Annotated in this window: 35 protein-coding genes and 3 pseudogenes; 16 read left to right on the top strand and 22 right to left on the bottom strand. The window is 71.4% G+C overall.

The features are described from left to right. A pseudogene (locus DPA01S_RS12015) lies at positions 1-378 on the bottom strand (HNH endonuclease); the annotation flags it as partial. A 121-nt stretch (positions 379-499) separates the two neighbouring features. On the opposite strand from DPA01S_RS12015, the gene DPA01S_RS12010 reads away from it, so the two are divergent. Further along, the gene (locus DPA01S_RS12010) at positions 500-1261 is read left to right on the top strand and encodes an IclR family transcriptional regulator (RefSeq protein WP_061227429.1); all 762 of its coding nucleotides are present in this window, start codon (positions 500-502) and stop codon (positions 1259-1261) included. Here DPA01S_RS12010 and DPA01S_RS12005 read toward each other — a convergent pair. Beyond that, positions 1258-2043, bottom strand: a complete 786-nt coding sequence (locus tag DPA01S_RS12005; RefSeq protein ID WP_174521494.1) for a 2-keto-4-pentenoate hydratase — start codon at positions 2041-2043, stop codon at positions 1258-1260. The genes DPA01S_RS12010 and DPA01S_RS12005 overlap by 4 nt on opposite strands. 60 nt (positions 2044-2103) lie before the next feature. Here DPA01S_RS12005 and kstD point away from each other — a divergent pair, with 60 nt between their 5' ends. After that, positions 2104-3810, top strand: coding sequence for a 3-oxosteroid 1-dehydrogenase (gene kstD, locus DPA01S_RS12000; RefSeq protein ID WP_061227558.1), 1707 nt, complete (start codon positions 2104-2106; stop codon positions 3808-3810). A gap of 1 nt (position 3811) precedes the next feature. Further along, the gene (gene chsH3 / locus DPA01S_RS11995; RefSeq protein ID WP_061227431.1) at positions 3812-4672 is read left to right on the top strand and encodes an enoyl-CoA hydratase ChsH3; all 861 of its coding nucleotides are present in this window, start codon (positions 3812-3814) and stop codon (positions 4670-4672) included. A 17-nt stretch (positions 4673-4689) separates the two neighbouring features. On the opposite strand, the gene DPA01S_RS11990 is transcribed toward chsH3, so the two are convergent. From DPA01S_RS11990 to DPA01S_RS11980, 3 genes are read right to left on the bottom strand one after another with little or no spacing between them, the layout of a single operon-like run. Beyond that, a complete protein-coding gene (locus tag DPA01S_RS11990; protein ID WP_061227559.1) occupies positions 4690-5733 on the bottom strand; it encodes an LLM class F420-dependent oxidoreductase in 1044 nt (347 codons plus the stop codon). Between the two features lie 10 nt (positions 5734-5743). Further along, positions 5744-6088, bottom strand: coding sequence for a hypothetical protein (locus DPA01S_RS11985; RefSeq protein ID WP_061916511.1), 345 nt, complete (start codon positions 6086-6088; stop codon positions 5744-5746). Next, on the bottom strand, positions 6085-6375 hold the full coding sequence (locus DPA01S_RS11980; protein WP_061227433.1) for a hypothetical protein: 291 nt from the start codon (positions 6373-6375) through the stop codon (positions 6085-6087). Before DPA01S_RS11980 ends, DPA01S_RS11985 begins: the two co-directional genes overlap by 4 nt. A 34-nt stretch (positions 6376-6409) precedes the next feature. Between DPA01S_RS11980 and treS the strand changes: the two genes are divergently transcribed. Together treS and DPA01S_RS11970 are read left to right on the top strand one after the other, a co-directional pair. Then, on the top strand, positions 6410-8221 hold the full coding sequence (gene treS / locus DPA01S_RS11975) for a maltose alpha-D-glucosyltransferase (protein ID WP_232303123.1): 1812 nt from the start codon (positions 6410-6412) through the stop codon (positions 8219-8221). Next, complete coding sequence (locus DPA01S_RS11970) at positions 8218-9609, top strand: maltokinase N-terminal cap-like domain-containing protein (RefSeq protein ID WP_061916508.1); 1392 nt, start codon at positions 8218-8220, stop codon at positions 9607-9609. Before treS ends, DPA01S_RS11970 begins: the two co-directional genes overlap by 4 nt. 105 nt (positions 9610-9714) lie before the next feature. Here the strand turns inward: DPA01S_RS11970 and DPA01S_RS11965 are convergent, their stop codons facing one another. Then, entirely contained in the window at positions 9715-11367 is a 1653-nt protein-coding gene (locus tag DPA01S_RS11965) for an AMP-binding protein (protein WP_061916505.1), read from the bottom strand. 186 nt (positions 11368-11553) lie between these two features. Between DPA01S_RS11965 and DPA01S_RS11960 the strand changes: the two genes are divergently transcribed. Continuing rightward, entirely contained in the window at positions 11554-12633 is a 1080-nt protein-coding gene (locus DPA01S_RS11960; RefSeq protein ID WP_061227436.1) for an alpha/beta hydrolase, read from the top strand. A gap of 20 nt (positions 12634-12653) precedes the next feature. Here the strand turns inward: DPA01S_RS11960 and DPA01S_RS11955 are convergent, their stop codons facing one another. The 6 genes and pseudogenes from DPA01S_RS11955 to DPA01S_RS11935 form a co-directional block, all read right to left on the bottom strand. Continuing rightward, positions 12654-13832 (bottom strand): lipid-transfer protein, encoded by a 1179-nt coding sequence (locus DPA01S_RS11955; protein ID WP_061227437.1) that lies wholly within the window; start codon positions 13830-13832, stop codon positions 12654-12656. Further along, positions 13829-14278: a MaoC family dehydratase gene (locus DPA01S_RS11950; RefSeq protein ID WP_061227438.1), complete on the bottom strand. Its 450-nt coding sequence runs from the start codon at positions 14276-14278 to the stop codon at positions 13829-13831. Before DPA01S_RS11950 ends, DPA01S_RS11955 begins: the two co-directional genes overlap by 4 nt. After that, positions 14275-15384, bottom strand: a complete 1110-nt coding sequence (locus DPA01S_RS11945; RefSeq protein WP_061916502.1) for a bifunctional MaoC family dehydratase N-terminal/OB-fold nucleic acid binding domain-containing protein — start codon at positions 15382-15384, stop codon at positions 14275-14277. The genes DPA01S_RS11950 and DPA01S_RS11945 overlap by 4 nt, the downstream gene beginning before the upstream one ends. A gap of 60 nt (positions 15385-15444) precedes the next feature. Then, positions 15445-16647, bottom strand: coding sequence for an acyl-CoA dehydrogenase family protein (locus DPA01S_RS17600; RefSeq protein ID WP_311200884.1), 1203 nt, complete (start codon positions 16645-16647; stop codon positions 15445-15447). Between the two features lie 117 nt (positions 16648-16764). After that, a pseudogene (locus DPA01S_RS17595) lies at positions 16765-17760 on the bottom strand (acyl-CoA dehydrogenase family protein); the annotation flags it as partial. A 90-nt stretch (positions 17761-17850) separates the two neighbouring features. Next, a complete protein-coding gene (locus DPA01S_RS11935) occupies positions 17851-20022 on the bottom strand; it encodes an acyl-CoA dehydrogenase family protein (protein WP_061916496.1) in 2172 nt (723 codons plus the stop codon). Positions 20023-20237: 215 nt separating this feature from the next. Between DPA01S_RS11935 and kstR the strand changes: the two genes are divergently transcribed. After that, positions 20238-20996, top strand: coding sequence for a cholesterol catabolism transcriptional regulator KstR (kstR, locus tag DPA01S_RS11930; RefSeq protein ID WP_061916493.1), 759 nt, complete (start codon positions 20238-20240; stop codon positions 20994-20996). 295 nt (positions 20997-21291) lie between these two features. On the opposite strand, the gene DPA01S_RS11925 is transcribed toward kstR, so the two are convergent. Then, a complete protein-coding gene (locus DPA01S_RS11925) occupies positions 21292-22665 on the bottom strand; it encodes a Glu/Leu/Phe/Val dehydrogenase dimerization domain-containing protein (protein ID WP_198150760.1) in 1374 nt (457 codons plus the stop codon). Positions 22666-22759: 94 nt separating this feature from the next. On the opposite strand from DPA01S_RS11925, the gene DPA01S_RS11920 reads away from it, so the two are divergent. Continuing rightward, entirely contained in the window at positions 22760-23680 is a 921-nt protein-coding gene (locus DPA01S_RS11920; RefSeq protein ID WP_061916490.1) for a LysR family transcriptional regulator, read from the top strand. A 4-nt stretch (positions 23681-23684) separates the two neighbouring features. Here the strand turns inward: DPA01S_RS11920 and thpD are convergent, their stop codons facing one another. Next, positions 23685-24548, bottom strand: a complete 864-nt coding sequence (thpD, locus tag DPA01S_RS11915; RefSeq protein ID WP_061916484.1) for an ectoine hydroxylase — start codon at positions 24546-24548, stop codon at positions 23685-23687. 108 nt (positions 24549-24656) lie between these two features. After that, positions 24657-25679: a D-2-hydroxyacid dehydrogenase gene (locus DPA01S_RS11910; RefSeq protein WP_061916481.1), complete on the bottom strand. Its 1023-nt coding sequence runs from the start codon at positions 25677-25679 to the stop codon at positions 24657-24659. An 86-nt stretch (positions 25680-25765) separates the two neighbouring features. Between DPA01S_RS11910 and DPA01S_RS11905 the strand changes: the two genes are divergently transcribed. The 3 genes from DPA01S_RS11905 to DPA01S_RS11895 all read left to right on the top strand — a co-directional run bounded on the left by DPA01S_RS11905 (position 25766) and on the right by DPA01S_RS11895 (position 31676). Then, entirely contained in the window at positions 25766-27055 is a 1290-nt protein-coding gene (locus DPA01S_RS11905) for an aspartate aminotransferase family protein (protein ID WP_061916478.1), read from the top strand. An 83-nt stretch (positions 27056-27138) separates the two neighbouring features. Next, positions 27139-30216, top strand: a complete 3078-nt coding sequence (locus DPA01S_RS11900; protein WP_061916517.1) for an FAD-binding and (Fe-S)-binding domain-containing protein — start codon at positions 27139-27141, stop codon at positions 30214-30216. Continuing rightward, positions 30213-31676 carry an NAD-dependent succinate-semialdehyde dehydrogenase gene (locus DPA01S_RS11895; protein ID WP_061916475.1) on the top strand — a complete coding sequence of 488 codons (1464 nt, stop codon included), beginning with the start codon at positions 30213-30215 and terminating at the stop codon, positions 31674-31676. Before DPA01S_RS11900 ends, DPA01S_RS11895 begins: the two co-directional genes overlap by 4 nt. A 126-nt stretch (positions 31677-31802) precedes the next feature. On the opposite strand, the gene DPA01S_RS11890 is transcribed toward DPA01S_RS11895, so the two are convergent. The 7 genes from DPA01S_RS11890 to ehuB form a co-directional block, all read right to left on the bottom strand. After that, complete coding sequence (locus DPA01S_RS11890; RefSeq protein WP_061227448.1) at positions 31803-32078, bottom strand: WhiB family transcriptional regulator; 276 nt, start codon at positions 32076-32078, stop codon at positions 31803-31805. 185 nt (positions 32079-32263) lie between these two features. Continuing rightward, positions 32264-33013: a GntR family transcriptional regulator gene (locus DPA01S_RS11885; protein ID WP_082767558.1), complete on the bottom strand. Its 750-nt coding sequence runs from the start codon at positions 33011-33013 to the stop codon at positions 32264-32266. Continuing rightward, positions 33010-34479 carry an amidase gene (locus DPA01S_RS11880; RefSeq protein ID WP_061916472.1) on the bottom strand — a complete coding sequence of 490 codons (1470 nt, stop codon included), beginning with the start codon at positions 34477-34479 and terminating at the stop codon, positions 33010-33012. The genes DPA01S_RS11885 and DPA01S_RS11880 overlap by 4 nt, the downstream gene beginning before the upstream one ends. 85 nt (positions 34480-34564) lie before the next feature. Further along, positions 34565-35326, bottom strand: a complete 762-nt coding sequence (ehuA, locus tag DPA01S_RS11875) for an ectoine/hydroxyectoine ABC transporter ATP-binding protein EhuA (protein ID WP_061916514.1) — start codon at positions 35324-35326, stop codon at positions 34565-34567. A 103-nt stretch (positions 35327-35429) separates the two neighbouring features. After that, positions 35430-36074 (bottom strand): ectoine/hydroxyectoine ABC transporter permease subunit EhuD, encoded by a 645-nt coding sequence (gene ehuD, locus DPA01S_RS11870; protein ID WP_061916469.1) that lies wholly within the window; start codon positions 36072-36074, stop codon positions 35430-35432. After that, positions 36071-36802 carry an ectoine/hydroxyectoine ABC transporter permease subunit EhuC gene (ehuC, locus tag DPA01S_RS11865; RefSeq protein ID WP_061916467.1) on the bottom strand — a complete coding sequence of 244 codons (732 nt, stop codon included), beginning with the start codon at positions 36800-36802 and terminating at the stop codon, positions 36071-36073. The genes ehuD and ehuC overlap by 4 nt, the downstream gene beginning before the upstream one ends. A 6-nt stretch (positions 36803-36808) precedes the next feature. Next, entirely contained in the window at positions 36809-37705 is an 897-nt protein-coding gene (ehuB, locus tag DPA01S_RS11860; protein WP_061916465.1) for an ectoine/hydroxyectoine ABC transporter substrate-binding protein EhuB, read from the bottom strand. A gap of 182 nt (positions 37706-37887) precedes the next feature. On the opposite strand from ehuB, the gene otsB reads away from it, so the two are divergent. The 5 genes and pseudogenes from otsB (at position 37888) to DPA01S_RS11835 (ending at position 42688) form a co-directional block, all read left to right on the top strand. Next, positions 37888-38646, top strand: coding sequence for a trehalose-phosphatase (gene otsB / locus DPA01S_RS11855; RefSeq protein ID WP_061227453.1), 759 nt, complete (start codon positions 37888-37890; stop codon positions 38644-38646). 155 nt (positions 38647-38801) lie between these two features. Beyond that, positions 38802-39878, top strand: coding sequence for a metal ABC transporter solute-binding protein, Zn/Mn family (locus DPA01S_RS11850; protein WP_232303122.1), 1077 nt, complete (start codon positions 38802-38804; stop codon positions 39876-39878). 160 nt (positions 39879-40038) lie between these two features. Then, a pseudogene (locus tag DPA01S_RS11845) lies at positions 40039-40800 on the top strand (metal ABC transporter ATP-binding protein); the annotation flags it as partial. Beyond that, on the top strand, positions 40800-41648 hold the full coding sequence (locus DPA01S_RS11840) for a metal ABC transporter permease (protein WP_061227456.1): 849 nt from the start codon (positions 40800-40802) through the stop codon (positions 41646-41648). The pseudogene DPA01S_RS11845 and the gene DPA01S_RS11840, both read left to right, overlap by 1 nt. A 23-nt stretch (positions 41649-41671) precedes the next feature. Continuing rightward, positions 41672-42688 (top strand): aminoglycoside phosphotransferase family protein, encoded by a 1017-nt coding sequence (locus DPA01S_RS11835; RefSeq protein ID WP_232303121.1) that lies wholly within the window; start codon positions 41672-41674, stop codon positions 42686-42688. Positions 42689-42866 lie beyond the last annotated feature (178 nt).

Raw genomic sequence — 42866 nt, 5'->3', positions numbered from 1 at the left:
TTGCTCGGGCACCAACCCCCGGTCGACCGAGGACCTCAGGCGCAACAGCCGGGAGTGGATCTGCACTCCGGCCGTGACCAGTCGCTCGGCGTGCCAGCACGTGAGCTGACACGCCGCCGCCAGATGGTCCCGGGCCCGCGACTCCGGAGCGAGCCGCGCATAGGCCGGCCGCGGCGACGCCTCGCGGCGCTCCGCGTCGGCTGCCTCCGCCTCCGCCGCGCGGGAGAACTGCTGGACGAGCATGTGCGCGGCCTCCAACCGCGTGGCACCGGCCCGGTTCTGTGCCAGCGTCGCCGCCCGCGCCGCGTCACTGACCGCCTTCATGTCGGCAGCGCCGAGTGGATCGGAGACGGCGAACAACGGCTTCGCTTCCGACATCTTCACCCCCCCCACGCCGCCTCAGTAGAACGTATATACGACCCTAACCGGCGCGCAGGAATAGCGCAAGAGTTCGATTCAACGACCCCGGCGTGTCCGACCCGCGCGCTACACTCACCGCATGACCGAGCCGCCCACCTCCCCCGTCGATCGCGCCTTCGAGGTGCTGCGTGTGACGGCGGCGGGCACCGGGATGACCCTGAGCGAGATAGCGCGGGAGACGGGGCTGGCCAAGTCCACGGCGCTGCGATTGCTCACCGCCCTCGAGCGCAACGACGCGGTGACGCGGATCGGCCAGCGCTACCGGCTCGGGCCGCTGGTCCAGGAACTGGACCCGATCCCCGTCTCGCCTGAATATGAGCGGATTCGGCGGGCACTCACGCCGTTCCTCGCGCACCTCTTCGAGGCCACGCGCGCGACCGTCCACCTGGCCACCCTGCACGGGGACGAGGTGGTCTATCTCAACAAACTGCACGGCCCACGCCCGATCCCGTCACCGTCACGGATCGGGGGCGGGCTACCCGCGTACTGCACGGGGGTGGGAAAGGCGATGCTGGCGTTCGACGAGGATGCCGCCGGCCGCGTCGCGCGGTGGCCGATGATCGCGTGGACCGAGACCACACTGACCTCGCCCGACGCGCTGGAGGTGGAGCTCGGCGAGATCCGCCGGAAGAAGCGCGCGGTGGACCGCGCCGAGCTCACCCCCGGGCTGTACTGCGTGGCGGCGCCGGTGTTCGACGACGACGAGGAGGGCGCCGGCGGCACACGGGCAGTAGCTGCCCTGTCCGCGAGCGCGGCGGACGAGAACGCCCTGGCCCGGCTCGAACCGCTGGTCACCCGCGCGGCCGCGGCAGCCGGGCGCGCCCTGAGCTCGGACCGTTAGCGGAACGCCATCGTCACGTCGCCCAGGCCCGCGAACTCCGCACGGAAGGTGTCGCCCGGCGTCGCGTCCATCGCGCGAATGGCGGTGCCCGGGAGGATGATGTCGCCCTTGCGCAGTCGGACGCCGAATTTCGCGACCGTCGAGGCCAACCATCCCACCGAGTTCAGCGGGTTGCCCAACACCGCGTCGGAGCGGCCCGAGGCGAGGAACTCGCCGTTCTTGTAGAGCGTCGCATCGATTGCGGCCACGTCGATGTCCGCCAGACGCACGCGCTGCCGGCCGATGACGTAACCGCACGACGAGGCGTTGTCCGCGATCGTGTCCGGCAGCTTGATCTTCCAGTCGCGGATCCGGGAGTCGATGAGCTCGATCGACGGGACGACCCACTCGATCGCCGCCGCGGCCTCCTCCTGCGAGCACCCCTCCGGCGGGATGTCAGCACCCAAGATGAAGCCCACCTCCACCTCGACGCGCGGGAAACAGAAGCGCGCCGCCTCGATCGGCGCGCCCTCCGGATACTCCATGGAGTCGAGCAGGTGACCGTAGTCGGGCTCGTCGACGCCCATCATCTCCTGCATCGCCTTGGACGCCAGACCCACCTTGTGGCCGATGACGACTGCACCGGCGTCGAGCTTGCGGCGAATGTTGACGAGTTGGATCTCGAACGCGTCGTCAGCATTCATGTCCGGATGGTCGTCGGTCAGCGGGGCGATCGGCGAGACGTCGGTCTCGGCGTCCCACAGTCGCTGGGCCAGAGTGGCGCGGGTCTCCTCGGTGAGCATGACGGGCATGCTACCTGGGGCGTCTGGCGTGACGACGATCAGTTCTATAACGTGTTCTACATGGCAGACCAGGAATTCGACGTCGTCGTCGTCGGCAGCGGTGGAGCAGGCATGACGGCCGCCCTCGCGGCAGCAAAGAAGGGCCTCAGCGTGGTCCTCGTGGAGAAGGCCCCGCACTACGGAGGCTCCACCGCCCGCTCCGGCGGCGGCGTGTGGATCCCCAACAACTCGGTGCTCCAGCGCGACGGTGTCCTCGACACCCCCGAGGCCGCGCGGACCTACCTCCGTTCGATCGTCGGCGACGTCGTCCCGGCCGAGCGGATCGACACCTACGTCGACCGCGGGCCCGAGGTCCTCGACTTCGTCCTCGCCAACTCCCCGCTCCGGTTGGAGTGGGTCAAGGACTACTCCGACTACTACCCCGAGGCTCCCGGCGGTCGCCTCGGAGGCCGGTCCGTCGAGCCGAAGCCGTTCGACCTACGACAACTGGGGTCCGAAGCCGACAAGCTCGAGCCCGGTTACGCCAAGGCCCCGGCGAACATGGTGGTCATGCAGTCCGACTACCGGTGGCTCAACCTGCTGCAGCGGCCGACCACCAAGGGCATCCGCCGCTCGATCAAGGTGTCGCTGCGGATGTTCCTCGCGAAGGCCCGGGGGCAGAACTCAGTGGGCATGGGCCGGGCGCTCATCGCCGGCCTGCGCAAGGGCCTGCTCGACGCGGGCGTGCCGGTGTGGCTCGAGACGCCCATGACCGGTCTGGTCACCGAGGGTTCCGGCAACGAGGAGCGGGTCGTCGGCATCACCGCGATGCGGAACGGTGAGGAGGTCACGCTGCGCGCGCGCCTCGGCGTGGTGATGGGCTCCGGTGGATTCGAGCACAACCAGGAGATGCGGGACAAGTACCAGCGTCAGCCCATCCCCACCGACTGGACCGTGGGTGCGGCCGCCAACACCGGTGAGGGCATCGAGGCCATGGAGCAGGTCGGCGCCGAGCTGTCCTTCATGGAGGACGCCTGGTGGGGTCCCACCATCATGCTCCCGCGTGGTCCGTGGTTCGCGCTGGCCGAGAGGTCTCTGCCCTGCTCGTTCATGGTCAACCCGCGCGGTGAGCGCTTCATGAACGAGTCGCTGCCCTATGTCGAGGCAGGCCACAGGATGTACGGCGGCGAGTACGGCCAGGGTGAGGGCCCGGCCGAGAACCTGCCAGCCTGGATCATCTTCGACCAGGAGTACAAGAACCGGTACCTCTTCGCCGGTCTGCAGGCCAAGCAGCCGCTGCCCAGGAAGTGGCTGGCGACGGAGAACTTCCACAAGGCGGACACCCTCGCCGAGCTCGCCGAACTCATCGGCGTACCGGCCGACGCCCTCGAGCGCACCGCCGAGCGCTTCAACGGTTTCGCCGAGAAGGGCCGCGACGAGGACTTCCAGCGCGGTCAGTCGGGCTACGACCACTACTACGGGGACCCGACCAACAAGCCCAACCCGAGCCTCGGCCCCGTCCGCAAGGCCCCGTTCTACGCGGCCACGATGGTGCCCGGCGACCTCGGCACCAAGGGCGGCGCCAACACGGACGTCCACGGCCGTGTGCTGCGTGAGGACGGCTCCGTGATCGAGGGACTCTACGCCGCGGGCAACGCGTCCTCGCCGGTCATGGGCCACACCTACGCCGGCCCGGGCGCCACCATCGGACCCGCCATGGTGTTCGGTTACCTCGCCGTCGAGCACATGCTCGCCTCCACCCCCTCCACCCAGAAGACGGGAGTCTGACGTGCCGATCGATCTCGACACAGCCCTCGGGGCACAGCTGCCCTCCCAGGAATTCTCCTGGACCGCCTCCGACGTGGCGCTCTACGCACTGTCCGTGGGCGCGGCCGCCGACCCCACGGACACCACAGGGCTGGAGTATGTCCACGACTCCGCGCCCAAGGTGCTGCCGTCGTTCGCCACCGTCGCGGCGACGATGAACGTCACCGAGGCGCCGAAGGTGTCGTTCCCGGGTGTGGAGATCGACCTGGCGAAGGTCGTCCACGGCAGCCAGTCCGTGACGCTGCACCGCCCCATCCCGGCCGCCGGCACCGCCGTGACCACCACGAAGATCGCCGAGATCCAGGACAAGGGGTCGGCCGCGGTGATCATCCAGGAGTCCGAGACGGTCTCCGCCGACGGCGAGAAGCTGTGGACCTCCCGGTCCGGCATCTTCGCGAAGGGCGAGGGCGGCTTCGGCGGCGAGCGCGGAACGTCGGAGAAGGTCGAGTACCCCGAGCGGGACGCCGACCACACCATCGAGGTGGCCACGCTCCCCCAGCAGGCGCTGTTCTACCGCCTGTGTGGTGACCGCAACCCGTTGCACTCGGACCCCGCGTTCGCCGAGGCCGCCGGGTTCCCGCGTCCGATCCTGCACGGCCTGTGCTCGTACGGGGTGGTCCTGCGTGCGGTGGTCGACGAGGTGCTGGGCGGCGACGTCTCCCGCGTCAGCGGGTACGGCGTCACCTTCGGCGGCATCTTCTTCCCCGGCGAGACCATGCGCGTCCGCGTGTGGGAGGAGGGCTCGCGCCTGCTCGTGGCGGCCACCGTCGCGGAGCGCGACGACGCCCCCGTGTTGAAGAACGTGGTGGTCGAGCTCGCCTGACCGGCGCCCAGCGCAGGTCAGCACATCTCGCGGAACTGCTCCACGAGGCGCAGTCGGCCGGGCGCGTCGAGGGCCATGGGGACCACGGTGAGCGTGGTGGCGCCCGCCTCGCGGAACGCCTCGACCCGCTCGGCGACGTATCCGGCGGGCCCGATGAGGGAGACCGAGCGGACCAGCTCGTCGGGGACCGCCGCTGCAGCCTCTTCCTTCTTGCCGTCCAGGTAGAGGTCCTGGATGCGGGCGGCCTCGTCCTCGTAGCCGTAGCGGCACGCGAGCTCGTTGTAGAAGTTCTTACCGCGCGCGCCCATGCCACCGATGTAGAGGGCCAGGTGCGGCCGGACGAGGTCGAGGTAGAAGGGCACCTCGGCCTCGTCGCAGATCGCCAGGGCGGGGCCGGCGTAGACGTCGAGCTCGCCGAGCGACGGGTCGCGCTTCGCCCTGCCCGCCGCCAGGGCGTCACCCCACGCGAGGTGCGCCTTCTCCGGGTGGAAGAACAGCGGCTGCCAGCCGTTCGCGACCTCGGCGGCCAGTTCGACGTTCTTGGGCCCGAGCGCGGCCAGGACGATCGGGATGGTCGAGCGCACCGGATGGTTGATGAGCTTGAGCGGCTTGCCCAGCCCGGTGCCCTGGTCGGCGGGCAGCGGGATCTGGTACTTCTTCCCGTCGTGGACGACCTTCTCGCGGCGCCACACCTTGCGGCAGATCTCGATCACCTCGCGCGTGCGGGCCAGCGGCGCGTCGTACTTCACGCCATGGAAGCCCTCCACGACCTGCGGGCCCGAGGCGCCCAGGCCCAGCACGAACCGGCCGTCGGAGACGAAGTCCAGCCCGGCCGCGGTCATGGCGGTGAGCGTGGGCGTCCGGGTGTAGATCTGCAGGATCCCCGACGCCAGCTCCATGGTGGACGTCTTGGCCGCGAGGTAGCCGAGCTGGCTCACGGCGTCGAACGAGTACGCCTCCGGGACGAACGCGATGTCCAGTCCCGCCCTCTCGAGGTCCGCGGCCTCCGCGGCCGTCTCGGCGAACCCGCCGCTGTAGTTCAGAGCCATCCCGATGCGCATGCGCGTCACGCTACCGGGGTGCGGGCACGCCTCTGATCACCGCGTCGACCTCCCCGCCTATGCGCACGAACACCCCGATCCGGCGGCACAGGGGCGTGTCCGCGCGTTCGTAGCCCACGAGTCGGTACCCGGCATCCGCCGCGACGGCGAGGACGGTGGCCTCGGGGAGGTCGATGTCCGAGGTGGGGACGACGACGAGCTCGCCACCGCGCAACATCCGGGCCAACCGCAGCCGGCGCGCACGGTCATCCCCCCGACGCCGCCACCACCGGCGGGCGGCGATCACCGCGGCGGCGATCACCCACGCGAGCAGCGGGAGCAGTGCCAGGACCGTGATCACCCAGCCGGGGCTCACCGCAGGTCACCGGTCGGATGGGCGTCCCCGCCGCGGACGAAGTGCATCGGCTCGAGCCACGGGCCCCGCTGGACGAGCGCCCGCGCGCCCCCGACGGTTTCCCAGCCCCTGGACCGGGCCGCCGCGTGGACGACCACCCTCGGCAACCGCAGCTCCCACGGGCGGAGGACCACCTCGTCGTCGTCGCCGTCCAACCGCACGGCGAGCGCACGGGCGCGCCGGCCGTGCCGGCCCCGGAAGGCCCGCACCACGCCGCGGACCCGCTCGGTCGGGTCGATTTTCCGCATGCACCGGATCGTACGGGGCCGTAGGCTCGCCGACATGGCACCCAAGCCGCGCCTGCAGTCCGAGTCCCGCCCCGTCGATTCACGCGCCGCCGACCCGCGGCCGGCCGACCCCGAGCTCACCGACGACGGGCACGTCGTCGAGCCCAGCGCGGACGACTACCGTCACGCCACCGAACTCGAGATCAACCACGACTGGTACAAGTCCGCGGTGTTCTACGAGGTCCTGGTCCGGGCCTTCTACGACTCGGACGGCAACGGCACCGGCGACCTCCGTGGTCTCATCGAGAAGCTCGACTACCTCGAGTGGCTGGGCGTCGACTGCCTGTGGCTGCCGCCGTTCTACGACTCGCCGCTGCGCGACGGCGGGTACGACATCCGCGATTTCCGCACCGTGCTGCCGGAGTTCGGCACCGTCGAGGACTTCGTGGAACTCCTCGAGCAGGCCCACAGTCGCGGGATCCGGGTGATCACCGACCTGGTCATGAACCACACCTCCGACGCCCACGCATGGTTCCAGGAGTCCCGCGCCGACCCGACCGGCCCGTACGGCGACTTCTACGTGTGGTCCGACGACGACACGCGGTACCCCGAGGCCCGCATCATCTTCGTCGACACCGAGTCCTCCAACTGGACCTATGACCCGGTACGCGGGCAGTTCTACTGGCACCGCTTCTTCTCCCACCAGCCCGACCTCAACTACGACAACCCCGAGGTCCAGGAGGCGATGATCGACGTCCTGCGCTTCTGGTTGGACCTGGGCATCGACGGCTTCCGCTTGGACGCCGTGCCGTACCTGTTCGAGCGCGACGGCACCAACTGCGAGAACCTGCCCGAGACCCACGAGTTCCTGCGCAAGTGCCGCGCCGTGGTCGAGGAAGAGTACCCGGGGCGTGTGCTGCTCGCCGAGGCCAACCAGTGGCCCGACGACGTGGTGGACTACTACGGCGAGCCCGAGGTGGGCGACGAGTGCCACATGGCGTTCCACTTCCCGCTCATGCCGCGGATCTTCATGGCCGTGCGGCGGCAGTCCCGCTTCCCCGTCACCGAGATCCTCGCCCACACCCCCGACATCCCGTCCTCGGCGCAGTGGGCGATCTTCCTGCGTAACCACGACGAGCTCACGCTCGAGATGGTCACCGACGAGGAACGTGACTACATGTACGCGGAATACGCCAAGGACCCGCGGATGAAGGCCAACATCGGCATCCGCCGGCGCCTGGCCCCCCTGCTCGACGGTGACACCAACCAGCTCGAGCTGTTCACGGCGCTGCTGCTCAGCCTGCCCGGCTCGCCGATGCTGTATTACGGCGACGAGATCGGGATGGGCGACAACATCTGGCTCGGCGACCGCGACGCCGTCCGCACTCCGATGCAGTGGAGCCCCGACCGCAATGCCGGGTTCTCCCGCTGTGATCCGGGCCGGTTGTACCTGCCCGCGATCATGGACCCCCTGTATGGCTACCAGGGCGTCAACGTGGAGGCGCAGATGAACTCCACCGCCAGCCTGCTGCACTGGACGCGGCGCATGATCCACGTCCGCAAGGACCACCCCGCGTTCGGGCTGGGCGAGTTCGTCGACCTCGGCGGCTCCAACCCGTCCATCCTGTCCTACCTGCGCACGCTCGAGGGCGCCGACGGCGAGCCCGACGTCATCCTCTGCGTCAACAACCTGTCCCGGTTCCCGCAGGCCGTGCGTCTGGACCTGGCCGAGTTCGCCGGCCGCCAACCGCACGAGCTCACGGGCGGGGTGCCGTTCCCCGAGATCGACGCCGACCCGTACCAGCTCACGCTGCCCGGGTACGGCTTCTACTGGCTCGAACTGCGCAGCCCGGAGGAGGGACCGTGAGTATCGCCCCCGTCGACGACGACGCCCTGGCCCGACTGCTCACGGACTGGCTGCCCGAGCAACGCTGGTTTGCCGGCAAGGGACTCGAGCTCAGCGGCGTGCGGGTCGCCCGACGCGCCGTGCTACTGGACGATCCGGAGGTGCTGGTCGAGCACCTTCTCGTGGACCTCGAGGTGGACGGTCGGCCACAGCGTTATCAGGTGCCCATCGCCACCGCGCCGGAGCTGCCGGGCGACCGGCGCGCGTTCCCGCTGACCCCCGAGGGCGCCTCCCCCGTCGTCTACGACGGACTGCGTGACCCGCGCGGTACCGAGTCACTGCTGCAGCACCTGGGTGAGCAGGCCGAGGTCGGGGGCCTGCGCTTCCGCCTCGTCGCCGACGCGCCCGTACCCGAGCCCACGTGGGGGCGGTTGCTCGAGGGCGAGCAGTCCAACTCCTCCCTGGTGTTCGGCGACGACCTCATGCTCAAGGTGTTCCGCCTGGTCCAGCCGGGCGTCAACCCGGACGTGGAGCTCCACGCCGCGCTGGCCGACCGGGACTGCCCGGCCGTGGCGGCGCTGCGGGGCTGGGTGGAACTGAGCGGCGACGGGGACGACTGCGAGGGGGGCGACACCGGAAACGGGCCCACGACCCTGGCGATGGCCCAGGAGTTCATGGCGGGCGCGGCCGACGGGTGGGCGATGGCCACGGCGAGCGTCCGAGACCTGTTCGCCGAGGCCGATCTGCTGGCCGAGGAGGTGGGCACCGACTTCGCCGACGAGGCCGGCCGGCTCGGGGCGGCCGTGGCGCAGGTGCACGAGGACCTGGCGGCCGCGACCGGCGTGACGACGCGCGACGGTACGGACCTCGTGGCGTCGATGCGGGCGCGGCTGGACGCGGCGGTGGCCGAGGTACCGGCGCTGGCGGAGTTCGCGGACGCCGCGCGGGCGGTGTTCGACGAGGTCGCCGGCTCCGGCCCGGTACGCGTGCACCGCATCCACGGCGACCTGCACCTCGGCCAGACCCTCCGGGCACCGGACCGCTGGATCGTCATCGACTTCGAGGGGGAGCCGGCCGCACCCCTCGCCGAGCGCCGGGTGCCGGACTCGCCTGCCCGCGACGTGGCGGGCATCCTGCGCAGTCTCGACTACGCGGCCCAGCACACGCTCGTCGGCGTGGAGGACCGGCAGCTGCGCTTCCGGGCCCGCGAGTGGCGTGACCGCAACGTCGACGCCTTCTGCTCGGGGTACGCCGAGGTCAGCGACGCCGATCCTCGCGACTCCGGGGCGCTGCTGCGGGCGTACACACTGGACAAGGCCCTGTACGAGGTGGTCTACGAGTCACGAAATCGACCCGGGTGGGTCCCGGTGCCGATGGGTGCGGTCGAGCGGATCCTCGCCGCCGGCTGACCGGCTACGCACCCCGCGAAGCACACTCCCTGCGACGCACCGCGGCCGGGCCGCTGGTACGGGCCCGGCCGGGGTGGTCACTGCTCGTGCGTCACTGCCCGTGCGTCACTTGGTGGAGATCTGCTCCTTGGCCCACTTGTAGTCGGCTTTGCCCGCGGGCGAGCGGCGGATCTCGGGCACGACGACGATCACCTTGGGCACTTTGTAGTTGGCCAGGGACTCACGCAGGAATGCGGAGAGCTCCTCCGGCTCGGCCGACGTGCCCTCGCGGAAGGACACGACTGCGGCGACCTTCTGTCCGAAGCGCGGGTCGGGGGCGCCGGCGACCAGCGCGTCGTGCACGGCCGGGTGGGCCTTGAGCGCCTGCTCGACCTCCTCGGGGAAGACCTTCTCCCCGCCCGTGTTGATGCAGCCCGAGCCGCGGCCCAGGAACACGATGGAGCCGTCCTCGCGGATCCGGCCCATGTCGCCGAGCACCGCGACCCGCTGACCGTCGACCACGGGGAAGGTTTTGGCGGTCTTCTCCGGGTCGTTCCAGTAGCCGAGCGGGACGTGACCGCGGCGCACGATGTAGCCCACCACGTCTGATCCGGGGGCGACCGGCTGGTTGGACTCGTCGATCAGCCCGAGGCGCGGGGTCGGCGCCAGGACCATCTCGCCGTCCTCGTTGAGGTTCAGCTCGCCGTCGTTGCCGGTCTCGGAGGCGCCGAAGTTGTCGCGGATTATGACGTTCGGGAACTCTTCGTGCAGGCGGTCACGCGAGGACTTGGACCAGATGCCGCCGCCGGAGGCGACCATGAACATCGAGCTGAAGTCCTTGGTTTTCTTGGCCTCGAGCAGGGCGTCGGTGATCGGCACGGCCATGCCGTCGCCGACGAACATCAACAGGCCGGCCTTGTGCTCGGCGGTCGCGTCCACGATGACCTCCGGGTCGAAGTCGCGGAACAGGATCAGGTGGCCACCCATGTTGACGAAGGTCAGCAGCGTGAACAGTCCGGCGCCGTGCATGAGCGGGGCTGAGATGACGACGCGGAATCCGCCGTCGGGCGAGACGTTGTCCGCGACCTCCTGCGGGCTGTGCCGCTTGTCTCCGTAGGGGTTACCGCCGGACAGGCAGGCGTAGTAGTAGTCCGACATCGTCCACTGGACGCCCTTGGGGAACCCGGTGGTGCCGCCGGTGTAGACGATCCAGTGGTCGTCACCGCGGGCCGGCTCGAACCCGCGCTCCGCCGATTGCTGCGGCAGCTCGGCGTCGACGTCGACCAGGGCGAGGCCGGCGGCAGCACACGCGTCCGCGAGGACCTGAGGCGTCCCGCCGACGGCGAGGATCGTGCGCGTGCTGGTCAGTTGCGGCACCGCGGCGGCCATCGTCTCGGCGAACTCGGCGTCGACCATCACGGCGACCGACTGCGAGTCGTTGAACAGGTAGACGAGCTCGGCCGGGGTGTAGCGGTAGTTGACGTTGATCCCGGCCACGCGGATCTTCATGGACGCCACGATGGCGGCCATGTGCTCGGCGCTGTTCTTCATGTACAGCGCGACGTGGCTGAGCGGCTCCGCACCGTGGGCCTTCAGGAGGTGACCCATTCGGTTGGCGAGCTCATCGATCTGCCGGTACGTGTAGTCGACACCGTCCATGGTGAGCAGCGGGTTGTCCGGGATCCTGTCGGCCACGGCCTCGAACACGGCGGCTTCGTTCATGTCCGGGTTGGTTCCGGCGAGGGGATCGGTGGACTGATCGGCAACTGCGTCGGTCATCGGGGCAGGTCCTTAAGAGCGGGGGCTGTGTGTCTTCTCTCACATTGTGGCCTGAACTTGTTCTCATGTCCAGACCCGGTACTGAGCAGCGACAATCGGGCATTACTGCAACAGGTTCCACCTCGCGACGAACCTCCGGGCATGGTTACGGGTGACCACCGTCAGTCGAGCGTCTACATTGCGCACATGAGCGGATCACGGCCCCGACATCCCGGCCCGCCGTACGACGGCGGCCTCCGACTGCCACGCTCGACCGGGTCCGGCGACGTCCCCCAGGACGGCCGCCGTTCGTCCGACCGCGAGGCCGACCGGCCGTCCCGACGCGGGCCCGTCCTCCAGGGGCCCGCCGAACAGGGGACGCTCCGCTCGCGGGGCCTCGCCGAGGCCCTGCGCCTGATCGTGCGCCCCGCCCTGGACCGGATGCCCGCGACCGACGCCTCGCTCGGGCGGCTGCGGGCCCTCACCTCGGGAGCGGGCCGCGCCGCCGCGCTGGAGAGCACCAACGACTGGTCGTGGGACGGGCCGGTGCCCGGCCTGTGGGTGGGCCGCAAGCGGTTCTTCGACTCCGACAAGGTGATCTACCACGTCCACGGTGGCGGCTTCGCGTTCGGATCCCCGTGGTCACACAAGGCGCTCGCGTCCCGGATCGCCAGCGAGACCGGCGTCCCGGTCTTCCTACCGGATTACCGGCTCGCGCCCGAACATCCGCACCCGGCGGCCACCGAGGACACCATCGCCGGCTGGGAGTGGCTGATCGAGATGGGGTTCCCGGCCGCGAACATCGTGGTCGCCGGCGACTCGGCCGGAGGCAACCTCGCCCTGCAGCTGGTGGCCCACCTCGAGAGGACGCGGGCGCCGATGCCTGCAGGCGTCGTGCTGCTCTCCCCCTGGGTCGACCTGGACTTCACGGACATGACCGAGCGGGACCGGGCGCGCAAGGACCCGTTCCTCGCCCTGGGGCTCGCCGAACTGTGCCGACGGCAGTACGCGCCCGGGGTGGACCCGGACGATCCGGCCATCTCCCCGATCAACTACGAGCCGTCCCCGGACTGGCCGCCGTTCCTCATCCAGGCCGGCGGCCAGGAGATCTTCCGGGGCGGGATCGAGCGCATGGCAGAGAACTTCGCCGAGCACGGCGTGCGCCACGAGTTCCAGCTGTGGCCGGACCAGTTCCACGTGTTCCAGGTCTTCCACCCGCTCGTCCCGGAGGCGCGGGTCGCGGTCCGCGACATCGGCTCGTTCGTCCGGGGGTGCCTGCGCCGCTGAGCCGGCGGCGCTGGCGCGTGTCAGGGCTGCGCGGTGAGGACGAGTCCCGAGGTGGGCACGCCGGTCCCTGCGGTGACGACGAGCTTCTCGGCGCCGGCGACCTGGTTGACCGACTCCCCGCGGAGTTGACGCACGCCCTCGGCGATGCCGTTCATACCGTGGATGTACGCCTCGCCGAGCTGGCCGCCGTGGGTGTTGAGCGGCAGCCGGCCGCCCACTTCGAGGGCACCCGGCTCGCGGACGAAGTCCTTGGCCTCGCCGCGCCCGCAGAAGCCGAGCTCCTCGAGCTGCATGAGCACGTACGGCGTGAAGTGGTCGTACAGCACCGCCATGTCCATGTCCTCGGGCCGCAGGCCCGACTGGGACCACAGCTGGTCGCCGACGATCCCCATCTCGGGCAGACCCGCGAGCTCGGGGCGGTAATACGAGGTCATGATGTATTGGTCCGGCCCGGAGCCCGAGGCCGCCGCCGCGATCGAGACCGGCTCGTGCGGCAGGTCGCGGGCCCGCTCGGGCGTGGTCACGACGATCGCCTGGCCGCCGTCCGACTCCTGGCAGCAGTCCAGCAGGTGCAGGGGCTCGGCGATGTAGCGCGAGGCCTGGTGCTCCTCCAGCGTGATGGGCTTGCCATAGAAGAACGCCGCCGGGTTGGCCGCGGCGTGCTTGCGGTCCACCACCGCGACCCGGCCGAAATCCTCGCTCGTCGCGCCGTACTCGTGCATGTAGCGCTGCGCGACCATCGCGACGAACCCGGCCGGGGTGGACAGCCCGTGCGGGTAGGAGAACGCGTTGTCCGTGCCCGAGGAGTTCACCTGGTGCACGAGCGCCGAGTTGACCTGACCGAAACGCATCCCCGAGCGCTCGTTGAACGCGCGGTAGCAGACCACGACCTCCGCGACGCCGGTCGCCACGGCCATCGCCGCCTGCTGGACCGTCGCGCACGCCGCGCCGCCGCCGTAGTGGATGCGCGAGAAGAAGTTGAGACCGCCGATACCGGCGGCGCGGGCCACGGCGATCTCGGTGTTGGTGTCCATCGTGAACGACACCAGGCCGTCGACGTCCGACGGCTGCAGACCGGCGTCGGCCACCGCCGCGCGGACGGCCTCGGCGGCCAGCCGGAGCTCGGACCGGCCGGAGTCCTTGGAGAAATCGGTCGCGCCGATGCCGACGATCGACGCCTTGTCCGCGAGGGAGCTCACTGCGGGCCTCCGTTCATGTAGAGGGTCGCGGTCGAGGTGACATGCGCGCCCAGCGAGTCCGTGCCGACGATCTTCAGCGTGACCAGCCCGTCGCCATCGATCCCCGTGACCTCACCCGTGAGGGTCAGGGAGTCGTACGCGTACCAGGGCACGCCGAGGCGCAGCTTGATCGAGGTGATGCGCGCGCGCTGGCCCGCCCAGTCCGTCACGTACCGCTGCACGAGGCCGGTGTCGGTGAGGATGTTGACGAAGATGTCCTTCGAGCCCTTGGCGTGGGCCAGGTCGCGGTCGTGGTGCACGTCCTGGAAGTCCCGCGTCGCCAGGGCGGAGGCCACGATGAACGTCGGCGTCCCCTCGATGGTCAGCTCGGGCAGCCGGTCCCCCACCGTGGCGGCGGGCGGTTCGGCGGGGCAGATCACGTCGGTCACCGCACTGTTCTCGCTCATTTGCCGCCACCTTCCTTGACCTCGGGCATCTGACGGTCGATCGGCGCACCGGCCGGTCGCCAGGCGTACAACGTCCACGGATCAGTGCCGAACGCGGCGTCCTCGGACTCGTCGCCGGGCATGTCGAGGAACTCCACCTCGACCTCCATGCCGATGCGGACCTCCGCCGGGTCGACGTCACGCAGCTCGCCGAGCATGCGCACGCCCTCCTCCAGCTCCACCAGCGCGATGACGAACGGGAACTTCGTCCGGCCCGGCACCCGCGGCGCGTGGTGGACCACGAAGCTGAACACCGTGCCGCGGCCGGAGGACACGACGTAGTCGGTCTGCTCGGACCTCTCCTTCCACAGCGCCGGCACGGGCGGGTGCTGCAGGGATCCGTCCTCGCGCTTCTGGATGCGCAGCTCGTGGGCGGCGACGCCGTCCCAGAAAAACCGTGTGTCGTGGGAGACCGACGGGCGCAGGACCTTGCCCACCACCAGGTCGTCGGTGGCCGAGCCGGAACTGGCGATGATCCGCTCCTCCGACGAAGCCGAGCCGGCCGGCTCCGCGGTCTTGGCCGGCGGCCGGAACTTGAGGATCCGGAAGTCCATCTCGGCCACGACCTCGTCGCCGACGCGCCAGTAGTTGCGGGTGGTGAAGAACCACCCCTCGCCCAGGCCCGTGGTCTTGGGTCCCACCACGTCGACCAGCATCGACTCGATGGTCACCTCCTCGCCCGGGCGGGTGTAGCGGTGGTAGACCGAGTCGCAATTGGTCGCGACGACCGAGGTGAATCCCTCGGCGTCGAGGATGTCGGTCATGCGGCCCAGCGGGTCGTCGGCCTCGCGGGTCTTGCCGAGCCCGCGCATGGTCCACACCTGGGCCATCGCGGGCGGCGCGACGAGTCCGCCGTGACCGGCCGCGCGGGCCGCCTCCTCGGACTCGTAGATGGGGTTGGTGTCGCCGATCGCCTCGGTCCAGTTGCGGATCATCGGCAGGTTGATGGGGTCGCGGCCCGCGCGGCGGGCGCTGCCGCCGGAGGCCTTGACCTCGTCGGCCGCGGCGAGGATGCGCGCGGCCCGCTCGTCGGTCACTGTGTCGTTGAACACCGTGTCGTCACTCATGGGTGCCTTCTCGTCGGGGTGGATGCGCAGCGGGGCTGCGCTGGCGGGACGGGGCCGGCGTCAGCGCGCCGTGCGGGGCATGCCGAGGCCGCCCATGCAGACCAGCTCGCGCATGACCTCGTTGACGCCGCCGCCGAAGGTGATCACGACGTTGCGCTTGTTCATCATGTCGAACCAGCGCTGCAGCGCCGCGGTGTCCGGGTCGGTGGGGTCGCCGAAACGGCCGAGCAGTTCCTCGACGATCCGGCCGACGTGTTGGATCTTCTCCGTGGAGAACACCTTCGACGCGGCGGAGTCGCCCATCGACGGGTTGTCGCCCGTCGAGGAAACCTGCCAGTTGAGCAGCTCGTTGAGCCGGACGATCGCGAAGATCTCCGCGAGGCCACGCCGCACCTCGGGCCGGTCCAGGTGGCGCACGCCGTCGGCACCGGTGCCGCGGGCCCAGGCGGCGAGCTCGTCGTAGTACCCGCCCGGCCGGCCCGACGGGGCGAGCATGACGCGCTCGTGGTTGAGCTGCGTGGTGAGCATCTTCCAGCCGCCGTCGACCTTGCCCACGACCATGTCCGCCGGGACGCGCACGTCGGAGTAGTAGGTGGCGTTGACGTGGTGCGCACCGTCGCAGGTGATGATCGGCGTGAACGAGAAACCCGGATCGGTGGTGTCCACGATGAAGATCGTCAGCCCGCGGTGGCGCGAGTCCGGGGTGCCGGTGCGGGCGGCGAGCCAGATGTAGTCGGCGTGGTGTCCGCCGGTGGTCCACATCTTCTGCCCGTTGATGATCCAGTCGCCGGTCGCCTCGTCCCTGCGGGCCGTGGTGCGCAACGCGGCGAGGTCGGTGCCGGCGTCGGGCTCGGAGTACCCGATCGCGAAGTGGATCGTCCCGTCGAGGATCCCTGGGAGGAACTTCTCCTTCTGCTTCTCGGTGCCGTACTTCTGCAGCGTCGGGCCGACGGTCTGCAGCGTCACCGAGGGCAGCGGAACGTCGGCGCGGGTGGCCTCGTTGGTGAAGATCTGCTGCTCGATATGGCCGAAGCCCTTGCCGCCGTACTCGGTGGGCCAGCCCACGCCCAGCCAGCCGTCGCGACCCATCCGCTTGATGATCTCCGCGTAGGTGTCGCCGTGACGGGTGGTCGCGATGTCCGCGGCCTCCTCCGGCGAGATGAGGGTGGAGAAGTACTCGCGCAGCTCGGCCTGCAGCGCGCGCTGCTCGGCGGTGAGGTCGATGAACGCGGCGTCGGCGTCGGTGTCGGCGTCGGCGGCGATCGCGTCGCCGGAGGCGGGGGCCACCTGCTCCACCGGGTCGGCGGCGATCGCCGCGCCCAGCGCGTCGAGGTGCAGCTGCGCGCCGCCGACGAAGCGGGCGAGGTCCTTGACCGCCGAGGAGTACTTGAACATCGGGTACGTGACGTCCACGCCCACGCCGCCGTGGAGGTGGTGCAGGAGTTGCACCGCGCGCGGCCCCTCGGCGGCCAGCCAGTACGCGCCGATCGTGGGATCGGTCTCGTAGCGGTCACCGGGCCCGGCCAGCCCCTCGGAGATCCGCCACGCCACCGACTGCGCGATCACGTGCAGCGTCTGCGAGACGATGTAGACGTCCGCCAGCTCCTGCTGCACCGCCTGGAACGAACCGAGCGGCTTACCGAACTGCACCCGCTCCTTGAGGTAGCCGGCAGTCATCTCCAGCGCGCCGGCCACGAGACCGTCACCGTGGGCGATACAGGCGGCCAGGACGAGACGCCGGAACTCCTCGAGGACCGACTCCGATCCCGAGCCGCGGAGCACGTCGGCGTCGTCGACCTCCACGCCGTCCAACCGCATCGCGTACTCGGGCACGCCCAGGGAACCGAGGGTGGGGGTCAGGGTGACGCCGGGGGCGTCGGGGGCGACGACGACGAGGGCGGCGCCCTCGGGCGTGGACGCCGGCACGAGGATCGCGCGGGCCTGGGCCGCGTAACGGACGCTGGTGACGGTGCCGGTGAGGGTCCCGCCATCCAGGCGCACGGTCGGCTCGAGCGGCAGGGGGTTGCCGGGCTCGGCGACGGCGGCGGTGAGGATGCGGCCGTCCTCGATGCCGGAGAGCAGTCGCTTCTGCTGGTCGGCGGTGCCGAGGGTGACGATCGGCAGTACGCCGAGGCCCAGGGTCTCCAGGGCGGGGATCACCACGCCGGCGCGGCCGACCTCCTCGAGCACCACGGCGATGTCGGCGGGCGTGAGGTCGTCGCCGCCGAGCGCTGCGGGCAGGCCCAGCGAGAGCAGCCCGGAGGTGGCGAACGCCGACCAGAGGCGCTCGTCGAAGCCGGCGTCGTCGACACTGCGGCTGGGCAGCGCGGTGAGCAGTTCCTCGGCCGGGGCGGCCGTCGACAGCGCGCCGGCCACCGCCTCGGCGACGGCGACCTGGGTCTCGGTACGCGTGAAGTCCACGATCAATCCTGTTCGGGTACGGGGGCGGGGGGCGACGGACGGAGGTCAGTCGCGGGGCAGGCCGAGGATGCGCTCGCCGACCACGTTGAGCAGCACCTGCTCGGTGCCGCCGGCGATCGACAGGCAGCGGACCATGAGGAACTTGCGGCCCTGCTCGGTGAACTCGACGCCGCCGGTGCCGGTGAGCTCCAGGCCGAACTCGGCGATGTCCTGGCGGTGGCGCACGCCGACGATCTTGCGGACGCTCGACTCGGCGCCCGGGCCGGAACCGGCGAGGCTGCGCAGCGCGGTGCGCAGGTCCAGCAGGTTGCCCACGACGCCGTCGGCGACGTGCTTGCCGAACTCGTCCAGCACCAGCGCGTCGTCCGAGACCCCGGCCACGTTGATGAGGCCGATGATCTCCTCCGCGGCGTCACCGAGGGAGGAGCCGCCGCCCATGGCCACGCGCTCGTTGGCCAGCGTCGTGCGGGCGATCTTCCAGCCGTCGTTCACCGTGCCGATCTGGAACTCGTCGGGCACGAACAGGTCCTCGAGGTAGACCTCGTTGAACAGCGCCTCGCCGGTGATCTCGCGCAGCGGCCGGGTCCGGATGCCCTCCGAGCGCATGTCCACCAGGAAGTAGGTGATGCCCTTGTGCTTGGGCGCGTCCTTGTCCGTGCGGGCCAGGCACATCGCCCAGTCGGCCTCGCGGGCCAGGGAGGTCCACACCTTCTGGCCGTTGAGCTTCCAACCGCCGTCGACCTTCTCGGCGGTGGTGCGCAGCGCGGCGAGGTCGGAGCCGGCGCCGGGCTCGGAGAACAACTGGCACCACCTGATCTTGCCGGCCATGGTGCCCGGCACCAGCAGATCGGCGTGCTCGGGGGCGGCCTGCAGGATGGTCGGCACCGCCCAGCCGCCGATCGTGATGTCGTGGCGGGTGACGCCGGCGGCCTCGAGTTCCTCGTCGATGAGCAGCTGCTCGGCCGGGCCCGCGCCCAGGCCCCACGGCTCGGGCAGGTGCGGCATGAACAGGCCGGTGTCGGCCAGGGCCTGCTTGCGCTCGTCGCCCTCCGCGGCGGCGACCTTCGCCACGAGTGCGCGGATCTCCTCGCGCGTGGCGTCCAGCCCGTCGATCTCGGACAGGTCGATGTCGAGGTGGCGGCGCCTGCCGGCGAGGGTGAGCTCGGCCAGGCTGCGTCGCCAGCGGGCGGACCCACCGATGATCTGGCGCAGCGCGCTCGCGCGCCGCATGTAGAAGTGGGCCTCGTGCTCGAAGGTGAAGCCGATGCCGCCGAGGATCTGGATGCAGTCCTGGGAGTTGCGCACGGCGTTGTCGAAGGCCAGCGCCCCGGCGACCGCGGCGGCGACGGGCAGCTCGGAGTCGGAGTCGGTGAGGTCCTCCGCAGCGACGGCGGCGTCCCACGCCAGCGCGCGGACCTGCTCGGTGCGGCAGAGCATGTCGGCGGCGAGGTGCTTGATGGACTGGAACGAGCCGATGGTGCGGCCGAACTGCTCGCGGATCTTTGCGTAGTCCACGGCGGTGGCGAGCGTGTAGTCGGCGACGCCCGCAGCCTCCGCCGCGGCCAGCGTGACGAACAGCTGGTGGACGTGCTCGGTGGTGATACCCTTGAGGATCCGGTCGGCCGGGATCGTCACGCCCTCCAGGCGAACGCGGCCGATCGAGGCCGAGATGTCGTACGGCGTCGACGGGGTGACCGTCACGCCCGCCGTGCCCGCCTCGAGCAGCGCCCAGCGCGTGGCGCCGTCGATCTCGACGGGCAAGAGCAGTCCTCCGCCGGGGGTGCCGCCGTAGGCGATGCCGGGGTCGCCGGTGACCTCACCCGAGCCGTCCAGCGTCGCGGTGCCGATGCCCAGGCACACGCCCACCGGCAGGCCACCCTCGGCGAGGGTCTCCCCCAGCGCCTGCGCCACGGCCCCGCCCGCACGGGAGACCAGCACCCCGGTCAGGGCGGTGGACAGCACCGGGCCCGGCGCCATGTGGGCGGCTGCGGTCTCGAGCATGCAGGCCAGGTCGACGATCTCCGCGCCGGCACCGCCGTGCTCCTCGGCGATCGCGACACCGAACAGCCCCAGCTCGGCGAGTCGGGGCCACACCGCCTTCCAGGCTTCCGGATCCTCCTCCTGAACGCGTACCGTAGCCACGGGATCGGCGGACTTCGCCCAGGCCTTGATCGAACTCTGGATCTCGGTCTGGTCCGGTGTGGTGGCGATACTCACTGCAGGCTCCTCGACTCGGGCGGGGGACGCGTACCCGGCGCGGGACGCGAGGGCCCGCGCGTACACGCCTACAATAGAACGTGTTCTAGGTAACGTGTTCTAGAATGCACCAGTAGGGTCCGATCGGTACACCCGGGTCCCCGCCCGGTACGCCAACCCGAGACCGCCAGCCCGATCAGCAGTCCCGATCCGACCAGCGCAGAAGGTTCGTTGCCATGACCAAGAGCTCGACCGAGACCGGCTCCGCCGCCGCGTCCGCCGCCGCCGCTACCAGAGCCGACGAGCCCAGTACGTCGTCGCAACGCGAGCGCCGTCGCCGGATCCTCGACGCCACGTTGGCCTTGGCCGCCAAGGGCGGGTACGAGGCCGTGCAGATGCGCGCCGTGGCAGAGAAGGCCGAGGTCGCCGTGGGCACCCTCTACCGGTACTTCCCGTCGAAGGTGCACCTGCTCGTCTCGGCGCTCGCCCGCGAGTTCCGCCGGCTCGATCAGCGCACCGAGCGTTCGGCCCCGCCCGGCGACACCGCGCAGGAGCGGATGAAGGTCGTGGTGGAAATGATCACCAAGTCGATGCAGCGCGACCCGAACCTCACCGAGGCCATGACGCGGGCCTTCATGTTCGCCGACGCCACTGTGGCCAACGAGGTCGAGGAGGTCGGCTTCCTCATGGACCGCATCATCGCCCGCGCGCTGGCACAGGGCGAACCGGACGAACTCCAGCTCTCGATCGCGCGCGTGGTCTCGGACGTGTGGATGTCCAACCTTGTCTCGTGGCTCACCCGGCGGTCGTCGGCCGCGGACGTCGCCACCCGGCTGGCGCTGACGATCGACCTGCTGCTGGGCACCGACGATTCGCCCCGCCGCGCGCGCCTACACACGGCGATCGGAAACGGGAACGGCAACGAGGCCGGTGAAGCCGACGCCGCCACCGGGATTGCCAGCGCTGGCGGGGCAGCCGACGCCGCCACCGGATAGGGTCGCCGGGGCCACCGGGGCCACCGGGGCTGTCGCGGGACGGGGCCGCACAGTCTGACAGTGCGCGTGCGGCGGGGCACATGAGCGTTCCCACGCAACCGCTCCCCCGCCCGGCCGCCCGCTCCTCAATCTGGCGTCTCGCTCCTACGCCTGTCCGCCTGAACTGCAGCCGCCCCTCGCGATGGCGTCTTGCCCACCCTTCGGGGCGAGCGAGACGCCATGGAGACGTGCGGCCGTGCGGGCTGCGGCGGGTGCGGGGCCCGGGCGCCTCGGGGGCGGGAGCCCGGGCCCGCGGTCAGGGCACGACGACCGGCGGCACCGTCCGGATCGCGCCGGAGACGTCGGCCGCCCACCGCAGCGGGCCGCTGGTCGGGTCCCAGCCGGCGAGTAGGTCCGCCACCTTCGCCGTCATCTCCCGTCCGAGACGTAGGAACGACGTCTCGGGCCGATCGTCGACCTCGCCGAGGATGAGCCACCACGCCCAGGCGACGGCGCCGGCGTTGGCCATGAAGTCCGGCAGCACCGCGATACCGCGGGTCGTGAGGTCGAGCTCCGCATCGGCGGTCGTGGCGGCGTTCGCGGCCTCCACGACGATCGGTGCCGTGACCTGCGCGCAGTTCTCGGCGGTGATCGCGTACGACACGGCGGCGGGAACCAGGACGTCGACGTCCATGCCGAGGATGCTGTCGCGGTCCAGACGCTGCACCCGGGCGGGTACGGCGGCGCGGTCGATCTCGCCGAAGCGGTCGCGGGTCGCCAGCAGCGCCGGGACGTCGAGGCCGGCGGGGTCGTAGAGTGTGCCGGCGGCGTCGGCGAGCGCGACCACCCGCATCCCGGCCTCGTGCAGATACCAGGCGGCGCCACCGCCCATGGTGCCGACGCCCTGGATCGCGACCGACGTGCGCTCGATGTCCCAGCTGCGCACGTGCGCTGCCGCGAGGCACGCCTGCGCGACGCCGTAGCCACCGATCACGTCGCCCAGGAGCCCACCCGGGACCTCGGCGTTGAGCCCGCGGAAGATCCGATCGGCCGTGGCCGCGGGGTCAGCGGACCGCTCGATCGCCGCGTGGTACGACTGCCTCATGCCGAGGCGGCCGAAGACCTCGTCGATGAGGTGCTGCGGTACGCCCAGGTCCTCGGCGGTCACCCAGTGCCGGTCGAGGAACGGGCGCATAGCCTCGCAGAAGCGGCCGAGCACCTCGACGGCCCGCGGGTCCTTGGGGTCGAAGTCGATTCCGCCCTTGGCCCCACCAACGGGTAGGTCGAAAGCCGCGGTCTTGCGGGTCATTCCGCGTGCCAGGTCCTCTACCTCGCGGAGGGTGCATCCGGCGCGCATGCGGGTGCCGCCGGTGGCCAGGCCGACGACGAGCGTGTCCACGACGAGGTAGCCGCGGGCGCAGGTCTGATCGTCCTCCCAGTGCAGGCGCAAGTAGGGTTCGCGGCGGGAACTCGACGTCTCGGCCGGGGCCGTGGCCGGGGTCAGGGCCGGCGCCGTGGCCGAGGTCAGGGCCGGAGCTGTGGCCGGTGCGGAAACGGCCTGTGCGTCGGGCACGGTCTGCGGGCCGGCCCCCGTGTGGCCGGTCGTGCCCGGGATCTCGATGGATGTCATGGTGCTCGCCTCCTCGGCGACCTCGTCCGTCGGCGGGTCCGGCGGGGGTGTCCCCAGCATGGGTCCGCGTCCCCGGGCGGGTCCAGCGAGACTTCGTGGACCCGACCGTTCACTTTTCCTGCACGTTCGACCCGGGGGCTCCTACTCTCGGGGCATGGAGCCGTCCCTGCACCGCCTGCGGTTGCTCCACGAACTGGAGCGACGGGGCACCGTCACCGCGGTCGCCGCGGGCCTGGGGTACACCGTCTCGGCCGTGTCGCAGCAGCTCTCGCTGCTCGAGCGCGAGGCGGGGACGCCCCTGTTCGAGAAGCGGGGTCGTGGTCTCGCGTTGACGGAGGCGGGACTCGTGTTGGCGGAGCACGCGCGCACGATCCTGTCCGCGGTGGAGGACGCGAGCCACGCGATGGAGTCGGCGAGGGCGGGCGTCGGGACGACGCTCACGGCCGGGGTATGGGCGTCGGTGGCCACCACGCTGCTGCCGGCCGGGATCGCGATCCTGTCCCGCGACCATCCGGGAATCGTCGTGCGCAGCCACGAACTGGCCCCGGAGGACACGGCGGGCGCGGTCCGCGACGGCTCGCTGGACCTGTCGTTCGTGCTGGACTACTCGAGCTACGCGATGGCGGACGTGCCGGACCTCGTGCGGTTGCCGATCGCGCGGGAGGCCCTGCACGCGGTGGTGCCGCGCGGGTCGATGCCGACCGCGCAGGTGTCGTTGTCCGACCTCGCGGGGGCGCCGTGGGTGGTCGCGCACCCGCGCTCGCACTTCGGCCGGGCGGTGCGGATCGCGTGCCGGGAAGCGGGCTTCGAGCCGGAGGTGCGCCACGAGGCGGGTGAGCAGTCCACGGCATTGGCCCTGGTCGCCGCCGGCCTCGGCGTCACGCTCGCCTCCGATCTCGGCCTGACCACGTTCGCTGCCGACGTGGACGTTCTGCCGCTGAGGGACGGGCTCACCAGGACGGTGTCGATCACCCATCGTCGCCGCGACGCCCGGAGGCGCCCGCTCCAGGCGTTCGTCGCGGCGTTCACGGCCGCCGCCCGGGAGGTCGGCCTGGACCCCCCGGGCGGGGCGTGAGACCTCAGGGCCGACGCGCGAGGAAGTCCGGGCGCGGCGGCGTGCCCGCGAACGGCTCGGCGAGCTCGTTCTCGACGCTGTTGAACACGATGAACACGTTGGCGCGCGGCAGCGGGGTGATGTTGCCACCCGAGGCGTGCAGCGCGTTGCAGTCGAACATCGTCATGGAGCCCGCGCCGCCGGTGAGGACGTCGAGTCCGTGCTCGCGGTACATCTCGGTGATGTGCTCCTCGGACGGAACGCCCACCTTCGGCGCGGTCGTCACGAGCGACTCCTTGTAGTAGTCCTCGGGCGTCTCACCGGCGCACTGGACGTAGTACTTGTGCGTGCCCGGCATGATCATCAGCGGACCGTTGTAGGTCTCGTTGGGCGTGAGCGCGATCGAGGCGCTGCAGGCGCGCGGCTTGGGCATGCCGTCCTCGGCGTGCCACGTCTCGAAGTCCGAGTGCCAGTAGAACGCGCCGCCGGCGAAGCCGGGCTTGTAGTTGAGCCGGCTCTGGTGAACGTACACATCGGATCCGAGGATCTGGCGGGCCAGATCGATCGCGCCGGACTGCTCGACGGCCTCCCACACGACCTCACTGAGCTCGTGCACGTCGAAGATCGACCGGACGGCCCGGCCGCCCTCCTCGCGGATGATGCGGGGATCGTCCTTCATCGCGGGGTCGTCCCCGAACCGTCGGAGCTCCTCCCAGCAGGCGTCGATCCGGCTCTGGTCCAGGGCGCCCTCGCGCTGGACGAATCCCTTCTCCTCGAACTCGAGCACCTCGGGATCCTGGCTGCTCCCCCAGATGACGGGGTCCCGGCGCTCGACGATCTCCGGGCGCCCGGTCACGCGGGTCTGGTAGTCATCAACGGCAATGGTCACTACGACTCCTTTCTCTCCTCAGCCTGAAAACCCCGGCTGACTCGGGAAAACGAGGGGTGCCGCCCTCGTGGGGCCGACCGTATCCGTGGCGACGATCTCGGACAACTCTCAGCCGCTGACGTATCCTCGACTCTTGTCCACGGCGGGACCTGGCTCGCCGCCGGCGAGCCACGTGCGCAGGTGATCGCGGAATTGTGCGGAGAGCGTGTCGCGCCAGCCCACGACGTCGCCGGACATGTGCGGGCTGATGTGCACGCCCCCCAACGTCCAGAGCGGGTCGCCCTCGGGGAGAGGTTCGACGACGAGGACGTCCAGGTGCGCGGAGAGCCTGCCCGACGCGATCTCGGCCGTGAGAGCGTCCTGATCGACCAGCTGTCCGCGACCCACGTTCACCACGTGTGCGCCGTCGGGAAGGGCGGCCAGCTCCGTGGGCCCGAGCATCCCCCGGGTCGCCTCCGTCAGCGGCGCCACCATGACGAGATGGTCCACGTCGCCGAGATGGTCGACCAGGCGGGCCGAGTCCAGGACGCGGCCGAAGTCCTCGTCGTCGTCGCGCGGTCGACGTCCCGCCCCGGCCACGTCGAGTCCGACCGCCCGCAGGAGCCTCGCGGTGGCCCGTCCGATCCCGCCGGTGCCCACGACCAGGGCGCGCCGTCCCGCCACCCGGGTCGTCTCCCGGTGGCACCAGCGCCCCGCGCGCTGCAGCGCCTCGGTCTCGTGGAGGCGCTTGTCGTGGGCCATCACGCACGCCAGGACGTATTCGGCGATGGGACCGTCGAAGACGCCGCGGGCGTTGGTGACCAGGACGTCGGAGTCGCGCAGCTCGTCGAAGAGCAGCTTGTCGACACCGGCGGCGGCGACGTGCACCCAGCGCAGCGAGTCCGCGGCGGGCCAGGCCGAGGCCAGGGCGTCGGAGAAGATGTCCCATACCAGCAGGATCTGCGCGCCGGGCAGCGCGTCGGCGAGGGTGTCGGCCGTGCACGCGCGCACGTCGGCGAGGCCACGGATCTCGTCGAGCGTGGTGGGCGGCTCGACGCCGTCCGCGGTGAGCACGACGACGGTGGGCCGGGAGTCGCGGGCGGGGCTCGGGTCGGTGCGGCGGTCGGTGCGGCGGTCGGTGCGGCGGTCCATGCGGCCACGGTAGCGCGGCCGTCCGATCGCGTCGCGCGATCGTCGGATTGTTGACAATCGACCGGGCGCGGCCACACACTGACCGCATGACCGCGCACCTGTCGCCCCTTCTCAAGCAGGCCACGCCCGTCGTCGTGGACCACGCCCTCGGCTCGTGGATCCACGGCACCGACGGCCGCGACTACCTGGACTTCACCACCGGCATCGGCGTGACCAGCACCGGCCACTGCCACCCCGACGTCGTGGCGGCCGCGCGGGAGCAGTGCGGGAAGATCATCCACGCGCAGTACACGACCGTCATGCACCAGCCGCTGCTCGAGCTCACCGCCAAGCTCGGCGAGCACCTGCCGGCCGGCATCGACTCGGTGTTCTACGCCAACTCGGGTTCCGAGGCCGTCGAGGCCGCCGTGCGGCTGGCGCGGATGGCCACGGGCCGGCCGAACATCGTCACCGTCCAGGGCGGCTTCCACGGCCGCACGGTGGCCGCCGCGAGCCTCACCACCGCCGGGACCCGCTTCTCCGCCGGCTTCTCCCCGCTCATGGGCGGCGTGGTGATGACCCCGTTCCCCCACGCGCTGCGCCACGGGTGGACCACCGACGAGGCCGTGGACTTCGCGCTGGCCGAGCTCGACTACCTCATGGCCACCCGCGTCGATGCCCGCGAGATCGCGGCGTTCCTCATCGAGCCCGTCCTGGGCGACGGCGGGTACATGGCCACTCCCCCGCGCTACCTGCAGGGACTGCGCGAGCGCGCCGACCGGATCGGCGCGCTGCTCGTGCTGGACGAGGTCCAGGCAGGCATCGGGCGCACCGGCCGTTTCTGGGGCCACCAGCACACCGAGGGCCTGGTCCCGGACGTCATCATCACCGCCAAGGGCATCGCCTCCGGCTTCCCCATCTCCGCGATCGCGGCACCCACCGAGCTCATGGCCAAGGCCTGGCCCGGCTCCCAGGGCGGCACCTACGGCGGCAACGCCGTGGCGGCCGCGGCCGGGGTGGCGACGCTCGGCGTGGTCGAGCGCGAGAGCCTCGTGCAGTGCGCGGCCGAGCGCGGAGCCCAGCTCCTCGACGGACTGCGGCGTAGCCTGGCGGACGTGAGCGAGATCTGCGACATCCGCGGTACCGGGCTCATGCTGGGCGTCGAGTTCGGCGACCCGACCGCGCCCGCCGGCAGCGCCGGCGCGCTCGAGGCCGCGCGCCTGGCGACGGCCGTCCAGCAGGCGTGCGTGGACGAGGACCTGCTCACCCTGACGTGTGGGCCGACCGGGTCGGTGGTGCGCCTCATCCCGGCTCTGGTGGTGACCTCCGAGGAAGTCGACGCCGGCGTCGAGCGCTTCACCCAGGCCGTGCACCGGGTGCGCGACGGGGCGGCGTGACCGCCCGCGTCGACGCGACCGCGCCCGGCCGCGCCGGCGGGTCCGGCGGGTCCGGCGGGTCCGGCGGGTCCGGCGGGTCCACGGTGACGGTTGACGAGCTGGTCGACGCGCTCACCGCCGCGGGTTTGGCCCCGGAGGCCGATCGCCGCCGGGTCGCCGAGTACTCCTACGACGCCTCCAACTACCGGGTCACCCCGGCCGCGGTGCTCTTCCCCCGCTCGGAGGCCGAGGTCGCCACCGCGCTCGCCGTGTGCCACCGCCTCGGCGTACCCGCGACCGCCCGCGGCGGCGGTACCTCGATGGCCGGCAACTCCGTCGGCACCGGGCTGGTGCTGGACCTGTCGCGGCACATGCACCGGGTGCTGGCCGTAGACGAGGCTGCGCGGACGGTCACCGCCGAGGCCGGCACCGTCCTCACCGCCCTGCGCGCCGCGGTTCACGCCGCGACCGACTCGCGACTGACCTTCGCCCCCGATCCCTCGAGCCAGTCGCGGGCGTGCCTGGGCGGGGCGATCGGCAACGACGCGTGCGGGAACCACTCCGTGCGTCACGGCCGGACCGCCGACCACGTCGAGGCGCTGCGCCTGGTCACCGCCGACGGCCTGCGCCTCACCGCCACGCGCCGAGGCGTCGAGGCCACCGACGCCGGGGACGCGGCCGCCGCCGCGCGCGCCGAGTACCTCACGGCCGAGCTGCGCGACCTGGCCGCCGCTCATCTGGCCGCGATCCGCACCGAGCTCGGCCGCATCCCCCGCCAGGTCTCCGGCTACCACCTGCGGCACCTGCTGCCGGAGGAGGGCTTCGACGTGGCCCGCGCGCTGGTCGGCTCCGAGGGCACATGCGCGATCGTCACCGCCGCGACCATGCGCGCCGTGCCCCGGGCCGCGCGCACCGGCCTGCTGGTAGTGGGGTACGCCGACGTCGTGGACGCCGCCCGCGACGTCCCGGCGATCCTGCGCCACCGCCCCACGGCGGTGGAGGGGATCGACGAGGTGATCGTGGCGACCATGCGGCAGCGCCGCGGCGCCGACGCCGTGGCCGATCTGCCCTCCGGGCGCGCGTGGCTTTTCGTGGAACTCGACGACGACGGGAACGACGACGAGCACGACGACGAGGCGGGCGGCGCCGGTGGTGGGCTCGGGGCCCGGATGACGCGCGTGGCCGACGAGCTGGCCGGGGACGGTCACGCCCTCGAGGCCCTCGTCGTGACGGATCCGGTGACCCGCGCCGACCTGTGGCGGGTCCGCGAGGACGGCGCCGGCCTGAGCTCCCGGCTCACCGATCCCGCCACCGGCGCCACCATCGAGTCCTGGCCCGGCTGGGAGGACTCGGCCGTGCCGCCCGAGAGGCTGGCCGACTACCTGGCCGAGTTCCGCGAACTGCTCGCACGGCACGGGCTCGCCGGCGTGATGTACGGCCATTTCGGCGCCGGATGCATGCACATCCGGATCACCTTCGACCTGCGCTCGGACGCCGGGCGGGCGGTCTTCCGCGCCTTCTGCACCGACGCCGCCCACCTCGCCGTGCGCCACGGCGGCTCCCTGTCCGGTGAACACGGGGACGGCCGCGCCCGTTCGGAACTGCTGCCGCTGATGTACTCGCCGGAGATGCTGGGCGCGTTCGAGGGTTTCGCGCGCATCTGGGACCCCGCGGGGCTGCTCGCACCCGGTGGCCTCACCGCCACCCGGCCGGTCGACGCCGACCTCGCCCTGGCCGGCGTCGGGCCCGGGATCGGCCGGCGTGACCTGGGACTGCTCACCTCCGCCGACGGTGCTCACCCCGTGCAGGCCTGCATCGGGGTCGGCCGCTGCCGCACGTCGACCGGCGGCGTGATGTGTCCGTCCTTCCGCGCGACCGGCGACGAGAAGGACTCCACCCGCGGTCGGGCCCGCGTCCTGCAGGAGGTCGTGCGTGGCACGATCGGCGTGGACGACCCGGCTGTCGAGGAGTCGCTCGAGCTGTGTCTGGCCTGCAAGGCGTGCTCCTCGGACTGCCCCACCGGCGTCGACATGGCCACGTTCAAGGCCGAGGCGCTGCACCGCCGCTATCGCCGACGCGTCCGGCCGCGCGTCCACTACTCCCTCGGCCTGCTCCCGCTGTGGCTGCGCGGGACCACCCGCGCCGCGGGGCCGCTCAACGCCCTGCTCGCCACCCCGCTCGGGCGGGCCGGCGCCCGGCTCGGGGGGATCACCGGCGAGCGCGCGCTGCCGCGGTTCGCCTCGGCCCGGCAGCTCCGCGACGAGCTCGCCCGGGTCCCGGCCAGCGTGTGGCACGTGCGCGACCTGGCCCGGCGATCGGGCAAGGGATCCGCTGCCGGTACGGGCGCGGTCGCCGGTTCGGGCGGCCGGGCGGTTGCGCGGACCTCGGCCGAGGTCGTGCTGTTCCTCGACTCGTTCACCCGGGGACTGCGCCCGCACGTCGCCGGCGCCGCCGCCCGCGTCCTGGGCGGCTCGCACACCTCCGTCGCCTGCTCGGCCGGCCACTGCTGCGGCCTCACCCACGTCACGACCGGCCGACTGGACGCCGCCCGACGCACCATGCGCGCGACCACGCGTCACCTCGACGCGATCCGCGGGCCGGACGGGGCGGAAGTGCCCGTCGTCGTCGTCGAACCGTCCTGCGCGGCCACGCTGCGCGGCGACCTCCCCCACCTCCTCGCCGACACCCCCGACGCCGACGCGGCCCGGCGCGTCGCGGCGCGGATCCGCTCCTCGGCCGACCACCTCGGCCGCCTCGCCTCCGAGGGCCGGGCGCCCGCCTGGCCCGGCGGCACCGCGCCCGACCGCGTCACCGTGCAGACCCACTGCCACGAATACGCGACGTTCGGCAACCGCGTGCAACGCGCGACGCTCACCGCCCTCGGCGTGGGCTCGGTCCGCGAGGCCACCGGCTGCTGCGGCGTCGCCGGCGACTTCGGCTTCACCGCCGGCCACGAGGCCGTCACCGCCGCCGTCGCCGAACAGGCCCTCGCACCCGCCCTGCGCGCCGACCCCGACGCGCCGGTCCTCACCGACGGGTTCTCGTGCGCCACCCAGACCGGTGAACTCGGCCGTACCGGGCGACACCTCTTCGAACTCCTCGATCCCGATCCCGCCGATTCCGACCCCTCCAGCCCCGATCCCGACGCCACCGTCCCGCCCACCACCAGGAGGCCCCAATGACCCGCTCCGTCACCGACATCATCGCCGGACTCGGCACCGGCGTGTACGTGGACGGGCAGTGGCGCGACGCCGCCTCCGGCGCCACGTTCGACGTGGTCAACCCGGCCACCGGCGAGGCCATCGCCACCCTCGCCGACGGCGGGGCCGACGACGCCACCGCCGCGATCGCCGCTGCCGGGCGGGCGCAGGAGAGCTGGGCCGCCGTCCCCGCGCGCGAGCGCGCCGAGATCCTGCGCCGGGCCTACGAGCTGCTGGTGTACCGCGCCGACGAGATCGCCCTCCTCATGACCACCGAGATGGGCAAGCCGCTGGCCGAGGCGCGCGGCGAGGTCAGCTACGGCGCCGAATTCTTCCGCTGGTTCTCCGAGGAGGCCTCCCGCATCCACGGCGACGCCCGCCGCTCCCCCGACGGCAAGACCCGACTCATGGTGACGCAGGAGCCGGTGGGCCCGTCCATCCTCATCACCCCGTGGAACTTCCCTCTGGCCATGGCCACCCGCAAGATCGGCCCGGCCGTGGCCGCCGGCTGCACCATGGTGTTCAAACCCGCCAACCTCACGCCGCTGACCTCCCTGTACGTGGTGGACGTCCTGCGCGAGGCCGGTCTGCCCGAGGGCGTGCTCAACGTGGTGTGCACGACCGACGCCGGCGGCGTGGTGGAGCCGTGGATCGACTCCGGGATCGCCCGCAAGCTCTCCTTCACCGGCTCCACACCCGTAGGCCGGAAGCTGCTCGAGCAGTGCTCGCGCGGCGTGCTGCGCACCTCCATGGAGCTCGGCGGGAACGCCCCGTTCGTGGTCTGCGAGGACGCGGACATGGACACCGCCGTCGACGCCGCCATGGCCGCCAAGATGCGCAACATGGGCGAGGCGTGCACGTCCGCCAACCGGATCCTCGTGCACCGGTCGGTGCTGGACGAGTTCGGTCGCCGACTGACCGAGCGGATGGCCTCCCTCACCGTGGGCGACGGCACCGCCGAGGGCACCGACGTGGGACCGCTGGTCGAGGAAAAGGCCGTCGACAAGGTCGCCGAGCTGGTCGACGACGCCGTGAGCCGCGGTGCCGCGGTGCTTACCGGCGGCACCCGCGGCGAGGGCCCCGGCTTCTTCTACCCGCCCACCGTCCTCACCGGCGTCACCCCGGACGCCAGGTTGATGTCCACCGAGATCTTCGGCCCCGTCGCCGCGCTCGTGCCGTTCGACACCGATGACGAGGCCGTCGCGCTGGCCAACGACACCGAGTACGGGCTGGTCTCGTACGTCATGACCGAGAATCTCGACCGCGCGATGACGATGTCCGAGCGGCTCCAGGCCGGCATGGTCGGCATCAACGTGGGCGTCGTCTCCAACCCGGCAGCGCCGTTCGGCGGGATCAAGCAGTCCGGGCTCGGCCGCGAGGGCGGGACGACGGGGATCGAGGAATTCCTCGAGACCAAGCTCGTCGCGATCCCCGTGCGCTGACAGGGCGACCGGGGGCGAGAGCGAAGAAAATCCGCTACCCCGGCACCGGATCCGCTACCTCCACAGGGGTAGCGGATCAGGCGTCCGAGTAGCGAATTTCGGGTGTCGCGCGAACACAGGGAGGGTCTAGCCGGTGCGCACCCGGCCGGCCTGGCGGTGGCGCTCGGCCTCGGTCATCCCGCCCCACACGCCGTACAGCTCACGGTTGTACGTGGCGTGGCGGCGGCAGGCGTCGATGACGGGGCATTGCGCGCAGAGCTTCTTGGCCGCGGTCTGCTTGCGGCGCCGCGTCGCCTTGGCCTCATCCTCCCCGTTGTAGAACAGGTCCGGAATGTCCCGACACCGACCGAGATCTGCCCACGCCCACTGCTCGTCGGTCTTGGTCAACACGCTGTGCTGCATCTTTCCCTCCCACCGTCCGTTCCAGCTTCCGTCACATCGGAGGTGATTCGGCACACCCCCACGGGTGGGATGGGTCGGCACCGCTAAAGTTCCTTCATGCGCGTGACGATCACGGCCATCAACGCCTTTCCGCTGGTCATCGCCGGTGTCGAGGTGCGCGTCAGACGGCCGCGCGCCGGGGGTGGTCAGACGGCCTGGCCGGATCCGAGGACCCGCGCGAGACCGTCCCTCATGTGGTCGACCAGCAGCGCGCGGGCCGGGCCCGGGTCGGCCGCGCGTACCGCGTCGGCGATCGCGCGATGCTCGGCGAGCCGCGACGCGGCGTCCGAATAGGTACCCCGCATGGCGTGTAGGCACATGCTCGTCTCGACCAGCACCGTCTCGTGCACGCGCGACAGTCGCGGGCTCCGCGCGGCCTCGACGAGGGCGTGGTGGAAGTCCAGATCCGCCGCGACCATGGCCGCCGATCGCGGCTCGGCGGCGAGGGCGGCCATCGCGTCGACGGCGGCGTCGAGCGCGTCGGCCGTGTCGGCCCCCAGTCCCAGGTCGAGTACGCGGTCGAGGGCGGCCGTCTCCACCGTCGTGCGCAGCAGGTACATGTCCTCGACGGCCTCGGGGGTCAGGTCGGCGACGAACAGCCCGCGGTTGCGGTGGGAGACCAGGAGGCCCTCCTGCGTCAACCGCTGCATGGCCTCGCGCAGGGGGCCGCGGCTCACGCCGAGCGAACGCGCCAACGCGGCCTCGCCGAGCTGGGTGCCCGGGCCGAACGTGCCGTCGGAGATCGCACGACGGAGCGTGCGCGCGATGAGCGACGGAGTCGACTCGCGGACGACGGGGGCCAGGCCCGGGGCGGACTCCGCGGCGGGTGCTGCGGCCGGCCCGGTGGCGGATGCTGCGGCCGGCCCGGTGGCGGATTCCGGAACCGGAGTCGTCATCGGTCATCGCCCCCGGCGCCGGCGTGGACCAGGGGCGTCGGCACCACCCTGCCCAGCGCGGCCTCGAGGGCGGCGCCGACGCGGACGACGAGCCGGTCCTCGAAGCGGGCCCCCACCACCTGCAGGCCCACCGGCAGCCCGGCGTCGGTCATCCCGCACGGGACGCTCAGCGCCGGCTGCTGGGTCATGTTGAACGGATAGGTGTAGGGCGTCCACGAGGTCCAGTCGGGGCTGTGCCAGCCCGGCGGCACGTCCGACCCCGCGGCGAAGGCCGGCATCGGGGTGGTGGGCGTGATGAGGATGTCGTACTGCTGGTGGAAGTCGGCCATCCTCGCCCCGAGCGCCATGCGGACGGCCACCGCGTCCAGATAATCGGCGGCGGAGTAGTCGCTGTACCGCCCGAGGGCCTCGCGCATCGACGGGTCCACGCGCTCGATCGCGCCCGGCCCGTGCGGCGCGAGGACCGCGGCCAGACCCGCGAACCACAGGACGTGGAACGCGTCGACTGGGTCGGTCACGCCCGGGTCGACGGTGTCGACGTGCGCCCCGAGCTCGGAGAGGACGCCGACCGCGCGGGTGACCTCGCGCTCGACGTCGGCATCGTTCCTACCGAAGCCCAGCGTGGGACTGTAGGCGACCCGCAGCCCCTCGAGCGGGCGCTCGCCCCGCGTCCCCTCGGTCGCCGCGGCCAGGTACCCACCGGGCCCGGGCGTGGTGGCACGTGCGGGGACGGCGGACCAGTCCCGCGGGTCGGGGCGGAGCAGAGCGTCCATGAACGCGGCGGTGTCGAGCACGGTGCGGGTCATCGGCCCGGCGTGCGCGAGCGTTCCGAACGGGCTCGACGGGAACATCGGGATGACCCCGTAGGTGGGCTTGAGAGCGACGATCCCACAGAACGCTGCGGGGATCCGGACCGAGCCGCCGCCGTCGGTACCCAGTGCGAGCTGACCGAGCCCGGCGGCGACCGCCGACGCCGCCCCACCGCTCGAGCCGCCCGGGGTCAGGGCCGGGTCGTGCGGATTGCGGGTGATCCCGGTGAGCGTGTTGTCGGTGACGCCCTTCCAGGCGAACTCCGGGGTCGTGGTCTTGCCGATCACCACGCAGCCGGCCTCACGGACCGCGGAGGTCACCGGGGCGTCGTCGGGCCACGACGCCGGATCGGTGGCGCCCGGTTTGTCGGCCAGTAGGTGGGAGCCCCGCAGCGTCGGGACCCCCCGGGTGTAGAAGATGTCCTTGATCGACGTCGGCACCCCGTCGAGCGGACCGAACGGCGCACCGGTCCTGTAGCGCTCCTCCGAACGCCGGGCCTCCGCGAGGGTCGCCTCGCGGTCGACGTGGCAGAAGGCGTTGATCCCCCCGTCGACCCGCTCGATGGCGTCGAGTGTTTCCTCGGCCGACTCCACCGGGGAGTATGCACCGTCACGGAAACACTCGGCGAGCTCAAGTGCCGTCAGGGTGAATGTCATACAGGCACCTTCCGCCGGACCGTCTGATTGTCGACAATCGTACAGCTTCGCTGCGCACGGTCAAGGTCCGGCCGTCGCGCGGACCTCAGCGGTCGAGGACGGCCTTGAGGAACGTGCGGGTCCGCTCCTGCTGCGGGTCGGTGAAGATCGCTTCCGGCGTCCCCTCCTCGACGATCTTGCCCTTGTCGAACACGAGCACGCGGTCGGCGACGTCGCGGGCGAAGCCCATCTCGTGGGTGACGATGAGCATCGTGATGTCGGTGGACTCGGCGATCATCCGGAGGACCCCTAGCACGTCCGCGACCAGCTCCGGGTCGAGGGCCGAGGTGACCTCGTCGAGCAGCAGGATGTCCGGGTCCATGGCTAGCGCACGGGCGATGGCGACACGCTGCTGCTGGCCGCCCGAGAGCGTGGTGGGGTGGGCGTTCTCCTTGTCCGAGAGCCCCACGGTGGCCAGGAGTTCCCGCGCCCGCGCCTCCGCCTCCTCCTTCGATCTGCCCAGGACGTGGATGGGCGCCTCGGTGATGTTCCTCAGCACCGTCATGTTGGGGAACAGGTTGAACTGCTGGAACACCATGCCGATCTTCGATCGGACGGCGCGCAGATGCTTCTGAGAGGGCTTGACCAGCTTGCCGTCCCTGAGCTGGTGGGTCAGCGGCTCGCCCTCCACCCAGATCACGCCGTCGTCCACCGACTCGATCGTCATCAGCAGCCGCAGGATCGTCGTCTTGCCCGATCCGCTCGGTCCGATCAGTGCCACGCGCTCGCCGCGCCGCACGGTGAAGTCGAGGTGGTCCAGGACGGTGTGGTCGCCGAACTTCTTGACCACCTTCTCGAACACCACCATCGGGGCGTCGTCGGCGCCCGTGGACCCCGGCCCGGCCGATGGCGTGTGACCGGCGGGGGCGGCGTCGCCGGCCGGGGTGGTGTCGCCGGCCGGGGTGGTGTCGTCAGTAGGCAAGGGACTTCTCCAGTCTCCGGATGAGAATCGATGTCGGGTAGCTCGCGAGCAGGAAGATCACGCCGGCGAGCGTGATCGGCTCGAGGTACTGGAAGTTCCGGGCGCCGTACTGCTGCGCTGCCGTGACCATCTCCACCACGGTGATGGCGAAGAGGAACGGGGTGTCCTTGAACAGCGAGATCGCATAGTTGCCGAGCGCCGGGATGGTGTTGCGGATCGCCTGCGGGAGCACGACCGCCCGCCACGTCCGGCCCGCGGGCAGGGACAGCGCCTGCGCGGCCTCCCATTGTCCGCGCGGCACGGCGTCGATGCCCGCGCGATACACCTCCGCCATGTAGGTCGCGTAGTGCACGCCGATCACGCCGATGCCGATCTGCAGCGCGGTGAACTGTGGGAGCAGGAAGTAGGCGAACAGCAGCTGAACCACGAGCGGGGTGAGCCGGATGAACTCGGTCACCATCCGCAGGGGCACCGTGATCACCGCGGGCGCGGCCCGACGGAGCACCGCCACGACCAGTCCCAGTGCGGCGGCGATGAGGAATCCCACCACGGTGGCGAGCAGCGTGATCCTGAAGCCCTCGAGCAGGACGGGCACGGCCTCGGCGGCGCGTTCCCAACTCCAGTCGACACTCATCGTCCGACCCCCACTGCCTCGTCGACCCGTTCGGGACGCAGACTCAAGACCTCACGCATCGACGGCCCGTCGCCGAGTCGGGACTTCGCGCCGACCTCGAGCATGTTCATGAACAGGGTGAGGACGTAGGCGATGAGGAAGTACAGCACCAGTCCGATCCCGAAGGCGAAGACGGTGTCACCGGTGACCCGCCGCAGCTCGCCGATGTGGAAGGTCAGATCCTGGAGCAGGATGAAGCTGGCCAGTGCACTGCCCTTGAGCAGCTGGATCAGCAGATTGTTGAGCGGCGGGATCATCTGCACCCACGCCTGCGGGAAGACGATCCGGTACAGGCGCTGCCACGACGTGAAGTTGAGGGCCAGCGCGGCCTCCCACTGCGGGGCCGGCACGGCCGCCAGCGACCCGCGGACCACCTCGGCCGCATACGCCCCGTAGTTGAGCCCCAGCGCCAGGATCCCGCAGAACAGCGGGTCGAGCTCGTAGCCGAGCAGCGGCAGGACGAAGAACAGCCAGAACAGCTGCACCAGGAGGGAGGTCCCGCGGAAGAACTCGACGATCGTCCTCGACACCCCGCGGATGAGCATGAAGCGGGAGCCCGCCGCGACACCCAGCACGAGCGCCAGCGCGAACGCCAGGGCCGCGCCACCGAGAGTGAGGTAGATGGTGGTGACGATGCCTTCCTGGAAACGCGGCCACGCCTCCAGGAAGGCATCGATATTACTGTCCACCGCCGACTACTCGACCCCGGCGCACAGGTCGGCGGTCGTCAGTTCGGGATCGGGCATCTCTTCTTCCGTGAACCCGAACTCGCCCACGATGGAGAGATACTTCTCCGGGTCGGAGGTGATCTTCGCCAGCTCCTCGTTGTAGGCGTCCAGCAGCTCCTTGTCGTCGGTACGGAACACGGTGCCGCCGGCGCCGACCTGCGGCACCCCGTTGATCTCGGCGACGAACGACTGGGTGACCTCGACGGGCGCGTCGGGGTTGTTGTTCTTCATCCAGTTGAGCGAGATCCCGGTCAGCGCGAAGACGTCGGCGCGCCCGGACGTCACCGCGTCCATCCCGTCCTGCGGCGTGGCGACCTGCATCGAGTCGATGCCCAGCTCGGTCGCGTAGTCGGACTCGATCGCGCCCGTCATGGTCGCCAGCCGCGCCCCGCTGTCCGCCACCGACTGCATGTCGGTGAGGTTCATCGGGTTGCCCTCCTCGACCATGAGCGCGGTGGTGTAGTTGAACTCCGGCTCGCTGAACGCGGCCTGCTCGCAGCGCTCCGGCAGGATCGACATCCCCGCGCTGACCACGTCGAAGCGGTTGGCCTGCAGGCCGGGGATCAGGGCGCCGAAGTCGGCGTTCACGCCCTCGACGGTCTCGATGCCCAGGTTGCCGAAGATCTCCCGGTGCAGCGCGACGGTGGCGCCGGTCAGCTCTCCGTTCTCCATGAACGAGTACGGTGCCTCCCCTGCGAAGCCGACGGTCACGCTGCCGCGCTCCTGCAGCGTCTGCAGCAGGCTGGAGTCGTCATCGGTGTTCGTCGAGGTACACCCCGTGAGCGCCAGCCCGGCCACCACGACGGCGGCGACCACGCCCTTCGAACGACGGCGGACGGATGTTCTCAGCGCTGATGGTGCCATGGTCTTCAACCTTCCGATCGCGGTCGGACACCAGGCTCACCCGTGTGCCCGAATCCTCGTGCGCTCTCCGGTGCGTGATCGCCACGCCCGACTGGTGGTTCCTATGGGTTTGCTTAACGTAGCACGCGTCACATCGCCAGTAGAGGGTTTTTCACTTCGCCACCGCGCCTATCCTGAGCCACATGACGCCACCCGAGACGCTCGACGAGGCCCTCCGACGCGCTGCCGCGGCGCCCACCCTGGTGGTGGCGTGCGACTACGACGGCACGCTCGCGCCGTTCGTCGACGACCCCACCAGCGCTGTGCCCGCGCCCGGTGCCGTGGACGCGCTGGCGCGCCTCGCGGACCTGCCCCGCACGACGGTGGCGCTGCTGTCGGGCCGCAACCGCGCCGCACTGTCCGAGGTGAGCGGCGCGGGCGCGCCGGTGGTGCTGGTGGGGAGCCACGGGTCGGAGTGGGAGGGCGGTTTCGACTCGCCCCTCGACGACGACGAGGTGGCGCTGCTCGAGCGGGTGCGCTCCGAGCTGGAGGACATCGTCTCCCGCACCCCCGGCGCCCACGTCGAGACCAAGCCCACCGCCGCCGTCCTGCACGTCCGGCCGGTGCCGGATCCCGCTGCTCGCGACCGTGCGCAGTCCGAGGCCATGGCCGGGCCGGCCGCTCTCGACGGGGTGTTCGTCACCGAGGGCAAGAACGTGGTCGAGATCGCCGTCCGCGAGGCGAGCAAGGGCGCGGCCATCGAGAAGATGGTCGAGCAGACCGGCGCCGAGGTCGCGCTGTTCATCGGCGACGACGTCACGGACGAGCGCGGTTTCGCACGCCTACGCCCGCAGGACGTGGGCATCAAGGTCGGGGAAGGCGAGACCGCGGCCGCCCACCGCGTGGCCGACATCCCCGCGGTCGTCGAGCTGCTCGGTACCCTCGCCGACCTGCGCAGCTGACATCGCGGCGTGCGCGGCCGCCCTCGCCGCAGGCGTCGACGACGTCCCGTCACGCACCGGCCCACACGCGTCTCGCACCCCCGGATTCACACGCCGCGGCCTCCGCGGTTCTACACTTAACGACAACGGTTCCCATTACTACGAGAGTGGTGCTCGTGTCGTCGACCCCCCGCCAGAAGCGCATCCCCCCACGCCGAGCGCTGGCCGCGCTCGCGGTGACCCTGCTCGGCGCGGGCACGCTCGCCGCCTGCGGCGCCGACGGTCAGGCCGCCACCGACGACGGCGACCGCCCCCAGGTGGTCGCCTCGACGACCGTGTACGCCGACATCGCCGAGCAGGTGGCCGGCGACAACGCGACGGTGGAGTCCGTCATCTCCGACCCGGCGGCCGATCCCCACTCCTACGAGGCCAGCCCGGCGGACGCGGCGTCCGTCGGCACCGCCGACCTGGTGATCTACAACGGCGCCGGATACGACGGATTCGTGGACCTCGCGCTCGAGAACGCCGACGACGTGCCGGTCGTGCGGGCCGTCGACGAGTTCACGCGCGTCACCGGGGGCGTCGTTGCCGGCCACGACCACGCCGGCCACAACCACGCCGGCCACGACCACTCCGACGACGAGCACGCCGGCGAGGAGCACGGCGACGACCACGGAGAAGGGGGCCACGAGCACGGTGGCGCCGACGAGAACGAGCACGTGTGGTTCAGCCTGCCCACCGTCGCGGCCGTCGCCGAGCGCGTCGGCGAGGAACTCGCCGCGATCGACGCCGAGCACGCCGAGGAGTACCGCGCCAACGCCCGCGCCTTCGCCGACGCCCTGGGGCCACTCGAGGCCGAGCTCGAGGAGATCCACGACCGCGGCCACTTCCCGTACGCCCAGACCGAGCGGGTCGGCGCGCACCTGTTCGACGCCGCACACCTGACCGACCTGACGCCGCGCGGGTTCCTCGCCTCCGTCGAGAACGACACCGACCCGTCCGCCGTCGACCTCGCCGCCCTGCTCGATCTGCTCGCCGAGCGACGGGTCGCCTTCCTGGCCTTCAACACCCAGACCGAGACCTCCGTGACCGCCCGCGTCCGCGACGCCGCGGAGGAGGCGGACCTCGTCGTCGTCGACCTCACCGAGACCCTCCCCGAGGGCACCGACTACCTGAGCTGGATAACCGGGATCGTCGACCGGGTGGCCGGCGCGCTCGCCGACGCCGCCCCTGTGGCCGACGTCGGGCACTGATCGGATGGAGACCGACCCGACGGGCACCGACCCCGCCGCCGACCCCGCCGCCGACCCGTCCGCCGACCACGAGCGCGGCGCCCCCGGGCCCGGTCCGGTCGTCTCCTTGCGGGGCGTCACCGTCTCGCGCGGCGGCCGCACCCTCATCCGCGACCTCGACCTCGATGTGCGGCCCGGCGAGTTCGTCGCCGTCCTCGGGCCCAACGGCGCCGGCAAGACCACCCTGCTCAAAGTCCTGCTCGGCGAGCACCGCCCCGACGCCGGAAGCGTCCTCGTCGACGGCCGGCCGCCGGGCGACCGCGCCACCCACCTCGGCTACGTCCCGCAGCAACGCGCGTTCGACCCCGGCATCACCCTGCGCGGCCGCGACCTCGTCGCCCTCGGGATCGACGGCACCCGCTGGGGACCCGGCCGGCCGTCCCGGCGCGCCGACAAGCGCCGCATCGTCGCCGACTCCCTCGCCCGCCTCGAGGCCACGACATTGTCCGACAAGCCGCTCGGGCGGATGTCCGGAGGCGAACAACAGCGTGTGCGCGTCGCCCAGGCCATCGCCGCCGACCCGTGTGTCATGCTCTGCGACGAACCGCTGCTCAGCCTGGACCTCACCGGTCAGCGCACCGTCGCCTCCGTCCTCGATCACCGACGCCGCGAGCACGACACGGCGGTCGTGTTCGTCACCCACGAGATCAACCCGGTCCTGCCGATGGTCGACCGGATCGTCTACCTCGTCGACGGGCGGCACCGCATCGGCACTCCCGACGAGGTGTTCACCAGCGAGGTCCTGTCCGAGCTGTACTCCTCCCCCGTCGAGGTGTTGCGCGTGCGCGGACAGATCATCGTGGTGGGCGACACCCAGCACCTGTGTACCGAGCCCTGGACCACGGGACACCACCACGACCACACCGGGGACGGAGCGCACTGATGGACCGCCTGCTCGAGATCGTCGAGTCCATCGCCGACACCGAGACCACCGCCTACCTGCTGCAGCAGGACTTCGTGATCTTCGGTCTCGCCGCGATCGCGCTGCTCGGCCTGCTCTCCGGCGCGATCGGACCGTTCATCATCATGCGGCAGATGTCGTTCTCCGTCCACGGCGCCAGCGAGCTCGCCTTGACCGGTGCCGCCGCCGCGCTGCTGTTCGGGCTCAACCTCGGCCTGGGGGCCATCGTGGGGTCGGTGATCGCGGCGCTGATGTTCGGGATCATGGGCTCGCGGGCCTCCCAACGAGACTCCTCGATCGGGGTCGTGCTGGCGTTCGGCCTCGGGCTCGCGGTGCTGTTCATCCACCTCTATCCCGGGCGGTCCGGCACCAGTTTCTCCCTGCTCACCGGGCAGATCGTCGGTGTCTCCGAGAACGGCCTCGTGCAGATGGCGGTGGTCGCGGCAATCATCTGCGTGGCGCTCATCGCGCTGTACCGGCCGCTCGTGTTCTCCTCCGCCGACCCCGAGGTGGCCGCGGCGCGCGGTGTGCCCGTGCGGGCGCTCAACATGATCTTCGCCGTGCTCGTGGGGCTCGCGGCGGCGCAGGCCGTACAGGTGGTGGGCGCGCTGCTCGTGCTCTCCCTGCTCATCACCCCCGCCGCCGCGGCGGCCGCCGTCACCTCCAGCCCCGCGAAGGCCATCGGGCTGACGATCCTCTTCGCCGAGCTCGCCGCCGTGGGCGGGATGTTGCTCTCGCTCGCCCCCGGCGTGCCCGTCTCGGTGTTCGTCACCACCGTCTCGTTCGTCATCTACCTGGCATGTCGCGCGGTGGCGGCGGTCCGGCGCTGACCCCCGGTACTAGCGTGTGAGCCGTGAACAGCGACCACAGTGCTCACCCCGATGGTGGCCCCGCGGGCGCCGGCTCTCCGGTTACCGGCCCGGGTGCTCATCCTGATGGTGGCCCCGGTGCTCATCCCGCCGCCGCCGGGCTCGCGGCCATCCGCGCCGACTACCCCACACTGAGCTGGGACCGCGCCGAGCGGGTCGACGAGGGCTGGGACCACGTCGTGGTGATCTGCCACGGCTGCCACGGAGACGACGCCCTCGGGCACCGCGATCTGGTCTTCCGTTTCCCCGACGACGAGCAGGCGCTCACCCAGCTGCCCACCGAGATCGCGGTCCTGGAGCACCTCGCCGGGCGTGTGGAGGCGGCACTCCCCCGCTACTCGCACGCTCCCGAACACGGGCGGTTCGCCGGCTACCCGCTGGTGCGCGGTCAGCGCCTCACCCCGGAACTGCTGCACAGCCTGCCCCACCCTGAGAAGACGGTCATCGCGGGCCAGCTGGGCGCACTCCTGTCCGCGCTGCACATCCAGGACGTCTCGGGCCCGCCGCTCGACCGGGTCCCGTACTCCTACCAACCCGAGAACCTGGACTTCGTGCGCGGCATCGTCGCCCACGACCTGCCGTCGGTGTTCACCCCCGACGAGATGCGCACCGCCCACGAGATCTGCGACGAGGTCGGCGCGTTACAGTCCACCCTGCTGCCGCGGGTGTTCCTCCACAACGACGTCTACTCGCGCCACCTGTACTGGGACCGGGACTCCGCCCCCGGCCAGCTGGGGCTCATCGACTTCACCGACATGTGCCTGGGAGACCCGGCCGTGGACTTCGCCGAACTGTACGAATACGGCCCGCGCTTCGTCGAGGGCGTCCTGGCCCGGTACGTCGGCCGGGTCGACGACACCTTTCTCGACCGGGCGTGGACGTACCAGCGGCTCGCCGCGCTCTACATGATCGCGGGCCACCTCTACTACGGGGTCGAGACGTGGGAGTACGCGCGCGCGGCGTTCGACCGCTGCCGGTCACCCCACCGCCCGCGGGCCTGAGCACGAAACAGGGCCCGCGCCACTCGCAGCCGCTCCCCGACATGGCGTCTCGCACCCGAAACTACCCGGCCAGAACACAGCCGCGCGTCGGCATGGCGTCTCGCTCCCGAAACTGCCCGGCCAGAACACAGCCGCGCGTCGGCATGGCGTCTCGCCAGCCCCGATGCCCGAGCGAGAC

Source organism: Dietzia papillomatosis NBRC 105045, assembly GCF_001570845.1.
GTDB classification, from domain to species: Bacteria; Actinomycetota; Actinomycetes; order Mycobacteriales; family Mycobacteriaceae; genus Dietzia; species Dietzia cinnamea.
Note: the sequence above shows the minus strand (reverse complement) of the source record. Positions and strands in the feature narration are given on the sequence as shown.

Excerpts from the sequence above, each read along its gene's own strand:
- DPA01S_RS11960 (WP_061227436.1), top strand. The coding sequence starts at position 11,554 with ATGAGCGGATCACGGCCCCGACATCCCGGCCCGCCGTACGACGGCGGC.
- DPA01S_RS11840 (WP_061227456.1), top strand. The coding sequence starts at position 40,800 with ATGGACCGCCTGCTCGAGATCGTCGAGTCCATCGCCGACACCGAGACC.
- treS (WP_232303123.1), top strand. The coding sequence starts at position 6,410 with ATGGCACCCAAGCCGCGCCTGCAGTCCGAGTCCCGCCCCGTCGATTCA.
- kstD (WP_061227558.1), top strand. The coding sequence starts at position 2,104 with ATGGCAGACCAGGAATTCGACGTCGTCGTCGTCGGCAGCGGTGGAGCA.
- DPA01S_RS11880 (WP_061916472.1), bottom strand. The coding sequence starts at position 34,479 with ATGACATTCACCCTGACGGCACTTGAGCTCGCCGAGTGTTTCCGTGAC.
- DPA01S_RS11990 (WP_061227559.1), bottom strand. The coding sequence starts at position 5,733 with ATGCGCATCGGGATGGCTCTGAACTACAGCGGCGGGTTCGCCGAGACG.
- DPA01S_RS12010 (WP_061227429.1), top strand. The coding sequence starts at position 500 with ATGACCGAGCCGCCCACCTCCCCCGTCGATCGCGCCTTCGAGGTGCTG.
- ehuB (WP_061916465.1), bottom strand. The coding sequence starts at position 37,705 with ATGGCACCATCAGCGCTGAGAACATCCGTCCGCCGTCGTTCGAAGGGC.
- otsB (WP_061227453.1), top strand. The coding sequence starts at position 37,888 with ATGACGCCACCCGAGACGCTCGACGAGGCCCTCCGACGCGCTGCCGCG.
- DPA01S_RS11885 (WP_082767558.1), bottom strand. The coding sequence starts at position 33,013 with ATGACGACTCCGGTTCCGGAATCCGCCACCGGGCCGGCCGCAGCATCC.
- DPA01S_RS11965 (WP_061916505.1), bottom strand. The coding sequence starts at position 11,367 with ATGACCGACGCAGTTGCCGATCAGTCCACCGATCCCCTCGCCGGAACC.
- DPA01S_RS11945 (WP_061916502.1), bottom strand. The coding sequence starts at position 15,384 with ATGAGTGACGACACGGTGTTCAACGACACAGTGACCGACGAGCGGGCC.
- DPA01S_RS11890 (WP_061227448.1), bottom strand. The coding sequence starts at position 32,078 with ATGCAGCACAGCGTGTTGACCAAGACCGACGAGCAGTGGGCGTGGGCA.
- DPA01S_RS11910 (WP_061916481.1), bottom strand. The coding sequence starts at position 25,679 with ATGGACCGCCGCACCGACCGCCGCACCGACCGCCGCACCGACCCGAGC.
- DPA01S_RS11905 (WP_061916478.1), top strand. The coding sequence starts at position 25,766 with ATGACCGCGCACCTGTCGCCCCTTCTCAAGCAGGCCACGCCCGTCGTC.
- ehuA (WP_061916514.1), bottom strand. The coding sequence starts at position 35,326 with ATGGTGGTGTTCGAGAAGGTGGTCAAGAAGTTCGGCGACCACACCGTC.
- ehuD (WP_061916469.1), bottom strand. The coding sequence starts at position 36,074 with ATGAGTGTCGACTGGAGTTGGGAACGCGCCGCCGAGGCCGTGCCCGTC.
- DPA01S_RS12005 (WP_174521494.1), bottom strand. The coding sequence starts at position 2,043 with ATGCTCACCGAGGAGACCCGCGCCACTCTGGCCCAGCGACTGTGGGAC.
- DPA01S_RS11895 (WP_061916475.1), top strand. The coding sequence starts at position 30,213 with ATGACCCGCTCCGTCACCGACATCATCGCCGGACTCGGCACCGGCGTG.
- DPA01S_RS11950 (WP_061227438.1), bottom strand. The coding sequence starts at position 14,278 with ATGAGCGAGAACAGTGCGGTGACCGACGTGATCTGCCCCGCCGAACCG.
- DPA01S_RS11925 (WP_198150760.1), bottom strand. The coding sequence starts at position 22,665 with ATGCTGGGGACACCCCCGCCGGACCCGCCGACGGACGAGGTCGCCGAG.
- DPA01S_RS11980 (WP_061227433.1), bottom strand. The coding sequence starts at position 6,375 with ATGCGGAAAATCGACCCGACCGAGCGGGTCCGCGGCGTGGTGCGGGCC.
- kstR (WP_061916493.1), top strand. The coding sequence starts at position 20,238 with ATGACCAAGAGCTCGACCGAGACCGGCTCCGCCGCCGCGTCCGCCGCC.
- DPA01S_RS11920 (WP_061916490.1), top strand. The coding sequence starts at position 22,760 with ATGGAGCCGTCCCTGCACCGCCTGCGGTTGCTCCACGAACTGGAGCGA.